This window comes from Agreia sp. VKM Ac-1783, from assembly GCF_900177765.1.
Taxonomy (GTDB): Bacteria; Actinomycetota; Actinomycetes; order Actinomycetales; family Microbacteriaceae; genus Agreia.
The window spans coordinates 286,677-344,347 of record NZ_FXWI01000002.1 but is presented as its reverse complement, the minus strand read 5'-3'; the positions used below and the strand labels follow the sequence as shown (position 1 = coordinate 344,347).

Sequence of the window (57,671 nt, the reverse complement as noted above, 5' to 3'; positions counted from 1 at the left end):
ATCCCGTCCGCTCCCGATCCCGATCAGGCTCTTTCGCTCCTCGCCATTCTCCTGCGCAGGGCGCCGGAGGAGGTCACCGCGGTTCTCGCCGAGGAGCGCTACCGAGTCCGTCTCATCCGAGTGCTCGGCGCATCCAAGGGCCTCGGCGACTTCTTTTCCCGCCATCCGGCCGAACTCGCCGTCCTGGCGGATCCACGACTCGTGCTCCCCACCGCAGACGAGGCTCGTACCGCCCTGCTCGACTCTGTCGGCTCGGAGGGCGGCTTCGCTGCGGCACCGGGAGAAGACGCGTGGACAGCGCTCCGCGTGCGGTACCGGGCTCTGCTGGCCCGAGTCGCCGCGTACGACCTCGAGCAGGTCGACCCCGTCGCAGGGCTCGACCGCATCGCCGCGGTGCTCGCCGACCTTGCTGCCGCCGCCCTCGAGGCGTCGCTGAGCGTCGCCCGCACGACGCTCTCGACAAAGGGACTCGGCCTCTGGTTCTTCGACCGCGAGAGCGTCGCCGCGACCCGACTCGCGATCATCGGAATGGGCAAGGCCGGAGCGCGAGAGCTCAACTACGTGAGCGACGTCGACGTGATCTTCGTGGGAGAGGCGCAGCCCGACAGCGAATTGACGCCCGAGCGCGCGATCGAGATCGCGACGAGACTGGCCATGCTCACGATGCGTGGCATCAACGAGTCAGGGATCGAGCCGGGACTGTGGGAGGTCGACCCGAACCTCCGGCCCGAGGGCAAGGACGGCGCACTCGTGCGCTCCCTCGACTCGCACATCGCCTACTACGACCGGTGGGCAAAGAGCTGGGAGTTCCAGGCGCTCCTCAAGGCCAGGCCGCTTGCCGGCGACGCTGAGCTCGGCCTGGAGTACGTCGCCGCAACCGCTCCCCGAGTCTGGTCCAGCGCCTCCCGCGAGGGATTCGTCGAGTCGGCGCAGAAGATGCGCGAGCGGGTCACGCAGCACATCCCCACAGACGACGTTCACTATCAGATCAAGCTCGGCCCGGGCGGGCTGCGCGACATCGAGTTCACGGTTCAGCTTCTGCAGCTGGTCCACGGGCAGACAGACGACGAGATCCACCAGGCCGGCACCATCGCCGCGTTGACAGCCCTTGCCGACCGTGGCTACATCGGTCGGGCCGAGCAGATCGAGTTCGCGGAGGATTACCGCATCCTTCGGCTTCTCGAGCACCGCCTGCAGCTGCGCTTTCTCAAACGCACCCATCTGATGCCCCGCGACGAACTCGGTCAGCGGGTACTCGCGCGCGCCGCTGATCTCGAGCCGTCTGCAGCGCAGCTCATCGAGCGGTGGAACGGTATCAAGCATCGCGTGCGCACCCTTCACGTCAGACTCTTCTACCGCCCGCTGCTCGCGGCCGTCGCCGGCCTCTCGGCAGACGAGGTGGCTCTCACGAGCCAACAGGCAGAGGCGCGGCTCGCCGCCATCGGATTCATCGACCCGCGTGGAGCGCTGAAGCACATCGAGGCCATGACCTCGGGGGTCTCTCGAAAGGCGAGCATCCAGAGGCACCTCCTGCCGGTGATGCTGCAGTGGTTCGCCGACGGCGCCGATCCCGACTACGGTCTGCTCGCCTTCCGACGTCTCAGCGACTCTCTCGGCGACACCTACTGGTTCTTGAGGATGCTGCGCGATTCGTCGGGGGCCGCATCCAGACTCACGCACGTGCTGTCGGCATCTCGCTACGTCGGGCAACTGCTCCAGAACATACCCGAGGCCGCAGCGTGGCTCGAGGCCGAAGACGAGTTGCGTCCTCGCTCTCGCGCTGTGCTCGACGAGGAGATGCGCGCCATCATCGCGCGCCACGATGCGAAGGATGCCGCGGCGAGTGCCCTCCGCGCAGCACGCCGTCGAGAGGTGCTGCGACTCGCCATCTCGTCGATCCTCGGCATCATCACCGTCGACGAACTCGCTCGCGGTCTGACCGACGTCACGACAGTTCTGCTGACGGGCATCACCGATATCGTGCGGCGGCCGATGCCGAGCGGCACCGACGGAATCGACTTCGCGATCATCGGCATGGGCAGGCTCGGCGGGCGCGAGGTCGGATTCGGCTCCGACACAGACGTGATGTACGTCTACCGGGCGCGTTCGGCCGACAACCAGACCGCCGCGTCGGATGCTCTCGCCATCGCCACCGAGATCAAGCGCCTCACCGAAGACAATCGGCTTCCGCTCGAGATCGACATCGATCTGCGACCCGAGGGCAAGAACGGCGCGGTGGTGCGCTCGCTCGATTCGTATCGGGCGTACTACGCGAGATGGTCGCTGACCTGGGAGGCGCAGGCGCTCCTCCGAGCTCGAGGCCTGGTGGGCGACGAATCGCTCATCAGTGACTTCGAGCAGCTCGCCGACACCGTTCGCTTTCCCGCTGAGATCGCCGAGAAAGAGGTTCGCGAGGTCAAGAGGATCAAGGCTCGGGTCGAGAACGAGCGCCTGCCGCAGGGCACCGACCCGCTTCGACACCTCAAGCTGGGCCGAGGCAGTCTCAGCGACGTCGAGTGGCTCGTGCAGCTGACTCAACTGCAGTGGGGCAGCCGCATCCCGTCACTGCGCACCACGTCGACGCTCGAAGCGCTGGATGCCGCTGTCGCGGCCGACCTCGTCACGGAGGCCGACGCATCCGTTCTTCGTGCCGCCTGGGTCTTCGCGTCGCGCGCTCGCTCCGCTGTGACGCTGTGGGCCAACAAGAACTCGGATGTACTGCCGAGTGATCGCAAAGCGCTCGACGGCATCGCTCGTCTGCTCGAATACCCTCGGGGTTCGGCCACGACGCTGGAGGAGGACTACCTCGGAGTCACCCGCAGGGCCAGGGCCGTCTTCGAACGGCTCTTCTACGGCGTCTAGATTTTCTGCGCACGGCCACGCGGCGCGGACGATCGGCACCGGGTTGCCCGTAGCCTTGACCAGTGAGTGATGGCATCAACGACCGGCAGAGCGTGCACCGACGACGGGTGAGACAGTCCCTGATCGAGCTGGCGGGTGGCGCCATCCGAGGGGCCGGCACTCCCACCCAGATCATCTCCGTCGTCGGGGGAGACGACGCACTGTCGCAACGTCACGCCCGGCTGGTCATCGACCTCTGTCTCCGGGCGGGCGAGGCGATGCTCGCCACCGGCGCATCGGCGTCGGACGTGGTTGCGACCGTGTTGAGAATCAGCGACGCTTATGGAATAAGCGCGATGCACGTCGACATCACGTTCACCTCGATAACGGTCTCCATCCATCGGGGAATGAACGAGGATCCGCTCTCGGTTATGCGAATCGTGAGGGTGCGCACCACCGATTACACACGCTTGCAGGCGGTCTACCTGCTCATCGACGAGATCGCGGGCCAGCAGGAACCCCTCGACGTCGAGACGGCCCGGGATCGGCTGACAGCCATTCTGGCGAGTCCGCATCCTTACCGGCACTGGGTCGTGGCCGCGGGCCAGGCCGTCTTGGCCAGCGGTGTCGTCGTGATGTTCGACGTGAGTATCGTGCTCGTCCTCGCCACTGCGATCACGGCCGCCACATCCCATCTCATCGTGCGCAAGCTCAGCAGATGGTCGGTGCCCGGGTTCTTCGCCCAGATGGCAGCGGCCATCGCCACCACGTCCATCGCCGTGTTCATCTTCTGGTTGCGCTCGGTCGGCATCGAGCTTCCTGGCTCGAACAGCCCCACGGTGATCGTCATCGCCGGGATCATCACGCTTCTCTCCGGCGTCGGGCTGACAGCGTCGGCCAGGGACGCCATCGACGGATACTACGTGACCGCGACGGCGCGGGGCATGGAAGTGCTGATGCTCACGCTCGGCCTCGCCGTCGGCATCTCGCTCGTGCTCGGATTCGCGCTCCGAATCGGCATTCCTGTCTCCATCTCCACGTCGCTGGGAGACCGCATCGGCCTCGTTTCCGGGACTGTAGGTGCCATGCTCATCGGCGTCGGTTTCGCACTCACCTCGTATGTGCGCCTCCGGCTCGTGTTGCTGATGGCCGTGGCCGCAGGGGGTATCTTCGCCGTCTACTCGGCGGTGCTTCCATTCGCCACGCAGCCCGGGCTGGCTCCCGGTATCGCGGGAACGGTGGCGGGGGTCGTCGGGTACCTCGCCTACCGGTGGGTCAAGGTTCCAGAAGGCGCCGTGACGATGGCGGGGATCATCTCCCTCATCCCGGGGCTCGCCGTCTACCGCGCGCTGTACGGATTCATGGATGCAGAGTTCGCCGCCGCGGACACGCTGCCCCCGGTGGTGATGGCCCTGGCCACAGGAATCGGCCTCGCAGCGGGAACGACCATCGGCGGATTCGGCGCCCGTCGTCTCTTCGGCTTCGATCGACAGGCCAGGCTGGCCACCCAGCGCTCACGGGCGCCGCGCTAGCGCAGAGGTCTTATCCCTTCCCGGTGTCGTCGAAGCCACAGCGCGGTGTCACCGCCGAGCTAGGTTGGGCCGAGCCCCATCAATACGAGGACTTCGGAACGGAGTTCCTGCTCTACGCGCCGCGGAGGATCGAGGAGGTCGGCATCGTGGTCGCTTTCGTCGAGGAGAGTATCCGGTTTGCTCGCGGTGATTGAGCCGGATCCGATGTGTCACGTCGCCGGACAAAACAAACGAGTCCGCAGGAATGAACTTCTCGGTCTGGGACGACCGGGCCACTCGTGCGGACTCGTTGCGGACCGATGAGGCGTAAACCCCCTCAGATCCTTATGTTCTCGTTAGACCCCGTAGTACAGCTCGAACTCGAACGGGTGCGGACGCTGCTGGAGCGGCTTGATCTCGTTCTCGCGCTTGTAGCTGATCCAGTTCTCGATCAGGTCGATCGTGAACACGTTGCCCTGGAGAAGGAACTCGTGGTCGGCCTCGAGCGCGTCGAGAGCCTCGCCGAGCGATGCCGGACCCTGGGGGATGAGCTTCGCCTCTTCGGGCGGCAGCTCGTAGAGGTCCTTGTCGACCGGCTCGTGCGGCTCGATGCGGTTGACGATTCCGTCGAGGCCAGCCATGAGCTGAGCCGCGAACGCCAGGTACGGGTTGCCCGAGGCATCCGGCGTGCGGAACTCGATGCGCTTGGCCTTCGGGTTCGTACCCGTGATCGGGATGCGGATCGACGCCGAGCGGTTACCGGCCGAGTAGACCAGGTTGACCGGGGCTTCGAAGCCGGGAACCAGGCGGTGGTAGCTGTTGACAGACGGGTTCGTGAACGCGTAGACGGCGGGGGCGTGAGCCAGGATTCCACCGATGTACCAGCGCGCGATGTCGCTCAGTCCGCCGTAGCCGGCCTCGTCGTAGAACAAGGGCGCGCCATCATTCCACAGCGACTGGTGCGTGTGCATGCCCGACCCGTTGTCTCCGAAGAGGGGCTTGGGCATGAACGTGGCCGTCTTGCCCCAGCGCTCGGCGACGTTCTTGACGATGTACTTGAACTTCAGGATGTCGTCGGCCGCGTGCACCATCGTGTCGAACTTGTAGTTGATCTCACCCTGGCCGGCGGTACCGACCTCGTGGTGGCCACGCTCGACCTCGAGCCCGGCAGCCATCAGTTCGAGCACGATGTCGTCACGCAGGTCTGCGTGCTTGTCGACCGGGCTGACGGGGAAGTATCCACCCTTGTAGGGCGTCTTGTTGGCGAGGTTTCCGCCTTCTTCGGTGCGGCCCGAGTTCCAGGCTGCCTCGTCGGAGTCGACGGAATAGGAGCTCGAGTGCTGGTTCACTTCGTACTTCACGTCGTCGAAGATGTAGAACTCGGCCTCGGGCGCGAAGAACGCTGTGTCGGCGATACCTGTCGAGGCGAGGTACTTCTCGGCCTTCTTGGCCACCTGGCGCGGGTCACGGTGGTAGATCTCGCCGTTGCGCGGGTTGTAGATGTCGAAGATCATGATCAGCGTGCGGTTGACGCGGAACGGATCGATGTAGGCCGTCGACACGTCAGGGATGATCTGCATGTCCGACTCGTGGATCGACGCGAAACCGCGAATCGACGAACCGTCGAACATCTGCCCGACGGTGAAGAAAGACTCGTCGACCGTGGATGCGGGGATGGTGATGTGCTGCTGGACACCGGGAAGATCGGTGAACCGAATATCAAGGAACTTTACGTCCGTGTCCTTGATGAACTTGAGCACCTCGGAAGAATCACTGAACATGTGAGAGACTCCAAATGGCTTGGTACAGAGGAACAGCTGCGAACGCAGCCGTCACGAGCCTACGGGGAAGCGGTTACCCAGCAGTGACGCATTTGTTTCAGGCATGTTACGGCTTGCCTGTAATGCCCTCATCGCGGCGGTCGTAAACTCGTCTGGTGCCCACTTCGCCCGTGTCCTCGTCGCCCCAAGGGGCTCCGCCCAGCAACTGGCCGGGGGAGCGGATGGGCTTTCCTCGCGCGGGTGTCGGCTCTGTCGCCCGCAGCGGCCGTCGGCTCGCCGCGATTTTCATCGACTTCGCCGCGTGCTACGTCGTCTATTTCGCGTTCTTCTTCGGCAGCGATTGGGCCAGCCTGGTCATCTTCGCCGTCGAGCAGGTCGTTCTGCTATCGACTCTCGGAAGCGGCCTCGGGCACTTCATCCTCGGGATCCGCATCGTGAAGGTCGATGGAAGCTATGCGGGCGTCTGGCGTCCTGTTCTTCGCACCGGGCTGCTCCTGCTGCTCATCCCCGCGTTGATCTGGGACTCGGATCAGCGAGGCCTGCACGACGTGTTCGCCGGCACGGTGCTCGTCATGCGCCGCTGACGCGGATCAGCGGCCGCGCTGGGGTCGAACCTTGAAGGGGTCGACACCCTTCGGAATCGGCATTCCGGTGGAGCCGAGCGACGTGAGCCTATTGCTGACAGCCATGACCTCGGCCTTGTTGAGAGCAGGCTTCACCTTCGCCATGCGGCTGGGGATCTTGTGCAACGGAACCGCGTCGGGGTCGTTCGAATCGACGTGCAGAAATGTCACCGGCACGTTGGGGAGGACGCGAAGAACCTTGCGACGCTCTTCTTCGAGCATCCGGGTCGTGCGCGTCTTCGATCCTTCGCTGATGAGAACGACGCCGCCGCGACCGACGGCACGATATACGGCGTCCTGAGTCTTTCCATTCACCGCAACGGGCATCTCGCTGCCGCGCCAGCTGCGCTTGAGGCTGGACCGGAGGACGGCGCCGACGGCGCCAGGCTGGCCGGCGATCTGGCCATAGGCCGCGCGCTCCGCTCGGCGCCCGAGAATGATCAGCGCGACCAGGAAGCCCGCGAGAACCCCCGCGATGATCCACATGGCCATGGCGAAGCCGTTACCGTTCGACAGGAGGAGGGCGACGATGAGTCCTGCTGCGACGGGAAGAAGGAACCCGAGCGCCATGATCCATACGACGTTCTTGTCGTAGCGGCGGGTCATGTTGAAGACCTGCCACATCTGCTTGATGCGACCCGGTTCTTTGGGGGCCTTCGGGGTGGATTGCTCAGACTTGCGTGCCATGCGTCAAGGATACCGAGTCGGATTCGTTCATGCCGACCAGTTCGCTCACGGCAGTCTCACCGCTCCTCCACAACGGCTCGTGCGGCGGGGACTGCACAGATGGCGCGCAACACACGCACGCGCCCAGCTCGTCGGCCGAGGATCGGTGTATGACCCGTCGCCAGCAGCCGATCCAGCCTGAGCCGCGGGCCGCACCCGGAGGACGCGACCTCGACGCGTCGAGACTCGGTGATGTCGCGGGCCACAGGATCGTGCGGCGCCTCGCGGTGGGAACCAGGGCGACGCTCCTTCTCGCGCACGCGTCAGGCCGCGGAGACGGCGAGGGCCCGAGTCCTCGGGTCTTGAAGATCTTCGGAGCCAGCACATCAGCGGCGTCTATCGACGTCGAGCTCGCGGCACTGAGCGATGTCGGGATACCTCATGTGGTGCGCCTCCTCGACGTCGCCAGCATCGACGACGGCGCGGCCCCGTGCTTCGTCTTAGAGAGGTTGCCCGGGCCGTCCCTCTCCACCTATCTGGGCCAGACGAGTTCGCTGAGCCCCGGCGAAGCAGTCACCATCCTCGCGCCTCTGTGCTCAGCACTTCACGCTCTTCACCGTGCAGGCGTCACCCACGGCGGGATCCACCTGCGTCGGATCGTATTCGACCATCGCGGATCCCCGACTCTCACCGGCTTCGGCCGCGGCATGCTTCGTCAGTCGCCGACAGCGCTCCACTCGGCGGCATGGCCCGGTGCACCCGTGCCCACCTCCGATTCCCCGTATTCGACGGAAGAGGCGTGGCGAGACGCCGTCGTCGCAGACCAGCGCGGTCTACTCGACGTCGTTGATGAGGTGCTGAGCCGCATCGATGCTGAACGGATGCCGACGAGCTTTCCGTTGGCGAGACTAGGGCGGGCGATCACCGAAGGACCGAGGAGAGAGTTCTTGCCGGAGCTCGAAAGAGCACTCTTCGGGATCGCTCCGGCAGAGGTCGTGTCCATCGCTCCGACGCCGACAGTACCCGTCGCCGCAGCGGATCGAGCAGCGAAAACGGAATACGACTGGTCTTCATCGACGCCCGCGGCTGCGCCCGCGCAGACCGAGAACCGTCTGGTCGCGGCACTACGCGTTCTCGGCGTCTCGTCGGCAGGTCTCGAGTTGGCCTCGTCGGTGATCGAGCTGAGGAATCGGTTCTCGAAACGGCAGCGATCACCCGCCGCGACGCCCTCGGCAGAGGAACAGCTCGACGCTGGCGGCACCCGGATTCGACCGCGACGTAAGCCGTTGCTCGTCGCCGCGTCGTGCGCGGTCTTCGCTGCGACCGCGCTCCTGCTCGCCCTTCCGTCGCCGCCCGACGGCGCTCGGGCCGGCGGAGAGAACACCTCGACGACGCGTGATTCAACGACCGAGCCTTCATCTGACGTAGCCGCCCCACCTGCTCCGGCTCCGGCCGAGCCCGCTCCGACAAACGACGATCCCGTCTCAGCACTTCAGACCCTCGCACGGATGAATGAGGGATGTGCCGCTGCCGCAGAGCCGGAAGGCTGCCTCGCAACGGTGTTTCAGAAGGACTACATGGACTCGCGATCGACCGACGAGCCATTTGCCCTCATCGAGGCTGGTGACGCCGTCTTGACCGGCTCGTGGGGCGGGTCCGCTCTCGTCGCGGCCCGATTAAACGGCCAACCGGCCTCGTTCCTTCTGCTGAAGGGCGAGGCCGGCTGGCGAATTCGCGATGTCTTTACGAGCGACTAGTAGCCCAGGTTGCCCTCGAACGCGCCCTCTTCGAGGCGGTTCTTCACGGCGACGAGGAATCGGGCTGCATCTGCGCCATCGACGATGCGGTGGTCGTAGCTCAGCGCCAGGTACACGGTCGAACGGATGGCGATGGCTTCGCCCTCGCTCGTCTTGACCACGAGAGGCTTACGCGACACGATGCCGGTGCCGAGGATCGCGACCTGGGGGAGGAAGACGACAGGAGTGTCGAAGAGCGCGCCGCGCGAACCCGTGTTCGTCAGCGTGAACGTGCCGCCCGCGAGCTCATCGGGCTTGAGCTTGTTGTCGCGCGTGCGCGTCGCCAGGTCGGCGATCTCGCGAGCGAATCCGGCGAGATCGAGTTCGCCGGCGTTCTTGACGACGGGCGTCAGCAAGCCGCGCTCGGTGTCGACCGCGATGCTCACGTTCTCGTGATCGGGGTAGACGATGCTGTCACCGTCAACCGTGGCGTTGATGATCGGGTACGCCTTGAGGGCCTCCGTCGCAGCGAGAGCGAAGAAGGGGAGGAAGCTCAGCTTGTTGCCGGTCTTCTCCTGGAACGTCGCCTTCACCTTGTCGCGCAGAGCGGCGACGCGGGTCACGTCGACCTCGACAACGCTGGTCAGCTGAGCCGTCGACTGCATCGACTCGACCGCGCGCTGCGCGACGACCTTGCGCAGACGCGACATCGGCTGGGTCGTGCCACGAAGGTCGGAGACAGGGAGCGTCGTGGCGACGGCGGCTGCAGGTGCTTCAGCGGAAGCCTGTGCGGCGGGTGCCTTGGCGGCTTCTGCTGCAGCGAGGACGTCTTCCTTGCGGATGCGTCCTCCGACGCCGCTTCCCGTGAGGGTGGCGAGGTCGATGCCATTGTCACCCGCGAGCTTGCGAACCAGGGGAGTGACGTATCCGGCATTAGCCGCACGGGACGAGTCGTCCGAGGCGGGCGCGGCTGCGGGGGCCACCGCTGCGGCAGGGGCGGGAGCCGCGGCCGGGGCAGGAGCGGCAGCCGGGGCGGGTGCGGGCGCCGACGAGGCGGCGGGTGCTGGAGTGGCGGGCGCGGGGGTGGCGGCCGGTGCGGGCTCTGCGGCGGGAGCCGGTGCGGCAGGCGCTTCCTCCGGAGCAGGAGCGGGCGCAGGAGCTTCGGCTTCGGTCTCGGCCTCGACCGACGGCTCCTCGGCGGGAATCTCTTCCGCCGCAGCGGGCTCTGCCGGTGCCTCGGAAGCCGGAGCGGAACTGCCGTCTCCGATGCGCACGAGCGCGGTTCCGACCTCGACGGTCTCGTCCTCCTGGACCAGAATCTCCTCGATCACACCGGCGACGGGTGACGGGATCTCTGTGTCTACCTTGTCCGTTGACACTTCGAGCAGGGGTTCGTCGACCTCGACGCGGTCTCCCACACTCTTGAGCCAGCGGGTTACCGTTCCCTCTGTGACACTCTCACCGAGTGCTGGAAGGTTGACGGATTCGCTCATTAGCTTGTCTCCTTTAGAAACCGATCGTGGTTTTTAGCTTACTTGTATTGGGTATGTGGGTGACGCGGTATGGCTAGAGGGCGTGCAGGGGCTTGCCTGCCAAAGCGAGGTGTGCCTCGCCCAGAGCTTCGTTCTGAGTGGGATGAGCGTGCACGAGCTGCGCGACGTCCTCGGGGTACGCCTCCCAATTCACGATGAGTTGCGCCTCGCCGATGAGTTCTCCGACGCGAGCACCGATCATGTGGATGCCGACGACGGGACCGTCGGCGACGCGTACGACCTTGACCGAGCCGGTCGTGCCGATGATGTGGCTCTTGCCGTTGCCGCCGAGGCTGTAGTCATACGACTGCACACGATCCTGGCCGTATTCGGCTACTGCTCGAGCCTCGGTCAGGCCGACGGATGCGACCTCAGGATCGGAGTAGGTCACCTTGGGGATGTTCACGTCGTCGACGATCTGCGGCGACAGGCCCGCGATCTCCTCGGCGACGAAGATGCCGTGTTGGAACCCGCGGTGCGCGAGCTGGAGCCCTGGAACGATGTCGCCGACCGCGTACAGACCGGCGATGTTGGTCTCGAGTCGCTCGTTCGTGATGACGAAGCCGCGATCGATCTCCACTCCGACCTCTTCGAATCCCAAGCCCTGGGTCGACGGACCACGTCCGACGGCGACCAGGAGGAGTTCCGCCTCGATCTTCCGACCGTCTTCGAGCGTGACCACGACTCCGTCGTCATCCTGCTCGACCGACTGGAATCGCGTACCGAGCGAGAATTCGATGCCGCGCTTGCGGAACGCGCGCTCGAACTGCTTGCTGATCGACTCCTCCTCGTTGGGCACGAGATGGGGGAGCGCCTCGATGATCGTCACATCGGACCCGAAGGACTTCCACACGCTGGCGAACTCGACGCCGATCACTCCGCCACCGAGGATGGCGACCTTCTTGGGCACGAAGTCGAGCTCGAGGGCCTGCTCGCTCGTGATCACGCGGCCGCCGATCTCGAGGCCAGGCAGCGAGCGAGCGTACGACCCCGTCGCGAGAACGACGTTCTTGCCCTCGATGACGTCGTCACCGACCTGAACCCGCGTGGGAGAGACCAAACGGCCCTCACCGCGGATCACGGTGATCTTGCGCGCCTTGATGAGCCCCTCGAGGCCCTTGAACTTGCTCGAGACGATGCCCTCGCGGTAGGCGGTCACGCCGGCCATATCGACACCATCGAAGGTGGTCGAGATGCCGTACTTCGACGCGCCCCGCGCCGCGTCGGCGACTTCAGCAGAGTGCAGGAGCGCCTTGGTGGGAATGCAGCCGCGGTGAAGGCAGGTGCCGCCGAGCTTGTCTTTTTCGACGAGTGCCACGCTCAGCCCGAGAAGGCTGGCTCGAAGCGCTGCCGCATAGCCACCGCTTCCGCCGCCGAGAACGACCAGGTCGAAGTTCTGTTCAGACACCCGCGGTGACTCCCTCGTGAGAATTCGTGCTTGCCCGCGCTCCACGGATGAGTGGAACGGGCTGTGCTGGCGTGTTTTTGCGCCCTGTCGAGCCTACTACGGCCGACTTCACTCGGTCCGCGCGGGGGTCGCCGAGGCTGCCAGGGCGATCAGTGTGCGCACTGTGACGCCCGTCGGACCTTTTCCCGTGTAGCCGTACAGCGCATCCTTGTTCGTGCCCGCACCGGCGATGTCGAGGTGCACCCAGGGAACACGCCCCGATCCGTCAGCCGCCGTGCCGATGAACTCGCTCAGGAACACCGCCGCGATGAGCATGCCTCCCGCGGTGTTGCCGGGCTTGATGTTGGCGATGTCTGCGATGTCGGAGTTCAGCATGGGTCGGAATTCTTCGCCCAGGGGCATGTGCCACAGGAGCTCGCCCGCCGATTCGGCGGTGCGGAGCACCTCTCCGACCAGCGGGGAGCTTCCGAGCGTGCCCACGTAGCGGTTGCCGAGTGCGACGCTCGCGGCGCCGGTCAGCGTCGCCACATCGATGATCGCATCGGGGAACTCCTCGCTCGCCGCCACTAGACCGTCGGCGAGCACGAGTCGACCTTCGGCATCGGTGTTCAGCACCTCGACAGTCTTTCCGCCCCGGATCCGAAGCACGTCGCCCGGTCTGATCGCTGTGGCCGACGGCATGTTCTCCGCAAGGCAGAGCCAGGCGGTCACCCGCGTCGGCAGAGAGAGCCGGGCCGCGGCCAGAACCACGGACAGCACGGTGGCGGCTCCGGCCATGTCGTACTTCATGCCGATCATCGAGGCAGCGGGCTTCAACGAGAGGCCGCCGGAATCGAAGGTGATGCCCTTTCCGACGAGGGCGATGTGCCGCGCCTCGGCAGCGTTCGTGGGGGAGTAGCTGACCTTCACCAGACGCGGGGGCCGCGACGAGCCCTGCCCGACGCCCAGGATGCCGCCGAATCCTTCGTCGGCCAGCTGAGTCTCATCCCAGATGGTGACCTCGACACCGGGAATGCTGCCCAAGTCTGCGGCGCGCTCGGCGAAGGTCTGCGGGTAGAGATCGAGCGGCGACTCGTTCACGAGGTCGCGAACGAGGTGGATGGCGCGCCCCACCTCTGTCGCATACGCGACGGTCTCGGCAGACACCTGCAGCGAGGTGACGAGGGTGAACGATGCGGCGGGCCGCGACGTCGCGGATCCGCCATCAGCGCGGTACTCGGTGTACTCATAGGCGCCGAGCAGGCAGCCTTCGAGCACGGCGCGCGCCTGAGACTCGTCGTCGACGGGCAGCGACAGGGCGATCGAGGAGACCCCCAGCATCCGTCGTGCGGCCGAGCCCGCGGCGTAACGGAGGTCGTCGGCGCTCGGCGTGGCCGACGCCAGGCCGACGAGCGCTATCGATCGAGCAGCAATACCAGCGGGGGCCGGCACACGAACGAGGTCGTCCTTCGAGCCCGTGAGGCCGAGCACCGAGAGATCTGCGAAAGCCGGGTCGGCACCGAGCAGGGAAACCGCGGAGCCGACGAGAACGGGTCCGTCGTCGGTGCGGGTCACGCCCAGAACGAGTACATCGGCCGCGACATCGCCGGCGTCGGATGAGGAGAGGGCAAGAGAGGCGAGAGTCATGGTTCAACCCTATGGCGCGGATGTTCGCTCTCGGCATGCCGCGCCAGCCCGGTGGCGCCAGTCGCCGCGATTAGAGTTGAATCCATGACGGATTCGAGCGAGCTGTACGAGATCACCGGCGAGCTCGGCAACATTCCCGAGGGCCTCGACCTGGTGGTAGGTCTCACCGGATTCACCGATGCGGGCGGCGCTGTGGCTCAGATCGGCGAATACATTCTCGAGAACCTCAGCAACCGCGTCATCGCCGAGTTCGACACCGATGCCCTCCTCGACTACCGCGCTCGGCGCCCCGTGATCTACTTCGATCAAGATCACCTGAGCGACTACCAGCCCCCCGTTCTGCGCCTCTACCTGATGCAAGACGAACTGAACCAGCCGTTCCTCTTTCTCAACGGATTCGAGCCGGACTTCCGCTGGGAGGGGTTCACGAAGTCGGTCATCGATCTCATCGGCCTGCTGAAGATCAAGACCACGACATCGGTTCACGCGATCCCCATGCCCGTTCCGCACACCCGGCCGATCAGGGTGACCGTCAGCGGCAACAGGCTCGAGCTCATCGACGCTCTCTCCGTATGGAAGCCGCACACCCAGGTTCCGGCCAACGCGATGCATCTGGTGGAGTTCCGTCTTCAGGAGTTGACCCACCCCGTTGCGGGCTTCGCCCTCCTCATTCCGCACTATCTCGCCGACACGGAGTTCCCACTCGCGGCCCTAGGTGGCCTCGAGAGCATCAGTGCCGCCACCGGGCTGATCTTCCCCACAGACAAGCTCCGCGAAGAAGGGCGCGTCTTCCTCTCGAAGATCGACGAGCAGGTCGGCACCAACGGCGACCTCGAGAAGCTGGTCGGAACGCTCGAGGAGCGTCACGACGCCTACATGCAGGGCACTCCTCTCAAGTCGCCGCTCACAGATGAAGACGGCGAACTGCCGTCGGCTGACGAGATCGCCGAGGAGCTCGAGAAGTTCCTCGCCATCCGTCGTGCGGGCGACGATGACGCTGGGCCATCGCTCGGCCTCTGATCTCCACCGCGCCTCTCGCGCCGGGAACGACATCGTGCTCGGACGGGCCGTAGCATGAAGTACGTGAATTCCCGACGCGCCTGGCTTGTCTTCGCAGTCGGCGTCTTCGCCTACATGACGGCGGTGATGCAACGAACCACCCTCGGTGTCGCCGGAGTCGACGCTGCGGCACGGTTCGACTCGTCGGCTGCACTCCTCTCGACGCTCGCGGTGGTTCAACTCATCGTCTACGCGGGGCTCCAGATCCCGGTCGGCATACTCATCGACAGGGTCGGGCCGAAATGGCTGATCTCGATCGGGTGCACGCTGATGGTCGCCGGGCAGCTCGTCCTGTCGTTCGCACCGGACATCCCGATGGCCGTTCTCGGTCGTGTGTTCGTCGGGGCGGGAGACGCCGCCGTCTTCATCTCGGTCATCCGGCTCGTCAACTCCTGGTTCTCCGGGCCGATCGTGCCCCAGCTCAGCCAGTGGGTCGGCAACATCGGGCAGCTCGGACAGGTGCTATCGGCGCTGCCGTTCGCCTGGGTCCTGCACACGTTCGGCTGGTCGCCGGCATTCTCGGTCGCCGCGGCCGTGTCCTTCAGCGCGCTCGTTCTCTCGGTCGTCTTTCTCACTAATCGGCCCGCAGATGCTGCCGGTGACGGCAGGGTCGCGAGCATGCGCGAGGCCATCCGGATGTTGGGGCCCACGTTGCGCAGGCCGGGAACCCAATTGGGCTTCTGGTCGCATTTCGTCAGCCAATCGTCGGGAACGGTCTTCACGATCTTCTGGGGCTTCCCCTTCCTGGTCTCCGCCGTGGGACTCGACCGTGGCACGGCGGCCGCCTTCCTTGTCGTCATCGTCATCTCGGGAATGGTCGCCGGACCGATCCTGGGCATCCTGAGTGCCCGGTTTCCCCTTCGACGGTCGAATCTCGTGCTGGGGATAACCGTGGCCCTGGGTTTCGTGTGGGCCGCCGTTCTCCTGTGGCCGGGCATCCCTCCGATCTGGCTCATCGCGATCCTCACCGTGACCCTCGGCATCGGCGGCCCCGGGTCGCTGATCGGATTCGACTTCGCCCGGTCGTTCAACCCGGCCCGTTCTCTGGGCTCGGCCAACGGTGTGGTGAACGTGGGCGGATTCATGGCCAGTTTCGTCATGCTCTTTCTGATCGGGGTCATCCTCGACGTTCAGTACGACGCCGGCCTGAGCACGGACCTCTACTCGATGGATGCCTTCAGACTGGCCTTCTCGATCCAATACGTCGTGGTCGGCGCAGGTGTCCTCTTTCTGCTTCGCGCCCGCCGCCGCACACGACGACGGCTGCAGGAGGACGAGGGAATATCTGTCGCCCCTCTCTGGGTTGCACTTGTAGGAAAGTGGAAGCGCCGACGTCCGTAGGCGGAGGGGCATCTCTGCAATCCGTGCAATAATTGAGAATCGAGACCCGTTCTTGTGCAGGGTGTCTGGTGATCCAGACGCAAAAAACCCAGCACTTGACATGGGTCTTAGTAATGTCAGAAAACAACTCCAGCCTCCAATTGGCATCGGCTCGGGAGAGTCGAATCCACCCGGTGAGACCGGCGTGAAAGGTGATCGTATGGCCACCCGCAAATCAACCACAACACTCGAACCCGTCGCCGACGAGCCTGCTGCAGCAGCAGCAAAGCCGGTGACGAAGGCCGCAGCCGCAAAGGCCGCTGCCGCCAAGACCACCGCGACGAAGGCTCCTGCAGCTAAAGCGGCGAAGGCTCCCACGAAGGCTGCTGCAGCCAAGACTGCTGCCGCCGCAAAGAAGGCCAAGGCCGCGGCAGAAGCCGACGGTCCCGGCGCCGACGACGACGATGCCGAAGCAGGCGCTGTCGTCGAGGTCGTCGTCGACGAAGACGAGACCACGACCGACGACGAAGCCGACGACGGATCGCCCAAGCCGGCAGCCGAGATCGTTCTTCCTGCCGGAGCGTTGGTCATCTCCGATGCTGACGACGACAGCGACGTTCCGGTCTACTCGACCGCGATCACCGGTGCAACAGCCGACCCGGTCAAGGACTACCTGAAGCAGATCGGTAAGGTCGCGCTCCTGAACGCGGCCGAAGAGGTCGAACTCGCCATGCGCATCGAAGCCGGACTCTTCGCCGAAGACACCATGTCGACGATGAGCGAAGCCGAGAAGAAGTCGGCCTATGGCCGTGAGCTCCAGTGGGTCGCCCGCGACGGCGCCCGCGCAAAGAGCCACCTGCTCGGCGCCAACCTGCGTCTCGTCGTGAGCCTGGCAAAGCGCTACACCGGTCGTGGAATGCAGTTCCTCGACCTCATCCAGGAAGGAAACCTGGGCCTCATCCGCGCTGTCGAGAAGTTCGACTACACGAAGGGCTTCAAGTTCTCCACCTACGCGACCTGGTGGATTCGACAGGCGATCACGCGAGCCATGGCTGACCAGGCCCGCACGATCCGCATCCCCGTGCACATGGTCGAGGTCATCAACAAGCTCGCCCGCGTGCAGCGCCAGATGCTCCAGGACCTGGGACGCGAGCCCACGCCAGAAGAGCTGTCGCGTGAACTCGACATGACCCCTGAGAAGGTCGTCGAGGTGCAGAAGTACGGGCGTGAGCCCATCTCGCTGCACACGCCTCTGGGTGAAGACGGCGACAGCGAGTTCGGCGACCTGATCGAAGACACCGAGGCGGTCGTTCCGGCCGATGCCGTGGGCTTCACCATGCTGCAGAAGCAGCTCGAGTCGCTGCTCGACTCTCTCTCGGAGCGCGAGGCGGGCGTCATCCGCATGCGCTTCGGTCTCGGCGACGGCATGCCGAAGACGCTCGACCAGATCGGTGACACCTTCGGCGTCACCCGTGAGCGCATCCGGCAGATCGAGTCGAAGACGATGGCGAAGCTGCGCCACCCGTCGCGTTCGCAGTCTCTGCGCGACTACCTCGAGTAGGCCGCGGATGCGTTATATCGCGCCCGTTCTCGTCGGTCGCGCGGTCCGGGCTGTCACCCGGGCCCGCGGCGGCGGATCGGCGCTGCCCGGTTACATCGTCAACAAGATGGCGCCCGGCTTCATCAAGAATGTAGTTGCCCAGTTCGAGTACGGCATCGTCTTCGTTCTCGGATCCAATGGCAAGTCGACGACCACCCACATGCTCACCGAGGTTCTGCGTGGGCACGGACTGACGGTGTTCACGAATCCCTCCGGTGCGAACCTGCCGCAGGGCATCTCCTCGGCTCTGCTTTCCGAGGTCGGCGTCACCGGCAAGCTGAAAGCCGACATCGGCATCCTCGAAGTCGACGAAGCATTCGCGCTCGAGTTGTCGAAGACGCTGCTGCCGTCGACCATTCTCATGCTCAACGTGCAGGTCGACCAGCTCTACCGGTTCTTCGAGACCGAGGTCGTCGCCGACATGATGCTCGACACCGCTGCGGTCGCGACACAGCACGTCATCAGTAATCGCGACGACGCGTATCTGTCGAAGATCGGCGAGATCCTGTCGAAGAAGGGATCCGTTGTTCCCGATGTCACCTACTTCGGGGCGGCGCCGAAGCTCGTCGCCGACTCCGCACACGGCCTGTTCAATGCGGCCAATCACCGCGAAGAGGCATCGACCGCGCCGATCGACGCACTCGCCGAACTCGAGTCCTGGGACAGCACGGGAGCTCGCATCCGAGTCGGGGGCGAACTGGCCGACGTGGTACTTCCCGCCAAGGGACTGCACTACGGAATCGATGCAGCGGCGGCACTCGCCACGGCGGCTCAGGTGCTCGGCACCGAATTCGACCTGGCGAAAGCGTCGGCTGCGTTCTCGTCGATGACACCCGCGTACGGTCGAGGCGAGCTGCTCGACTTCGGAAACGAGAAGGTGGAGTTCGTGATGTTCAAGAACGCCGCGAGCCTTCAACTCAATCTCGATGCGCTCCCCGCAGCGCCCGAACAGGTCATGGTCGCTATCGACGAGGGCACGCCCGACGTCTCCTGGCTCTACGACATCGACTTCGCGCAGCTCGACCACGTCGATGTGCTCACGGGCGCAAAGGCATGGCAGTTCGCGCTGCGGCTAGAGCACGAGGGAATTCCCGTCGGAACGATCGAACCCGACCTCAAGAAGGCCATCGAGTTGATGCGCGCCCTTCCCGCACCGACGACGGGTCACAAGACCTGGGTCGTCAACTACGAGCAGATGATGCTCGCGAGAAAGATCATCGGCTACGGCGACATGGAGGTCTCGTTTTGAGTTCGTCATCCGCACACTCGGTATCGATTCTGGAGCTGTACCCCGAGCACCTCGAGTCGAGCGGCGAGCGTGGCAACGTCACGGCGCTGCGGGCACGTCTCGAGCGAGCGGGCCACCAGGTCGACGTCGTGCAGCACACCATCGGTCGGCGCCTTCCGAAAGACCCCGACATCGTCGTGATCGGAAACGGCCCCGTCTCGGCCGTTCGCGCCGTCTACGCAGATCTCATGGAGAACGCGCAGGCTCTGCGCTCACTGGCAGACGACGGAGTTCCCTTCTTCGCGGTCGGCGCGGGTGCCGAGCTCCTCGGAGGCGGTATCACACTCGCCGACGGCACCGTTCTCGCCGGGGTCGGCATCTTTCCCTTCTCGGCTCGACGCGGAGTGCCGCGCCAGGTCGGATACATCGTCGTGGAGTCTGCGCAGGGAACCGTGGTCGGCTTCGAAGACAACGCGTCGGAGTGGAACCTCGATTCGGGCGCGGTGCCTCTCGGCGTCGTGACCTCCGGTGGCGGCAACGGCAATGGTCGTGAGGGCGTCATCGCCGGATCATCCATTGCGACCCAGACGAAGGGCCCGATTCTGCCGTTGAACCCCTCGTTGAGCGACGCCGTCATCCGAGCCGCCTTGGAACGCCGTGACGTCGCCTACGCGCCGTCGGCAGCGCATGCCGAGCTCGATCGTCTGGCCGCCAAGTCACGAGAAGTGATCGTCGCGAACGTCAAGAGCGTCTTCACGACCATCTAGTGATGTCGTCAGCGCTCACGACCCATCCGACGCCACCGCGCCGCGCCACGATCGATCTCGGGATCGTCCGCGGCAACTCCCGTGTCCTCATCGCTCACGCCTCGCCGAGCAGAATCGTCGTCGATCTCCGTGGCGATGCTTATGGCCATGGCGCGGCGGCGGTCGCCGCCGCGATGAGCTCAGAGGCGATCGATGCCTTCCTCGTGTCGAACGACGAAGCCGCCCACGCCATCCGCGCGTCGGGTGTCTTGATCCCCGCCATCCAGCGTCGTCAGGCTGACGCCGCCGCCGAGAGTCTCATCGGGCCAGAGATCTTCGGGCTCGACACCCTCTCCGTTCCCGATCCGCGAGCCCTCGGTCTTCTGCCCGCCATGACTCTCTCCGCACGCGTCCTGTCTACCAAGAAGGTCGGCGCCGACGAGGGTGTCTCCTACGGCTACGTGTACCGCACGACGGCTCCGACGACCCTCGCCATGGTGTGCCTCGGCTACAGCGACGGCATCGACAGACACGCGTGCAATGGGGGTAGGGCTTGGTTCGCCGGCTCCACCCACCCGGTCGCCGGGCGGGTCGCCATGGACGTCTTCATGCTCGACGTCGGCGACAAGCCGGTCTCACCGGGCGACGAGGTCGTGCTCTTCGGAGACGAAGCGCAGGGCTACCCCTCTCCTGTGGCCTGGGCCACGAGCCTGGGAAAGACCGCGGCGGAGGTCACGGCATCGCTGGGCGACAGAATCGTTCGGAGTTACGTATGACGATCCCGACAGGCGAGATTCTCATCGATCTCGAGGCACTTCGGCACAATATCGACGTGCTGACCGCGCAGGTTGCGCCGTCTCAGGTGATGGTGGTGGTCAAGAACGACGCATACGGGCATGGCCTGATCGACGTGACGAGAGCTGCGGTCGACTCGGGCGTCTCGTGGATCGGCGCCCTCGATCTGCCCACGGCGCTGTCGCTGCGCGATGCCGGCGTCTCGTCGCCCACCCGGATCTTCGCCTGGCTGCTCGACCCCGAGGAAGACCTCGCGCCCGCGATCGCCGCCTCGGTCGATCTCGGCATCTCGACTGTCGCGCAGCTGAACACCATCGCCGCATCGCAAGCCGCGAACCCCGCTCGGGTTCACCTCAAGATCGACACAGGGCTCCATCGCAACGGCGCGACGCCCGAGGACTGGCCTGGGCTCGTGGCACGGGCTCGGGATCTGGAGGATCAGGGAGTCGTCGAGATCGTGGCGGTCTGGACCCACATCGCCGAGGCAGACGACCACGAGGATTCGCTCTCGATCGCCCGATTCGAAGATGCTGTCGCTATCGCCCGTGACCTCGGCGTGCGCGCGCCTCTGCGGCACCTGGCAGCCAGTGCTGCAGGTTTCGCCAGATCAGACGCGCGATTCGACCTCGTGCGCTTCGGCGCTTTCGTCTACGGGCTGCCGCCCGGCGACGGTCCGAGCGCCGAGAGCATGGGTCTGCGTCAGGTGATGACGCTGCGCGCGCCCATCTCGCTGATCGAGGCGCTTCCGGATGGCCGCCGCCGGGCATCCATCGACCTCGGCTTCGCCGATGGTCTCTCGACCTCTGCGCCCGGGCGCATCGCCGTGGCCATCGACGGCCGGAGGCATCCGCTTGTCGGCCCTCTCGAGGTCGACAGAGCCTGGATCGCCCTCGATGACGACAGCGATGTCGCCGTCGGCGATACGGTGACCGTGTGGGGCGATGGCAGCGCGGGGGAGCAGACGCTTCAGGAGTGGGGCAACGCCACCGACACCATGTCGGAGGAACTGGTCGTACGGCTGAGCCCGCGAATTCCTCGACGCCTAGTCTGAAAGGCGCGCACATTCTCGGCGCGGCGCGGATCAGGTGTCGATGCGCTCTCGCGACATACCCTCGGAGCCCGCGATGATGAACTCCTTACGCGGGGCCACGTCGTCGCCCATCAGCAGGTCGAACGTGCGCTCAGCACGCTCGGCGTCGCTGACACCGACTCGGCGCAGGGTGCGGTGGCGCTTGTCCATCGTCGTCGTCGCGAGCTGATCGGCATCCATCTCGCCCAGGCCCTTGTAGCGCTGGATCGGATCCTGGTAGCGCTTCTTCGCCTTGTCGAGCTGGGTGAGCAGAGTGTGCAGTTCCGCCTCTGAGTAGGTGTAGATCGTCTCGTTGGGCTTCGTGCCGGGGTTCATCACGACGACGCGGTGCAGGGGAGGGACGGCCGCGTAGACGCGACCGTCTTCGACCAGGGGCCTCATGTAGCGGAAGAACAGCGTGAGCAGCAGCGTTCTGATGTGCGCTCCGTCGACGTCGGCGTCGCTCATCAGGATGATCTTGCCGTAACGGGCCGTAGACAGATCGAACGAGCGCCCAGAGCCGGCGCCGATGACCTGGATGATCGAGGCGCACTCCGTGTTGCCCAGCATGTCCGAGACCGAGGCCTTCTGCACGTTGAGGATCTTGCCTCGAATGGGCAGAAGCGCCTGGAACTCGCTGTTGCGCGCGAGCTTCGCCGTTCCCAGCGCCGAGTCACCCTCGACGATCATCAATTCGCTCAGAGCGACATCGTTGGAACGGCAGTCCACGAGCTTCGCCGGCAACGACGACGACTCGAGGGCGTTCTTGCGACGCTGGGTCTCTTTGTGCGCTCGGGCTGAGATACGCGACTTCATCTCGGCGACGACCTTGTCGAGCACCAGAGCGGTCTGGGCCTTGTCGTCGCGCTTGGTCGACTCGAATCTCTCCTTCAGGCCCTTCGCGACGACCTGAGACACGATGTTGCGTACCGCGGGGGTTCCGAGGATCTCCTTCGTCTGGCCTTCGAACTGAGGCTCGGGCAGCCGAACGGTCAGAACAGCGGTCAGGCCGGCGAGCACGTCGTCTTTCTCGAGCTTGTCGGTTCCCGCCTTGAGCCGACGGGCGTTCGCCTCGACGGTCTGGCGCAGGAACTTCAGAAGACCCGCCTCGAAACCGGCCTGGTGCGTTCCGCCCTTGGGCGTCGCGATGATGTTCACAAAACTGCGGAATGTCGTCTCGTAGCCTGTTCCCCAACGCAGGGCCAGATCGACGTCGCACTCCCGGCTGAGCTCCGTCGGCACCATGGCGCCCTGGGGCGAGAGCACGGGAACCGTCTCGGTGAACGATCCGCTTCCCTGGAGTCGCCACGTCTCGGTGACGCCCGAATCTGTTGCGAGGTGTTCGACGAACTCCGCGATCCCCCCGTCGAAGCGGAACGCGTCGCGGCGCACCTCTTCGCCACGCTCGTCGGTGATGCCGATCGACAGGCCCGGCACGAGGAACGCGGTCTGGCGGGCGCGATCGAAGAGCTCTTCAGTCTGGAAGCGAGCCGTCGAACTGAAGATCTGGCGGTCGGCCCAGTATCGGATGCGCGTTCCCGTGACGCCGCGCTTGACCTTGCCGACGATGCGGAGTTCGCTGCCGTTCTCGAACGGCGTGAACGGCGCATCCGGCGTCGGAATCGAACCGGCGTCGTCGAAGACGCCCGGCTCTCCCCGGTGGAACGACATGGCATAGGTCTTGCCGTCGCGGTCGACCTCGACATCGAGGCGCTCGGAGAGGGCGTTGACGACCGAGGCGCCGACGCCGTGCAGACCACCGGATGCCGCATACGAACCAGAGCCGAACTTTCCGCCGGCGTGCAGCTTGGTGAAGACGACCTCGACCCCGGACAGGCCGGTTTTCGGCTCGATATCGACGGGGATTCCTCGCGCACGGTCACGAACCTCGACGCTCGAGTCGGCGTGCAGCTGGATCTCGATCTCGGAACCGTGGCCGCCCAGGGCCTCGTCGACGGAGTTGTCGATGATCTCCCAGACGCAGTGCATGAGCCCGCGGGAATCCGTGGACCCGATGTACATGCCCGGGCGCTTGCGCACAGCCTCGAGACCCTCGAGTACAGACAGGTGCCGTGCGGAATAGTCGGCCGATGCCACGTGTTCTCCCAAATAAGCGTCGGGCCTATTGGATCGGGGCCCAGCGATCAACTGTAGTTTCCCGCCGGGCCGTGCCGGTCCACCGACACGAAACACCCGATTCGACGTACGCGCACAGCGAAACACGAGCGAAAGCGGCACCGGCAAAACCTACCCGTGATTTGATAACTAGATCGGTTGTCGAGCAGCGAGGCGTGAGGAGCATCACATGCACACAACAGCAACGGAAAACGGCACCATCACCGAAGAGACCACGTACCAGCTGACCGGCGCAGACCGCTGCGACAGCTGCGGCGCGCAGGCGTACGTTCGAGTGGAGATGGAGTCCGGCAGCGAACTCTTCTTCTGCTCGCACCACGGCAAGAAGTTCCACGACAAGCTTTCGCCGCTCGCCAAGAGCTGGCTCGACGAGTCCGCGCGACTCCTCGAGAAGTAGGTCACGACGTAACGTCTGACATACGAAGAGAGGCCGTTCCCCACGGGGAACGGCCTCTCTTCGTATGTGCTTACTCAGTCGGTCTCGCCAGAGTCGGCGTCACCGACCGGGCCGGAGCCAGGAACGGTCGGCATCCGGGAAGCCATCGTGGCACCGATCGAACCGACGATCGCCTCGAGCGGTGTACCCGAAGCATCGCGACGAGAGCCGCCGTCAGGCAGCTGGCGAATCGAACCGTCTGTGCCGACGGCGAGTGCCGGCTGCGGACCCACCCACGCCTGAAGCATGATGTCTTCGCCCTTCAAGAACCTCTGAGCGCGGACTCCACCCGTCGCACGACCCTTGGCTGGGAACTCCGAGAAGTCAGACACCTTGGCACTGCCCGCATCCGTTCCGGGGAGCATCGACGTGCTGCCGGCCACGGTCGCGACGACAGCGCTCTCGTCGGGCGCCACCGCGCCGAAGTAGATGCACCGGGCGCCGGGCGACAGCTTCATGCCGGCCATGCCTCCGGCCGTGCGCCCCTGAGGGCGCACCGAGTTCACGGAGAACCGGAGCAGCTGGGCGTCGGAGGCGGCGAAGATCAACTCGCTCTCCTCACTCGGCTGGGCCACTCCGACGACGTAGTCGCCCTGCTTCAGCGCGATGATCTCGAAGTCGGGCTTGTTCGCGTAATCCTGGGGAATGAGTCGCTTGACCACACCGCTGATGGTGCCGAGCGCGATCGGAACAGGGGAGTCGAGCGAGACGAGGCCGACAACGCGCTCCTTCTTCGTGTCCAGCCCCAGGTACTCGGCGATGCGCACGCCGGCGGCGAGCTGCACCGAGTTGATCGGAACGACGGGCAGATCGAGGACCGGCATACGAATGAGCCTGCCGAGGGTGGTGACCGCACCGACCTCGCTGCGACTCGTGGTGCTCACGAGAGAGAGAACGGCGTCGTGACGCGCCCGGCGGGCCGCTGCCCCGGGAAGCGGCGCGGCATCCGTGCCTTCGGGGTAATCGATTCGGATGGCCCTACCCGTAGTGCTCAGAACGATCACGCAGGCGGTGTCGGCGAGTTCGAGCACGACGGGTTGAGCCCTGCGTGACGAGGGCGCAGCGCCGGCCTTCGCCTCGGTGAGCAGCGTGCGGCGCGGGGTGCCGAGCTTCTCGGCGACGGCGTCCAGCTCAGAGGAGACGGCCCGGCGAATCAATGCGGGAGAGCCGAGGAGGGCGGTGAGCTCCTCGATCTCCTTGCGCAGGGAGTCTCGCTCTGCTTCGAGTTCGATGCGGGAGAACTTGGTGAGCCGTCGTAGACGCAGTTCGAGGATGTAGTCCGCCTGGAGCACGCTCAACTCGAACACGTCTATCAATCGCACGCGAGCGGCCTCGGTGTCGTCGCTCGCCCTGATCACCTGGATGACCTCGTCGATGTCGAGGATCGCGATGAGCAGACCTTCGACGAGGTGCAATCTCTCGGTTCGGCGAGCCAGCCGGAAACGCGTACGCCGCGTGATCACCTCGATGCGGTGATCGATGTACACCTGCAGCAGATCACGCAGGCCGAGCGTCTGCGGCTCACCCCTCACGAGGGCGACGTTGTTGATATTGAACGACTCTTCGAGCGGGGTGTACCGATAGAGCTGCTCGAGAACGGCATCCGGGCTGAAGCCTGTCTTGATGCCGATGACCAGACGCAGACCGTGGGTGCGGTCGGTGAGATCGGTGACGTCGGAGATGCCGGCGAGCTTCTTGCTGGTCACGCCGTCTTTGATCTTCGAGATCACCTTCTCGGTTCCCACGAGATAGGGCAGCTCGGTCACGACGAGACCGACCTTGCGGGCGGTGAGGTTCTCGATGCTCACTCGAGCCCGCGTCTTGAAGCTGCCCCGACCGGTCGTGTACGCGTCGCGGATGCCCGCCAGTCCGACGATCGTTCCACCACCGGGCAGATCCGGGCCGGGAATGAACGACATCAGGTCGTCGATCGACGCGTCGGGATTGTCGATCAGGTAGCGCGCCCCGGCGACGACCTCGACGAGGTTGTGGGGAGCCATGTTGGTGGCCATGCCCACAGCGATCCCGGCCGCTCCGTTGACGAGTAGGTTGGGGAACGCTGCGGGGAGGACGTCGGGCTGAGTCAGCTGGTTGTCGTAGTTGGGTACGAAGTCCACGACGTCTTCGTCGAGTCCGTCTGTCATTGCGAGAGCAGCCGCTGCGAGGCGCGCCTCGGTGTATCTCGGAGCTGCGGGTCCGTCGTCGGGAGAGCCGAAGTTGCCGTGTCCGTCGATCAGAGGAACACGCAGGGTCCACGACTGGGCCATGCGTACGAGCGCGTCATAGATCGCCGTGTCGCCGTGCGGGTGCAGCTTGCCCATGACCTCGCCGACCACGCGGGCGCTCTTGACGTGCCCCCGATCGGGGCGGAGCCCCATGTCGCTCATCTGATAGAGGATGCGACGCTGCACCGGCTTGAGACCATCGCGAGCGTCGGGCAGAGCGCGCGAATAGATAACCGAGTATGCGTACTCGAGGAACGAGTCCTGCATCTCGGTCGAGACGTCGACGTCGAGAATCTTCTCGGGCGTCTCAGGGGCGGCGTCTGGTGTCTGCGGTGTCATACCTGAATGGGGCTTTCTTCGAAGAAAGGCGGCGCACCGGTGCGGGATCGGTGGACGCTCGGCTCGTGATCGGGACGAGAGATTCTGCCGTCACGTGTGCCAGACTTGGCCCCGATGCCCCCTATGCTACCGGCGACCCGATCCGACGAGCCTCGTCTGTCGGACGTGTTGCCCAGTTGCCTCGCGGCCGTGACATCCGACGACAATCGCCTCGGGCTCCCGGCCGTCTCGAAAGCCGTGGTCGTCCTCGTCGACGGGCTCGGCGCATCCGCTCTGCGCCAGCGTGCAGGGCACGCCCGTTTTCTGACGTCGCGGTTCTTCAAGAAGGCGACACTCGTCAGCGGCTTCCCCACCACGACAGCTGCCGCCCTCACCTCGCTCACCACGGGAGCAGCACCAGGGCAACACGGACTCGTCGGATACTCGGCACTGATCCCGGCGACGCAGCGAGTGGCCAATCAACTGACCGGTTGGGCTGCCGACATGGAGCCCTCCGTCTGGCAGAGGCGCAGCACCGTGTTCGAGCACGCCACGGCGGCAGGAATCGATGCCACGGCTATCGGACCGAGAAGATACGAGTCCTCCGGCTTCACCCATGCGGTGCTGCGCGGGGCGCGCTACCTGGCCGCCGATTCGATCTCGGACAGATTCGACGAGGCTCGCTCGGTGCTCGACCGCGATTCCCCGTCGATCTCCTATGTGTACGTTCCCGAACTCGATATGACGGCCCACGCCCAGGGGTGGCAGTCCGACCGGTGGACGCATCTGCTCGAAGAACTCGACTCGGCCATGCAGGTGTTCGTGCGCACCCTTCGCGCAGATGAGGGAGTACTGCTCACGGCAGACCACGGCGTCATCGATGTGCCCGAGACCTCTCACGTGCTCTTCGGAGGTGACGAGCATATGAGGGGGGTCGTCCACGTCGCCGGAGATCCTCGCTGCCTGCAGCTGCACCTCGACCCCGAGCTCTCGGCAGAGGCACGCCAGTCGGTTCTGGATGCCTGGCGCGAGTCAGAAGGCGAACGCGCGTGGGTGCTCACCAGAGACGAAGCGATCGAGGCCGGATGGTTCGGTGCGGTCGACGATGCCGTCGCGCCGAGGATCGGCGACATCATCGTCGCCGCCGCGAAGAACATCGTCTACTACGATGCGCGCAAACCGAACGACCCGTCACGCCGAATGATCGGCCAACACGGATCCTGGAATACCGACGAGTTGATGGTCCCGCTGCTCAGATTCGGCGCATTCGAGCGCTGAGAGCGCCGGTCAGGCAAGGTCGTCGTCGGTGCGAGCGCCGAAGACGATCTCATCCCAGCTGGGCATCGCAGCGCGACTGCGGCGCGGCGGCTTCGGCTGAGTTGTCGCGGGAGCCGGGGACTCCGACTCAGGCGTGTCGATGCCATCCAGTGTGTCGGTGCGTGCAGCAGAGGCCCAGATCGACGAGGTGAGGGTCGGCCGAGACTCGCTGTCGCGCTTCTCGCGCGGGGCGTCGGTAGCCCGCTGAGAAGCGCCTCCAGCGGCTGGTGGGGTGGAGGAGGATCCGCTGTCGTCGAAGTCGTCGACGAAGACGGCGGCCTCGCGTTCGCCCCGACGACGGCGGAGCGCCTCGAGGAGGTCTGCCGTCTGGTTCAGGTTCTCTGCGGGTCGTTCCTCTGAACGAGAGATGGCGGCAGAGGTCGCTGCAGCCGAGGACTCCGCCGACGACGTGCTCCGACCATAGGGAATGACCTCGGGATTGGGCGCGGTGTCGTTCGTGCTGGTCGGCACTGCCGCGGGCGCGGTCTCCGACTCTTCGGCCTCGACGCTCGGTGAGACGACGCGGAGCCGCGGAATGAGTCCTTCGGTGATCTCACCGTTCTGCGAGAGGGTGACGGCCTCGGTGTTGAGAGGAGCGAGGGCGTGCCGCTTCGGGTCGTACTGCCAACGCGCGTCGTGGTCGATCTCGTTCGCGGTGAAGGAGAGTTTGACGATCCAGCCGGTTTCGTCCTTCCAACTCGCCCATCGCTCGTCGGAAGCGCCGAGCCCTTCGAGCCGCTCCTGAATGGCTTCGCCGAAGGTCGTCGTCGGCTCCTCGCCCAGCGGGTCGAGAGCAGAGTCGATCTGCACCGCCACCTTGAGTGCCGAGTTCACCACGTATGCGCGCTCAGCGAGCACAGGGCCCTCGAACCGTTCGACGTAGTCGAGATCAGCTCCCGTGAGGCGACTCACCTCTTCGGCAGACAGACCCGAACGGATATGGCCCTGGATCTCGCGGGGCGAGACGCGCTTGCCCGTGTTCGACGGCGTCAGGGTCTGCCTGATTCGGCTTTGAAGCACGTCGTCGATGGCGATGCGGTATCGCTCGCCGGCGTCGGATGCAACAAGGAGGGCGCCGTCTTCGACGCCGATTACTGTCAATTCCTGCATGGTGAAGAGGCCTCCAGCGGTCACTGTTGCTACGACCATGCCACGTTCTCGGCTGAATTCCGGGAATGTAATGGGCGTGCCGCAAGTTGATGGCGTCGATGGGCGATGCGGACTCGAATCCGAATTGCTATTCCGGTGGCTTTCGTGCAAACTAACGCCGCCGATTTGGTTTTATCAATCTCCTCAGAAGTGGATGGGCATGGCAACTGATTACGACGCTCCGCGCAAGAACGACGACGATTCGGAGTCGATTGAAGCGCTCAAAGAGCGCGTTCCAGACAAGATGTCTGGTGTCGTAGATGTTGACGATGCTGACAACCCCGGTGGCTTCGAACTGCCGGGAGCCGATCTCTCCGACCTCGATCTCGACGTCGTCGTCCTGCCCCCGCAGGCCGACGAGTTCACCTGCGTCAACTGCTTCCTCGTGAAGCACCGTTCGCAGATCGATCACGAAGAGAAGCTCGGCCCGATCTGCGTGGAGTGCGCTGCCTGACGCAGAGCACCCCGCGCACGGTACCGCCGATCAGGCGGACAGAGCAGCCGTCAACCCCTCAGGATTCCGGGACGACACGAGCCAATACGGCGTCGGGTCGTCCGGATCCTCGAGGGGTATTTTTACGACTGGATCCACCCATCCCCGGAGGCATAGCCAGGCGCGCGCGTCGAGACGCTGGCCACGCTGCAGAGTCGCCGCGCCGCCTCTGAAGATCGACGGCGTGCCGAGCAGCTCGACGGGGATCCGGGCCTTGCCCGCGATGAGCATGCCGTCCTTCACCTCGATGACGGGGGCCAAAACGATGAAGATCCCCGCCAGCCCCACGAAGAGAACGCCGGCCGCGACGACCCCGGCCACGATGTTCACCGGCGCGAGCACGAGGCTGCTCGCCGGTATGACGAGTGCGGTGGCGAGGTAGATCCAGATTGAGGGCCAGAGCCGCTCACGATACGAAGACATGCACCTATTCGATCAGACAAACTGCACTACCCTCGACTGCGTGACCCAGTCAGTCGAAGTTCTCATTCAGGCCACCGATATTCCCATCTACTCTCACCCTGGCGACGCGGGAGCCGATCTCACGTCGACGGAGGCCCTGACGCTTGCGCCTGGCGAGCGTCGACTCGTCGGCACCGGCGTGAGCATCGCCCTCCCCGACGGTTTCGCCGCCTTCGTCGTTCCCCGCAGTGGGCTCGCCGCCAAGCACGGCATCACCATCGTCAACTCGCCGGGAACGGTCGACGCGGGTTACCGGGGGGAGATCAAGGTGGCTCTCCTGAATACAGACAGCACGGTGCCGTACGATATCGGCGTCGGGGATCGGATCGCCCAGCTCATCGTCATGCCGGTGTCCCGTGCCGTCTTCATTCCCGTCGAGACTCTTCCCGGCAGCGGCAGGGGCGCAGGAGGATTCGGTTCGACCGGATACTCCACCTCTGCATCGATCACCGGGCCCACAGCATCCGAATCACAAGGAGAGAACGCATGAGCGATCTGCAGAAGCCGAACGACGACGCAGGCGTTGAGTCGATCGACGACCTCGAAGACCAGGAGCCGCTCGATACGAAATCGGCACCGGCGAATCGCGCGGAGGAAGGGCCCTTCGACGCGGATGAGGCCAATCCCGCTCGCCCGTACGTCGATCTGGGTGGTCTCAAGATCCTCCCTCGCGAAGGTCTCCACCTTCGGCTCGAGGTAGAAGAGGGAACCAACCGCGTCGTCGCCGTCGGTCTCGACTACGCAGGGTCCACTCTTCAGGTGCAGGCGTTCGCCGCTCCGCGGTCCACAGGGCTCTGGCACGAGATCCGCGCCCAGATCGAAGATCAGATCATCAAGCAAGGCGGAACGAGCACGGCCCGCGAAGGCGCCTTCGGTCCAGAGCTGGTGGGAGAGGTGCCCGTCGCGGCGGGCACGTCGGCCGACGCCTCGCCGTCGTCGCGTCTCGCGCGCTTCGTCGGCGTCGACGGACCCCGGTGGTTCCTTCGCGGCGTCATCGCGGGAGAGGCGCTCACGAACCCGGCCGCCGAACTCGCGATCGAAGAGCTCTTCAGAAGTGTCGTCGTGGTGCGAGGAACGCAGCCCATGCCGCCGCGCGATCTCATTCCCCTCAACATGCCGAAAACCGCCGCGACGGCCACACCTCCGACGAGCGCCTGATGTCGGCGCCGCAGTCCGACGACCGCGAGCCCGCCCCCAGCCTGTCGCAGACATTCGCGGATGCGGCACGGCGGGCGGGCATCGGTCAGGTGACTCCGGGCGAGACTCCCACGGCCGCTTCGCTCATCCGCGCGATCGGGGGAGTGCGCGGGCTCATCGAGTCGCTTCTTCCCGGGCTCGCATTCCTCGTGATCTATACGATCACCAGCGATCTCACACCGAGCGTCCTCGCACCCGTGATCGTTGCGGTCGGCTTCATTGTCGTCAGGGCGGTCACACGAAGCCCCGTCATGCCGGCCGTCACCGGCCTGCTCGGTGTTGCGATCTCAGCGGCTCTCGCGCTCTTTACGGGACGCGCAGAAGACAACTTCCTTCCCGGACTCATCATCAACGCGGTCAGCATCGTCGTGCTGGTGGTCTCGATCATCGTGCGCTGGCCACTCATCGGAATCATCGTCGGACTGCTCACCGGGGATTCGAAGGGATGGCGTGCCGATCGGGCGAAGTTCCGGGTCGTGCTCGTCGCGACCTGGTGCTGGGTCGGCCTCTTCGCGCTGCGACTCGGCGTGGAGGGCCCTCTCTACCTCGCGGGCCAGGCCGCCGCCCTGGGCTCCGTCAAGTTGATCCTCGGAGTGCCCCTGTACGCGGCCATGTTGTGGGTCACGTGGCTTCTGGTGCGCACCGCATTCGGTCACGGCAAGAGCGAGGCCGACGCCCGCCCCTGAGTGTCGCCGCGCCGGAGCGAGTGCTACGATTTATCTTGACGTCAAGATACATCGGGGCGCTCGCTCGGAGGCCCCGCCCGGCATTGCGGTTAGGTTAGCCTTGCTAGCCCTCGAGCGTTCCCCGGGACAAAGATTGACTTCAGGAGCTCGAAGGAGAAGGCGACGATGTCGAAAGTCAACAGCTTTGGATCGAAAGATCAGCTGAAGGTCGGGAACGATTCATACGAGGTTTATCGCATCGATAAGGTCCCCGGGTACGAGAAGCTTCCCTTCAGCTTGAAGGTGCTGCTCGAGAACCTGCTGCGCACCGAAGATGGCGGCAACATCACATCCGAGCACATCGAGGCTCTGGGCAACTGGGTTCCGACGTCGGAGCCCGATACCGAGATCCAGTTCACGCCGGCTCGCGTCGTCATGCAGGACTTCACGGGCGTTCCCTGCATCGTCGACCTCGCCACCATGCGCGAAGCCGTCGGCAGCCTGGGCGGCGACCCGACGAAAATCAACCCGCTGGCGCCCGCAGAGATGGTCATCGACCACTCCGTCATCGCCGACCTCTTCGGTTCCGACGATGCTCTCGAGCGCAATGTCGAGCTCGAGTACGAGCGCAACGGCGAGCGGTACCAGTTCCTTCGCTGGGGACAGACGGCCTTCGACGACTTCAAGGTCGTGCCGCCGGGAACGGGCATCGTGCACCAGGTCAACATCGAATACCTGGCGCGTGTCACGATGACCCGCGAGGTCGACGGCGTTCTTCGCGCCTACCCCGACACCTGCGTCGGCACCGACTCCCACACCACCATGGTCAACGGCCTCGGTGTGCTCGGCTGGGGCGTCGGCGGCATCGAGGCAGAGGCGGCCATGCTCGGCCAGCCCGTCTCGATGCTCATTCCGAAGGTCGTCGGCTTCAAGCTCTCCGGCGCGATCCCCACCGGCGTCACCGCGACCGACGTCGTGCTCACCATCACGCAGATGCTGCGCAAGCACGGTGTGGTCGGAAAGTTCGTGGAGTTCTACGGCGCGGGTGTCGCCGAGGTTCCTCTCGCCAACAGGGCCACCATCGGAAACATGAGCCCCGAGTTCGGTTCGACCGCTGCGATGTTCCCGATCGACGACGTCACCCTCGACTACCTCCGGCTCACGGGCCGCAGCGAAGAGCAGGTCAAGCTCGTCGAAGCGTATTCCAAACTGCAGACCCTCTGGCACGACCCGAGCGTCGAGCCCGTCTTCAGCGAGTACCTCGAACTCGACCTCGCCACCGTCGTGCCCTCGATCGCCGGCCCGAAGCGCCCCCAGGACCGCATCGAACTCAGCGACTCGAAGAATCAGTTCGAGCACGACCTGAACGACTACGCCCGTGTCGAGCACGACATCGTCGACCTCGTCGGCACCGGATCGTTCCCGGCCTCCGATCCCGGCGAACTGTCGCCGGAAGATGCCGATCCGTCACACAGCCACAGCCACTCGCACGCCAGCCACGCGCCCAAGACGGCATCCAAGCCCACGGTCGTCTCGCTCGACGACGGCACGAACTTCACGCTCGATCACGGTGCCGTCGCCATCGCGGCGATCACCTCGTGCACGAACACGTCCAACCCGTCGGTCATGCTCGCGGCCGGGCTTCTGGCCCGCAACGCGAGCCAGAAGGGCCTCAAGGCGAAGCCGTGGGTCAAGACCACGCTGGCGCCCGGATCGAAGGTCGTCACGGACTACTACGAGAAGGCCGGTCTCACCTCCTACCTCGAAGATCTCGGCTTCTACACGGTCGGATACGGCTGCACCACCTGCATCGGAAACTCCGGCCCGCTCCTCGATGAGATCTCGTCGGCGGTTCAGGACAACGACCTCGCCGTCACCGCGGTCCTCTCGGGAAACCGCAACTTCGAGGGCCGCATCAACCCCGACGTCAAGATGAACTACCTCGCGTCGCCGCCGCTGGTCATCGCATACGCCCTCGCGGGCTCGATGAACTTCGATTTCGAGACGGATGCCCTGGGTACCGACACCGAGGGAAACGACGTCTTCCTGAAAGACATCTGGCCCGACGCCGCAGAGGTGCAGTCGACCATCGACTCGTCCATCGACACGGACATGTTCCAGCACGAGTACGCGGGCGTCTTCGACGGAGACGAACGGTGGCGTTCGCTTCCCACCCCCGAGGGCGCGACCTTCGAGTGGGATTCCGAGTCGACCTATGTGCGGAAGCCCCCGTACTTCGACGGCATGACCATGGAGACGACTCCCGTCACCGACATCGTCAACGCTCGTGTGCTCGCCAAACTCGGCGACTCCGTCACGACCGACCACATCAGCCCTGCCGGTTCCATCAAGGGCGACAGCCCGGCCGGCCGCTACCTCGACGAGCACGGTGTCGACCGCAAGGACTACAACTCCTACGGATCGCGTCGCGGAAACCACGAGGTGATGATCCGCGGAACCTTCGCGAACATCCGGCTCAAGAACCAGCTGCTCGACGGCGTCGAGGGCGGCTACACGCGTGACTTCACGCAGGCCGACGGCCCGCAGTCGTTCATCTACGATGCTGCGCAGAACTACGCTGCCTCGTCGACTCCGCTCGTGATCTTCGGCGGCAAGGAGTACGGATCCGGCTCGTCGCGCGACTGGGCGGCGAAGGGCACGAGCCTCCTCGGCGTCAAGGCCGTGATCACCGAGAGCTTCGAGCGAATCCACCGTTCGAACCTGATCGGCATGGGCGTCGTCCCGCTGCAGTTCCCCGCCGGAGAGTCCTGGGCCTCGCTCGGACTCGACGGAACCGAGATCGTCAGCATCGCGGGCATCGAACAGCTCAACGACGGCGTGACCCCCCGCACCGTTCGCGTGACGGCGACCCCGAGCGAGCAGTCGCCCGAGGGCAAGCAGATCGTCGAGTTTGACGCCGTCGTGCGCATCGACACCCCGGGTGAAGCGGACTACTACCGCAACGGCGGGATCCTGCAGTACGTGCTGCGAAGCCTCGTCGCCTGATCGAACGTCAGCGCCCTCGCTGGATGCGTCATAGCATCCTCGAGGGCGCTTACGTCGTTCCGAGCGGTGCTCGGAACGATCCGTCATAGACTCGAACGAGGGGCCGGTCGGCCCTCACGAACGGAAGGGCCGTCTGCATGAGCCTGCTGGAGAACATCTCAGGTCCACGGGATCTCGACGCTCTCAGTCAGGAGCAACTCGTTCAGCTCGCTGCCGAGATCCGCCAGTTCCTCGTCGCCGAGGTATCGAAGACCGGGGGACACCTGGGGCCGAACCTCGGCGTGGTCGAGACGACCTTGGCCATCCACCGGGTGTTCGACTCACCGCGCGACGCGATCGTCTTCGACACCGGCCACCAGTCCTACGTGCACAAGCTCCTTACGGGTCGACAGGACTTCTCCCGGCTCCGCCAGCAGGGCGGCCTGGCAGGCTACCCGCAGCGCTCGGAGAGCGAGCACGACGTGGTTGAGAGCTCCCACGCGTCGAGCTCCCTCTCGTGGGCAGACGGTATCTCCCGCGCGTTCGAGATGACGGGCCAGAATGACCGTCACGTCATCGCGGTCGTCGGCGACGGCGCTCTCACCGGTGGCATGACGTGGGAGGCGCTCAACAACATCAGCGACGACAACACCCGCAAACTCGTGATCGTCGTGAACGACAACGGCCGTTCCTACGCTCCGACGATCGGAGGCATGGCCCGCTACCTCAACTCGGTTCGCACCAACACGAAATATCGAAACCTGCACCAGTCGTCGCGTGAGCTCTTCGATCGCTTCGGGGGGCCGGGCCGCGCCATCTATCGCGGCATCCGCGGCGGCACGCACGGATTCCTCAGCCGCTTCTCGAACAACGAGGCGCTCTATTCGAACCTCGACATCAAGTACATCGGCCCGATCCACGGACACGACCTGCAGGCGATGCAGGAAGCCCTCCTGCAGGCGAAGCGCTACGCCCAGCCGGTGATCGTGCATGCCATCACCGAGAAGGGCCGCGGCTACGAGCCCGCGCTGAGCGACATCGCCGACCAGTTCCACGCCGTCGGGCAGATCGATCCCGAAACCGGCGAGGCACTGGGCGGACCGAGCGCACCGTCGTGGACGGGAGTCTTCAGCGACGAGATCGTCGCGTTGGCGGAGAAGAATTCCACCATCGTGGGCATCACTGCGGCGATGCTGCGCCCGACGGGCCTGCACAAGATGGCCGAACGCTTTCCCACCCGTGTCTTCGACGTCGGCATCGCCGAACAGCACGCGGTCACGTCTGCCGCCGGCCTGGCCTTCGGTGGCCTCCACCCGGTAGTCGCCGTCTACGCCACATTCATCAACAGGGCGTTCGACCAGGTGCTGATGGATGTCGCGCTGCACAAAGCCGGAGTGACGTTCGTTCTCGACAGGGCCGGCGTCACGGGCCCAGACGGACCGAGCCACCACGGCATGTGGGATCTCGCAATTCTGCAGGTCGTGCCGAATATCCGCCTCAGCGCTCCCCGAGATGCCGAGCGCCTCCGTGAGGAGCTGGGCGAGGCCGTGGCCGTCTCGGACGGTCCGACCGTCGTACGATTCCCCAAGGGCAGCGTCGGCGAGGAGATCGCCGCCGTGCGCCGTCTCGACGACGGAGTAGACGTGCTCGTCGAGCACGAGCGCAAAGACGTTCTGATCGTGACCGTAGGCCCCATGGCGAGGACTGGCCTCGAGGTCGCCGAACGTCTGGCGGCACAGGGCATCGGGTCGACGGTGATCGACCCGCGCTGGGTCGTTCCCGTTCCGCGTAGTGTGCTCGATCTCGCCGCCGAACACCGCATCGTGATCTCGATCGAAGACGGCATCCGCGTGGGCGGCGTGGGCACGAGAATTCGGCAGGATCTTCGCGAGGCAGGCATCGATACGGCGGTGACCGAGCTGGGACTGCCCGACGAGTTCCTGGATCATGCGGAGCGCGCACAGATCATGGAGCGCGTGGGCCTGACCCCACAGCACATCGCCCGCGATGTCGTGGCGCAGGTACTCGGAAGCAAGATCCCGATCGCGCGCCCGCTCGAAGGCGAGAGCGAGAACGAGCGGCGCATCACCCGCTAGTCGTCGAGGCTCGTCGACACCGCGTAGCTGAGTTCGATGGCCCCCTGGGCCAGGCTGGTCGTCGAGACCAGGTCGAGGTCGAGCGGCCCAGTAACCGGGAGCAGTGACACGCCTGCGCCCAGGATGACGGGCATCATCGTGATGATGACGGCATCGAGACGACCGGCCGTCGCGAATTGAGCCGCGATGTCTCCGCCGCCGACAATCCAGGTTGCTTGGTCGCCGGACAGCTCTTCGAGCTCGTCGGCGACAGCATCGATGTCTCCGTGCCTGAAGCGGATGTCTGCACCCGGAACGGCGACGGGAAGATCTCGGTGGGTGAGCACTACGGTGGGCACCGAATACGGCCAGTCATCGGGGGACTGCGAGAGGAGGAACTCGTAGGTTCTCGCGCCCATAACGATCGATCCGATTCCCGAGAGGAATCGATGATATGCGGCGTCGAAGTCGGCCGTGCCGAAGCGCAATAGCCAATCGATGCGATTGTCTGAGTCGGCGATGAACCCGTCGAGGGTGCTCGCCACGTAGTACTGAAAGGTCATGCCTCACAGACTAGGACGAGCCCCCGACGGTCAGATAGCTAGTCGGTACCGGCGATCGGCGGGTGGTGGAAGGTGTCTCCGAACACCCTCTCGCTCGCCCCGACCCGATCGAGGTACGGCGTAGCGCCGCCCATCTGGAACGGGTAGCCCGCTCCGAGGATGAGGCAGAGGTCGATGTCCTCCGCCGCGTGCACGACGTCGTCATCGAGCATGCGTTTGATCTCGTCAGCGAGGCCGTCCTCCACCCGACGCAGGAGTTCCGCCTCGGTGAGAGCCGTTCCGCCAGGTCCGCCGTCGGCGACGATCTTCACGGCCTTCTTATCGAAGCCCTTGATCGCGCCCTTGGAGTCGCGCTCGAAGATCTTGCCGTGCTCCGCAAGCTTGTGCAGATTCGAGCTCTCGAAGAATCGGTCGGGGAAGGCCGCGTGATGGGTGTCGAGCACGTGCGCCCCCACCTTGAGACCCACGAGCTCGAGCAGTTCGAACGGCGTCATGGGCAACCCGAAGGGCTTAAGGGCGTTGTCTACAACCTCGAAGGGAGTGCCCGTGTCGACCGCGTGCATGGCCTCGCCCAGCAGCTTCGCCAGAATCCTGTTGACGACGAAACCCGGGGTGTCGCGGGTGATGACGGCGTTCTTCCGGAGCTTCGCGGCGATGACCATCGCCGTGCTCAGCGTCGCCTCGTCTGTCGACGGGGTATTGACGACCTCGATCAACGGCATGACCGCAACCGGGTTGAAGAAGTGGAATCCGACCAGTCGCTCCGGGTGGGACAGCTTCGCTCCGATCTGCTCGACCGACAGCGATGAGGTGTTGGTCGCGAGCACGGCCGTGTCAGATACGTACTTCTCGACGTCGGCGAAGACATCCTGTTTGACGCCGAGCTCCTCGAAGACCGCCTCGATCACCCAGTCGGCATCGGCGAAATCGGCCTTGTCTGTCGTGCCCGACACCAACGCGCCGAGCCGGTTGGCCTCGTCTGCGCCGATGCGGCCCTTGTCTTTGAGCGCCGTGATCTCGTCGCGGATGTAGGCGAGACCCTTGTCGACCCGCGCCTGATCGAGATCGGTGATCACGACAGGAACCCGGAGTCGTCGAACGAAGAGCAACGCGAACTGGCTGGCCATGAGTCCGGCGCCGATGACGCCGACCTTCGTGACCGGCTTGGCCAGGGCCTTATCCGGAGCACCCGCGGGCCGCTTGGCCCTCTTCTGCACGAGGTTGAACGAGTAGATGCTCGCGCGGAACTGATCGCCCGAGATGAGGTCGGCCAGCACGTCGTCTTCACGAGCGAACCCGTCCTCCGCCGATCCCGACTTCGCTGCTTTGAGCAGGTCGAGCGCCGCGTACGGCGACGCCGCGACGGTTCCGATCTTCGACTCGAGCATCTTGCGCGCGATCGAGATCGCCGCGTCCCACTTCACGAGGCGCTCGAGCTTGCCCGGCACGTTCGAACGCGAGACCGTGATGCGACCGGTCAGCACTCCGTCGGCCCAGACGAGCGACTGCTCGAGGTAGGAGGCCGGGGGGAAGATCGCGTCGGCGATACCGAGATCGAAGGCCTGTTGGCCCTTCAGCGTGCGGTTGTTCTTCAGCGGGTTCTCGACGACGACCTTGAGGGCGTTCTCGATGCCGATGAGGTTGGGGAGCAGGTATGCGCCGCCCCATCCCGGAATGATGCCGAGGAAGACCTCGGGGAGTGCCAGGGCGGGAATCGACGAGTCGATTGTGCGGTAGTCGGCTGCGAGGGCCACCTCGACACCACCGCCCAATGCCAGTCCGTTGATGAAGGCGAACGTGGGTACGCCGATCGTCGCCATCTTGCCGAAGGTGTAGTGTCCGAGCTGCGCCATCTGCTTGGCGAGCTCCCGACTCGGGATGTCGCCGACCTTCGACAGGTCGGCGCCGGCGGCGAGGATGTACGGCTTGCCGGTGACGGCGACGGCCTGGATCTCGCCGGCCGATGCCCGCACTGCGAGGGCGTCGAGCGCCGCTCCGTACTCGAGCAGGGAGTTGGGCCCGAGGGTAGACGGACGCGTGTGGTCACGATCATTGTCGAGCGTGATCAGCGCCAGCACCTTGCCGCTCGGAAGCGGGATGTCACGAACGTACGAGTGAGTCACGACCTCGTCTGCCGACAGTTCGGCGAGAGAAGAGAAGTCGATTGTGGAGTAGTCGGTCATCGCTTCGCTGCCTTCGCCTTCTTGTTGTAGTGAGGGTTCTCCCAGATGACGGTGCCGCCCTGGCCGAGACCGATGCACATGGCGGTGAGGCCGTAGCGCACCTCGGGGTGCTCCTCGAATTGTCGGGCGAGCTGATTCATCAGACGTACGCCCGACGATGCGAGCGGGTGTCCGATGGCGATAGCTCCGCCGTACTCGTTCACGCGGGGATCGTCGTCGTCGATGCCGAAGTGGTCGAGGAACGACAGCACCTGCACCGCGAACGCCTCGTTCAGTTCGAAGAGACCGATGTCGGTGATCGACAGACCTGCTTTGCGCAGGGCCTTCTCGGTCGAGGGCACCGGTCCGATGCCCATGATCTCGGGCTCGACGCCGGCGAACGCGAAGCTGACCAGCTTCATCTTCGTCGTGAGGCCGAGTTCTTTCGCGGTGGCTCCGCTGGCGAGCAGACACGCGGTAGCGCCGTCGTTCAGGCCCGACGAGTTTCCCGCGGTGACGCGGCCGTGCGGCCTGAAGGGCGTGCGCAGACCGGCGAGACCCTCCATAGTGGTTTCTGGACGAGGAGCCTCGTCGCGGGTGGCCAGTCCCCATCCAGCGGCGCTGCGCGTCGCAACGGGAATGAGGTCGGGCTGGATCTTTCCGGCCTCGTAGGCGGCCGCGACCTTCTGCTGGCTCCGAAGCGCGTAGCGATCGGAGCGCTCCTTCGTGAGCGACGGAAAACGGTCGTGGATGCGCTCGGCCGTCGATCCCATGTTCAGGGCTTCTTCGGAGACCAGCTTCTCGGCGAGGAAACGCGGGTTCGGGTCGGCGTTGAATCCCATGGGATGGCGGCCCATGTGCTCGACACCGCCGGCGATGGCGAGGTCATACGCACCGAAACCGATTCCGCTGCCCAGGGTGGTGACGCTCGTCATCGCGCCGGCGCACATGCGATCGATGGCGAAGCCCGGAACGGACTGGGGGAGTCCTGCCAGCAGGGCCGCGGTGCGGCCGAGCGTGAGCCCCTGGTCTCCCTGCTGTGTGGTCGCAGCGATGGCGACCTCGTCGATACGCTCCTTGGGAACGGACGGGTTTCGCTCCAGCAAACCGATGATCGCTTTCACGACCAGGTCGTCTGCACGGGTCTGCCAGTACATGCCCTTTTCGCCCGCACGCCCGAAGGGTGTGCGCACCCCATCAACAAATACGACTTCGGCTATTTCGGCCACTTTGCCTCCTTCTGGTTGAGAACCGAGACGATCCTAGGCGGGGCTAAAGAGCGGTCGAAATCCTTTGACTGTTCCTACGACGAGGCTTCGGGCTCGTTCTCTGCCTTTTGGTGGGCATCGACAAAGGCTTGGGCGATTGGCTGTGCAGTTAGTTCAAGCTGCCACGGGCGGGCGCCGAGCTCTGACAGGGATGCCGCGATCGCCGCCGCAGTCGTCGGCTCGGGCGGGGTCCAGGCAACCCGGCGCAGAGTCTCGGGAGTGAGGAGATTCTCGACCGGGATGTTGACGAACTCCGACAGCTCGGCAAGGGCCGCTCGAGCAGCCTTCAGGCGAGAGTCCGCTTCGGGGTTGCGATCCGACCAGCTGCGCGGGGGAGGTAGCGTGTCTTCGCTTCGGCGGTTGACCGGCAGGTCGGTGGCGGCCTTGCCTTCTTCGAGGGCAGCCCACCACCGGTCGATCTCGGTTCGGCTCGCCCGGCCCGAGAACTCCTTGAGCGCGGCGAGCTCCCGCTTCGACTCGGGGAGAACACGTGCCGCTGCGACGAGACTCGAATCGGGCACCAACCTGCCGGGCGACACATCGATCTCGCGGGCGAGTTCATCTCGCGCCATCCAGAGCGACCTCGCCACAGCGACGTTGCGGGGATTACGAAGCGAATGCACGCCCGTGAGTCGACGCCAGGGCTCGGCGGCGGCCGGTTTGGGCTCTTTCAGCCTCGTCGCCTCGAACTCCTGAGCCGCGATCACGGCCTTGGAATTCTCGATCAGGAGCTCTGCCAGTTTGTCTCGCAGATCGGGGAGGAGTTCGACGTCGAGGGCTGCGTACTCGAGCCAAGACTCGGGCAGAGGTCTGCGAGACCAGTCTGCCGCGGAGTGTTCCTTCTTGAGGTGGATTCCGAGGAACTCCTCGACGACGCTGCCGAGTCCGACGCGCGGAATGCCCAGCAACCGGGCGGCGAGTTCGGTGTCGAAGATGACGCGTGGGTCGAGTCCCACCTCGCGAAGACAGGCCAGATCCTGACTCGCGGCGTGCAGGATCCACTCCTCGCGCGAGATCGCGTCGTTCAGCTCGGTGAAGGAACCGATCGCCGGTGGGTCGAAGAGAAAGCTGCCCGCCCCGCGTCGGTAGAGCTGGATCAAGTACGCGCGTTGCGAGAATTTGAAACCGGATGCCCGCTCCGCGTCGACCGCGATGGGGCCGTGCCCGGCGGCGATCAGCTCGACCGCTTCGAGATAGGCCTCGCGGGTATCTATGACCGTGAGTGCCAGTGTGCGCGGAGCCGACTCCGGCGATACCTCAGTCGTGCCGGAGTCGGGGATGGTCTCGTATTCGTCAGTCACGCCCGAAGCGCCTCGCATTCAATTGTGTGACTCCGTCGATCGCGGGGGGAAGACCGGCGAGCATGCAGAGCAATTCCCCCCAGCCTTCCACATGCGCCGTCACGTCGAAATCGTCGGGGGTCCACGATGCGCGCAGTTCGATCTGTGCGCCGTCGCCCTGCGACTTCAGCTCGCCGAAGCCGCTGGAGATGATCTTGGTGGCCGTTCCGGACGCCGCCGAGTACCGTGCGCCGCGCGTGTCGAGCGCATCCACGAGCCACGACCAGGTGACGTCGGCGAGAAAAGGGTCGAGCCCGATCTCTGTCTCGAGCGGCGCCTGTGCGAAGCAGACGACGCGGAATGCGCCGCCCCAGGCCTCGGGCTCGTCGGGATCGTGGAGGAGGATGAATCGCCCCGTGCCGAGCTCCGAGTCCGAGCCGTGGCGTTCCGGATTCACATCTGCGGCGAGCGCGAGCGAATACGGAGCGAGGTTGGCGGGCGAAGGAATCTCGGAGACGACGAGCTCGGGTCGGGTCGCAGCTGCACGGACCGCCGCCACGGCAGCCTCGAAAGCAGCAGGGAGTTCGGACGTGGTTGGAGTGTCGGACACGTCTGCAGACTAGAGTTTCCCGCATGCTGCGCGCCGCAGGCACGCCGATGACGACCATTGCGGGCGGGCTCCGGCCTGCCTTCGGCGTCGACGACAGGGAGACCACACCGATATGACCGCATCCGACGAGCGCCGTCCTGTACCCGGCTGGGCTAGCGCCACCATAGTGGCCGGAGCACTGGCCGCCGCGACAGCCGCCGCTGCCGCCGTTCTCACGACGCTCGTCTCTCGCTCGGTCGTCGTGCCACCGAAGCATCCGTCGGAGGACGCGACCATCGAGTCGGTGGACCTCGAGGCGGGAACGATCACCCTCCGTGCCACTGCCGACACTCTCCTGCCCGGGCGATACAGCCTCTGGTTCGACCGCAGCGGCGGGCACGCCCGGATCGGCGAGATCATCTCGGTGGCAGACGGCGCCGTGACCCGGTCTCTGCTCGAGGTCGACTTCGGCGACATCGAGCTGGCATCGACAGGTCGAATCAGCGGCTGGTACTTCCTGCATCCGCGCGAGTTCCCCTTCGCCTACCGCAATGTGTCCATCACCACGCCCGTCGGAGATGCTCCGGCGTGGGTGATCCCCGCCGACGACCCCGACTCGACCAGATGGGTCATCCAGGTTCACGGTCGCGCCGTGAGGCGTGCCGAGACGCTTCGAGCGAGCAGAGTCTTCCACGAGGCCGGGTACACGTCGCTCCTCGTCTCGTACCGCAACGACGGGGATGCGCCTCGAAGCGCAGACGGTCGTTTCCGGCTGGGCGAGACGGAGTGGGAGGACGTGGACGCAGCTCTGGCCTACGCGGTCGCGGCGGGCGCGACGAGCGTCATCTTGATGGGCTGGTCCATGGGCGGAGCGACAGTCCTCCAGGTCGCCTCCCGATCGCAGATGAAGAGTGTGATCGACGGCGTCGTCCTCGATTCACCGGTGATCGACTGGAACGAGACGCTCCGCTACCGCAGCACCCAGCTCGGGATCCCCGCGCCCGTGCAGACCGCCGCCCTCGCCACGCTGACGCACGACTGGGGCAATGTCGCCACCGGGCTCGAGAAGTCGGTCGATCTCGGCCGCCTCGACTTCGTGGCACGGAGCGGCGAACTCGATACCCGCATCCTGCTGTTGCACAGCGACGACGACGGATACGTGTCCAGCGTCTCGAGCAGAAAGCTCGCCGAACTCCGTCCCGACATCGTGACGTTCGTGCCCTTCTCGATCGCGCGGCACACGAAGCTCTGGAACTACGATCCGGAGCGCTGGAACGAAGCGATCAGAGTCTGGCTTCACGAGGCGTGAGTCAGGCGGCGCGCTCACGCACCTGTCTCTTGATGCGGGCCAGCATCGCCGTCATTCCCCGGATGCGCAGGGGTGAGACGGCGGCCGTGAGACCGAGCATGCTCGGGTAGTCGTCGGCCAGCTCGAGCACCTGCGAGGCCGTGAGGCCGTCGATGCCCTGCACGAGGATCGAGGCGAAGCCGCGCGTGGTCGGCGCCTCAGCCGGTGCGGTGGCGAACAGATGAACCGCCTGGTCGGCGTCGACCTCGACGACGATGAAGATCGGAGACTGGCACTCCTCGACACGCTCGAAGAGGTCGGGGTGATCCCGATAGCGCTCGGGTAGCTCTGGCAGCTCATTCGAGAACTCGAGCAGCAGTTGCAGGCGCTCCTTGACCTCGAGGTCGAGAAAGTCGTCGCGGATCTCCGCGAGGGAGTCGGGAAGTTCTGTCGCATCCATGTCTGTTAATTATCGCCTACGACGAGCGCCCGACTACCGGCCCGGTGCCGCTCCCGGAGCATCGCCCGTGGCGATGGGCACGCGCACGGCGCTTCCCCACTCCGTCCACGAACCGTCGTAGTTGCGCACCGAATCGAAGCCGAGAAGGTGGGTGAGCACGAACCAGGTGTGGCTCGATCGCTCTCCGATGCGGCAGTACGCGATGATCTCATCGCCATCGACGAGGCCGGCACCCTCGCGGTAGATCTCGTTCAGCTCGTCGATGCCGCGGAATCTGCCGTCTGCTGCCGCGGCCCGCGCCCACGGAACATTCTGCGCGGTCGGAATGTGACCGGCCCGCAGTGCGCCCTCTTCGGGATACGCGGGCGCCGTGGTGCGCTGACCGGTGTACTCCTCGGGTGAGCGCACGTCGATGAGCGGGCTGCCGAGGTGATCGAGCACATCCTCTTTGAACGCCCTGATCGCCGAGTCGTCGCGCTCCACCACCGGATACGACGCGGCCGCCACCTCGGACTCGTCCGTCGTGATGGCCCTGCCCTCGGCGATCCACGCGTCCCGACCGCCGTCGAGCAGGCGCACGTCGCTGTGGCCGAAGAGCGTGAACACCCAGAGGGCATAGGCAGCCCACCAGTTGTTCTTGTCACCGTAGATCACGACCGTGCTGTCTCGGGAGATGCCCTTCGACGACGCCAGCGCGGCGAACTGCTCTCCAGAGATGTAGTCACGCACCACGGGGTCGTTGAGATCGGTGTGCCAGTCGATCTTGACGGCGCCCGGAATGTGCCCGACCTCGTAGAGGAGCACGTCTTCGTCGGACTCGACCACGACGAGGCCCGGCTCGCCGAGATGCGACTGCAGCCAGTCGGTGCTCACCAGGCGTTCCGGATGCGCGAATTCGGCGAAACGGGGCGACGGATCGGCGGCGACGGTCATAGGTGGTTCCTCCTGGGAGTGCACGAGCCGATCGGAGACCGGCCCGGCGGTATCGGCGGTTTAGTCTGGAGACACTTGTCTCCCCTCGAATCTATGCCGTTCCGGTGATCGTTCTTCCGGAAAACGTCTCGGTTCGACACAAACTTTCCGGAAGAGCTCCGTCATGGCGTCATCCCTCCCGACCACACTCGTTCGGCTCGTCGATCGTGCTCCGAATCTCACCGGAGCAGAGATGGCCGCGGTGCTCGTGCCGCCGCGGCAATTCGACACCGCGTCGTTCGACTCCTACCGTCCCGATGCCGACTACCCCTCGCAGACCGATGCTCTCGAGATCGTTCGACGCTTCTCGACCTCGTGGGCACCGTCGGCCCGCTCTGGCGGGTTCTTTTCCCGGCAGAAGAAGGCGCCGGCGGGGCCGACGGGCATCTACCTCGACGGCGGTTTCGGCGTCGGCAAGACGCACCTCCTCGCGGCTCTCTGGCATGCCGCTCCCGGGCCGAAGTACTTCGGCACCTTCATCGAGTACACCGCGATCGTCGGCGCCATGGGCTACGCGGCGGCGGTGAAGCTCTTCACCGGCGCGAAACTGATCGCCATCGACGAGTTCGAACTCGACGACCCGGGCGACACGATGATGATGACGCGACTGCTCACCGACCTGAGCGCGTCCGGAACCCGGCTCGCCGCCACGAGCAACACCCCGCCGAACGCGCTGGGGGAGGGACGATTCGCGGCGGCGGACTTTCTTCGCGAGATCCAGTCGTTGTCGGATCGCTTCGACACGGTGCGGATCGACGGCCTCGACTACCGCCGACGCGACATCGAAGGTCATGCCCGCGTGCTCGACGACGCGGGAATCGATGAGGCCGTCTCGGCCGTCGTAGAGAAGTCCGCGTCGGCATCCGTGTCGCGCGACGACTTCGGCGGGCTCATCGCCCACCTCGGCACCCTTCACCCCTCGAAGTTCGTCAAGCTGATCGACGGCATCGATGCGATCGTGCTCGACGACGTCACCCCTCTGCACAGTCAGACAGACGCCCTGCGGTTCGTCGCCTTCATCGACCGGGTCTACGACGCTCAGATCCCGATCTTCGCCTCCGGCAGCCCGCTCGACGAGGTCTTCGCCGGCGACATGATGTCGGGGGGATACCGCAAGAAGTATCTTCGATCCGTCTCGCGACTCATCGCGTCGACCCAGTACTGACACCGACCACCGGATCTCGCAGCCGCTCTGCGACGTTCCGCAGCGACGCGAAACACAGTTTTTACAATTGCCGTCCGAGCGTTACGTGCCGGAAACATTGACGCGCACGTCTTGAAACTTCTTCACACGATAGTTGGGCATACCCGAGTGAGGCGCGCGAGCTGGTTTCCTTCTAACAGCACCTTCGTTCGTCATCATCTCTCGGTGCACCTTTGCAACAACTAAGAGAGGTAATTTCAATGGACCAGGGCAATACCGCCTTCTTGCTCATAGCAGCGGCCCTCGTACTCCTGATGACGCCGGGACTCGCGTTCTTCTACGGAGGACTCGTGAAGGCCAAGAGCGTGATCAGCATGATGATGCTGAGCTTCGGGGCCATGGGGCTCATCGGCGTGCTCTGGGTTCTGTATGGCTACGCCATCACGTTCTCGAACGCCGGCGTCGGCAACTTCGTCGGAATCGATGGTGTTCTCGGAATCGACCTCGACCAGCTCGGCCTGCAGGGTGCGTTCAACGAAGCGACGAGCGGTGACATCACGACCGCATACCCGACTCTTGCCTTCGCGGCCTTCCAGGCGACGTTCGCGATCATCACCGTCGCTCTCATCTCGGGCGCCATCGCCGACCGGGCCAAGTTCGGTGCGTGGATGGTCTTCGCCGGCGTCTGGGCCACGGTCGTCTACTTCCCTGTTGCAAGCTGGGTCTTCAACTTCACCGTGACAGACGGCGCCGTCTCCGACGGCGGATGGATCGCCTACGTGATCGGCGCGAACGACTTCGCCGGTGGAACGGCCGTGCACATCAACGCCGGTGCCGCCGCTCTCGCCCTCGCCCTCGTTCTCGGCAAGCGCGTGAACTTCGCCAAGGGAGTGCACAAGCCGCACAACCCGCCCTTCGTGCTCCTCGGCGCAGGCCTCCTCTGGTTCGGCTGGTTCGGCTTCAACGCCGGTAGCGAGCTCGCAGCCGACGGCATTGCCGCGGTCGCGTTCCTCAACACGATCGCCGCTCCCGCAGCCGCGATCCTCGGCTGGCTCGTCGTCGAGAAGATCAAAGACGGCAAGCCCACCTCGGTCGGCGCCGCATCGGGTGCCGTCGCCGGTCTGGTCGCCATCACCCCGGCGTGTAACATCCTGACGCCGTTCTGGGCCATCGTTCTGGGCATTCTCGTCGGAGCCATCTGCGCCGTCGCCATCGACCTCAAGTTCAAGCTCGGATTCGACGACTCGCTCGATGTCGTGGGGATCCACCTCGTCGGTGGCCTCATCGGAACGCTCTACATCGGTCTGCTGGGCAACAACGTCGGCCTCTTCTTCGGCTTCGGTGCCGAGCAGCTCGGCAAGCAGGCCATCGCGGCGTTCGCGGTTCTCATCTACTCGTTCGTGCTGTCGTACATCATCGGACTCATCATCGAGAAGACGATGGGCTTCCGAGTCAAGAACGAAGACGAGATCGCGGGCATCGACACCGTGGTTCACGGCGAAGAGGGATACATCCTCCTGGAGGAGACCCGCTAAGCGCTTTTCCGCATCACCCACACAGCCGAGAACGGCGTGTCGCACCCACAGGGAGCGGCACGCCGTTCTTCGTTCTACAAGAGGGCCTAGGACTTCTTGGTCGCCGTGCGGTTCTCCGCCGACACCATCCAGGCGTACTGCTCGAGCCGCTCGATGATTGCGTGAAGAATGTCGGCACTCGTGGGGTCGGCCTCGTCGACCTCGTCGTGCACATCACGCATCGTTCCGACGACGGCCTCGATGCGCACAGTGATCAGATCGACGGTCTCGGCCGTGTCGACTTCACCGTTCGGGTACTCCGGCAGCGTGGTCGAGGCTGCGACGGTGTCGCTCCGGCCATCCGGAATCGCGTGCAGAGCGCGGAGTCGCTCGGCGACGGTGTCGCTGAACTCGCGCGCCGCGTCGATGATCTCGTCGAGCTGCAGATGCAGGTCGCGGAAGTTCTTGCCGACCACGTTCCAGTGCGCCTGCTTTCCTTGAAGATGCAGCTCGATGAGGTCGACCAGAACCTTCTGCAGGTTGTCGGTGAGCGACTTCGAGGCCTTGAACCCGCGTTCCGCGTTCTGTCGACGGGTGCTCTTGGCCCCCGCGTCACTCGGTGCGGTGGTGGGGCGTTCGATCGTGGTTGTCATTGTTGTTGTCCTTTCGTCGGGGTCTGGTGAAGGGTCAGATCGTGGCTACTGAGCCGGAATCGACCCGGTAGTTGGAACCGTTGACGAAGCTCGCCAGGTCGGAGCACAGGAAGGCGATGACGTTGGCCACCTCATCGGGTTCTCCGCGGCGGCCGAGTTCCATATACGGCCGCTCCTGGGCGAGGAAGCTGTCGATCGCTTCGTCGAATGAGGTGCCGTTCTCGTCGGCGCGCTTCGTCATCATGGCGTCGGTCATGGGCGTGTTGATGAAGGCGGGAGAGACGGCGTTCACGAGAAGACCCTCGCTCGCGTAGCTCCGGGACAGGCCCTTCGCCAGCGCGAGTACTCCGGCTTTGGCCGCGCAATACGGCAACTCGTCGTCGTACGGCTGCACGGCGTCCTCCGAAGCGAGAAAGACGAGGCGACCCCACCCTCCCGCGCGAAGGTCTGGAAGGAACTCCTTCACCAGCCGCACCGGTCCGAGGAGATCGACCGTAAGGGTGTCGACCCATCCGGCGTCGTCTATCTCGTGGAAGAGACCCTGCGCACCCGTCACGCCCGCAGACTGAACCAGGATGTCGATCGGCCCGACTGCGTCAGCCACCCGAGAGTGCAGGGAAGCCAGCGACGAGGTGTCGGTCACATCTGCCGCGAAAGCGAAGAGGCGGCCCTCCTCGGCCCCGAGCCGCGAAACCGCCTTGTCAAGCGATTCCTGATCGAGGTCGGTGATTACCACCGTCACTCCCTCGCCGAGGAGCGTCTTCGCGGTGCTCCAACCGATTCCCGAGTCGGCACCCGTGATGAGCGCCTTCTTGCCTGAGATTCGTAGATCCATATGCTCCACGATAGGCAGACCGACCCTCGCGGGGGGTCGGGTTGCGCGGGATCAGAAGTCGTGATGGGATGCGGCAGATCTACTGCCGGCCCGTGATCTCCTCGATCGTGATGGCCGCGTTGACCAACGCCAAATGACTGAGAGCCTGTGGAAGGTTGCCGAGATAGGCGAGGTCGTCTGGATCGATCATCTCCGAGTAGATGCCGACATCGTTCGAGAGGTCGATCATGGCGTCCATCAAGGCAACAGACTCGTCGATTCTTCCGACACAGGCCAGTGCTTGAGCCATCCAGAACGAGCACGCCACGAACGCACCCTCTTCGGAGTCCGCTCCCGAGTAGCGGTACAGCAGCGGCCCCCGGCCCAACTCCTCGCGCATGGCATCGATGCTCTTCGACATCCGATCGCCTCTGTCGAAACCGCTCGAGGCGTGAAGGAGCACCGAGGTGTCGAGCTCGTCGGAGCCCGGGTACGCCACGTAGCTCTGCTTCTCTTCAGACCAGCAGTTCGCCTCGATCCACTCGCGGATGTGTTCCCGCTCCGCGATCCACCGGGCCGAGTCGCCGGGGATCTGGCCCTTCTCGCACAGCTCGACCGCGGCATCCAGGGCCTGCCAGCAGCCCATCTTGGCCGAGGTGTAGTGCTGCACATCCTCCAGCTCCCACATGCCGGCGTCTCTCTGCCGCCAGGCGTCGCAGGCGCGGTCGGCGACGGAGGCGAGCAGTCGGCCGGTCTCCGCATCCAGAACGTTGCCCGCCGAGACATAGAGTCGCATGACGTCGAACAGATCGCCGTAGACCCCGAGCTGCAGCTGCCCGCTCGCGGGGTTGCCCGTCACGACAGGACCCGCCCCGTTCCAGCCCGGCGCTTCCTGCATCGTGACACCGGAGGGCAGGGAGCCGTCGAGCCGGTAGAAGATGTGCAGCTCCGGCCCGTTCTGCCTGATCGTGGTGAGTAGCCAGGCGACAGCGGCGTGCGTCTCCTCACGAAGCCCGAACCGAATGAGGGCGTGCAGCGTGTACGCGACATCGCGAACCCACGCGAACCTGTAGTCCCAGTTCTTGCCGCCTCGAGGGTTCTCGGGTAGAGATGTCGTTCCGGCGGCCGCGATCGCTCCGGTCGGACTGAAGATCAGCAGCTTCAGAGCCAGAGCGCTGCGATGCACGTCGACCGACCACGGCCCGTCGTAGCTGAATTCGCGTGACCAGAACTGCCAGTTCTCGATCGTGCGGTCGATGCCGCGGTCGACATTGGCGGCGACGGGGAGGTGCAGGGGCTCGTTCGACGTTCCGACCACGGTGACGACATGGCGCGATCCCTTCTCGGTCGTGAACGACCCGGCGAACGCCGCATCGCCCCCGCCTCGCGGACCGTGCTCGAGCCCTCGCACGGCGATGGTCACCCCGTCCACCCGGATAACTGGTCCGTGAGTGGTGTCCTGCTTCCAGGGAGACGCGGTCGTCAGGCAGGTTCCGGGCGCGACCCGCCAGCGGAACCGCACCCGGCCCCGGGTGCCGTCGACCCGTCGCGCGAGTTCGGTCCAGGGGAGCCGCCCTGCGATGCCGGTGACGAGGGCGTCGGTGAGAACGGCCTCTCCCGAACTCGTCGTGAAGGTGGTCTCGAGCACGTTCGTGCCGTCGACGTAGCGACGAGACACGGTGAACTCCTCGACCGGCATCAGGTCGATGGCACCCCCGCTCCCTGCGTCGAGCAGGCGGCCGAAGACGGGCGTCGCGTCCATGCTCGGCATCGGCAGCCAGTCCACGCCCCCGTCTTCGGCGATCAGCGCGATCGTCCTCCCGTCGCCGATAACACCGTAGGAGCGGAGGGGAACAGTGCCGTCAGCGCGAATCGTCATTCGCCCTGTCTAGCAACCGCCCCTCCTGAACGGGTGGGGATTGACGACCCGGTACGCTCGCCGTCATGAGACTTCGGGCATTGACGACGATCGTGACGAGGCTTTTCTCGGCGTTCGGAACACGCGAGCCGGAGAGGTCCGATTCCTCTCGGAGTCGCACCGTAGCGCCGTCTCCGGGCCGGTCGGGGTCAGAGGCGACGATCGAAGTCGCAGTCGGAGCCCTGGGACGACGCCGTCTGGCGTTCGAGCCGCGGGTCGACGGTAAGCCGGATCCGGGAGAGGTCGTCTGGACGTGGGTGCCGTACGAAGAGAACGACGGGCGGGGCAAGGATCGACCCGTGTTGATCGTGGCGCGTGACTCCTCGCGTTCGGTGCTCGCCCTGCAACTCACGAGCAAGCCGCACGATCGCGACGCGCAGCATTTCGTCTTCGTCGGACCGGGGCCGTGGGACTCTCAGGTCCGTCCGAGCTGGGTGCGTCTCGACCGGGTCTTCCGCGTCTTCGAGTCGGGGATGCGACGAGAGGCCAGCTCGGTCAGCCGCACCCAGTTCGCCGCCGTATCGTCGGCGCTGAAGGGCCTGCGCTCGTAGCGGAGGCGGTCAGGTCGTCGACTCCACGTGCTCGACATCCTCGACCCGTGCCTGAGGCATCGCCAGCGCTGCGAGTCCGGTGAATGCGGCGCACACGAGAACCGCCGCGAAGACCGCTCCCGACGCGTTTATGAGAACCGACGGATCGGTCTCGCCCTTCGCGCTCGCGCCGAAGATGCCGTTCGCTATCGCCCCGAATACGGCGACGCCGACCGCGCTGCCGATCGAGCGGGAGAACAGGTTCGTGCCGGTGACGACACCGCGCTCGTTCCACGGCACACTCGACTGGGCGGCGATGAGACTCGGTGTCGCCACCAGACCGAGGCCGAGTCCCACCAGGAAGCAACTGATCGCGACGAGCACGATGTTCGCGTTCGTGTAGACGACGATCAGAAGGACCGCGCCGAGAACGGCGAGGCCCGTGCCGATAAGCACGGTGGTGCGGAACCCCAGTCGCAGGTAGAGCCGACCGGACAGCGATGCCGAGATGGGCCAGCCGATGGTGAGCGCGGCGAGTGCCAAGCCCGCTATCAATGGGGATGCGCCCGCGACGCCCTCCAGGAAGGTCGGAACGTACGAGGTCAGGCCGATGAGGATCGCCCCGACGCCCAGCGAGATGAGCGTCGTCGTGATGAGCAGTCGACGCGAGAAGACCCAGAGGGGGAGGATCGGTTCAGCTGCTCGCCGCTCTACCAAGACGAAGACCGCGAGCAGCACACCGCCGATCGCGAAGGCCGCGATGCTCGGAACCGAGTCCCAGGCCCAGGCCTGTCCACCCTCGAGCACGGCGAGGATGACGAGGCTGAGCCCTGAGGTGAGGAGAACGGCTCCGGCGATGTCGAGCCGGTGCGTGCGTTTGTCGATCTTCTCGTGGAACCGGGTCACGAGCATCCAGCCGGCGACGAGGCACAGTGGCACGTTGATGAAGAAGATCCACCGCCATGAGACGAACTCGGAGAACACCCCGCCGAGGGTGGGACCGGCGACGGAGCTGATGGCCCAGACGCTCGCGAGATAGCCCTGCACCTTGGCCCGCTCGGCCACCGTGTAGATATCGCCCGCGATCGTGATCGCCATCGGCTGCACGGCGCCGGCGCCCAGCCCCTGCACCGCGCGGAACGCGATCAGCGCGGGCAGGCTCCACGCGAATCCACAGAGGATCGATCCGATCAGGAAGAGTCCGACCCCGATGAGGATGATCGGTTTTCGGCCGACCGTGTCGGAGAGCTTCGCGTAGAGAGGCACCGATACGGCCTGCGCGAGCAGATAGATCGAGAACAGCCACGGGAACTGCGCGAAGCCGCCCAGATCGTCGACGATCGAGGGAACTGCTGTGGCGAGGATGGTCGCGTCGATCGCCACGAGCCCGGTTGTCACCATCAGGGCGATGAGAACCGGGCCTCGTTGCGATCGGAAACCGACTCCGCTCGTGTCGACCGCGGTCATTCGGCGAGCAACTCGCGGACGCGCGGGATGACCACGGTTCCGTACAGTTCGATGCAGGTCATGAGCAGGTCGTGCGACAGGGGACCCGCGCTGTACTTGAGGTCGAAGCGGGTCGCGTCGAGCGCGCGGACGGTCGACGCGATCTTCTGCGCGACGGTCTCCGGCGAGCCGACATACAGCGAGCCGTGCGGGCCGGCTTCGCGGTCGAACTCCGAGCGCGCCATGGGCGGCCAGCCGCGGTCGGCACCGATACGGTCGCGCATCGTCTTGTATTCGGGCCAGAACTCCTCGCGGGCCTGCTCATCTGTCGCCGCCACATAACCGGGGGAGTGCACTCCGATGGGCAGCTCGGGGCTCTCGATCTGGGCGAGCGCGCGGCGGTACAGGTCGGCGTAGGGCGCGAACCGCACGGGATCTCCGCCGATGATGGCGAGCATGAGGGGGAGTCCGTACCGCGCGGCACGAACGACGGACTCAGGGCTTCCTCCGACTCCGATCCACGTCTTCAGCTTTCCGGATTCCGTGGTCGGGAACACGCGCTGGTCGACGAGTGCCGGGCGGGTGCTTCCCTGCCAGGTCACGGGCTTCTCTGTCAGAAGGCGCGTGAAGATGTCGAGCTTCTCCTCGAAGAGCTCCTCGTATTGACTGAGCTCGTATCCGAAGAGGGGGAAGGACTCTGTGAAGGAGCCGCGCCCGAGGATGACCTCGGCACGACCGTTGGATGCCGCATCGAGCGTAGAGAAGCGCTGGAACACCCGCACGGGGTCGTCGGAACTCAGAACGGTCACCGCAGAACCGAGTCGGATGCGCGACGTCTGGCCGGCGATGGCCGCGAGGGCGACATCCGGCGCGGAGATCGCGAAGTCGTCGCGGTGGTGCTCGCCGAGGCCGATGAAGTCGACGCCGACCTGGTCGGCAAGCACACCCTCGGCGATGACGTCGCGGATGACCTGGGCATAGCTGCGAGGCGTACCGTCGGAATCCGACGTCACATCTCCGAAGGTGTCCAGTCCGAACTCGAGTTGCTTGGTCATGTCGATCTCCTCGTTCTCTGCGGCTTCTATGCAAATGTATCCGCTTGCGCAACCGGCCCGCCGGGCCAGACATTCCCCGGATGCTCCGGCTGGGGCTCGCCCCGTGCCACAGTGAGACGCATGGGCGACACTCGAGCATCGGAGAGCACCACGAGCCGCCGCTGGGCGCTCGTTCCCTTCCTCATCCTGGCCGTCGTGCATCTCGTCGCTTTGGGAGCCGCACTGCCGGAGCTGGCCGGCTGGACGAAGCCTCTTCTGATGCCCGCGTTGCTGGCCGTCGTTCTGGTTGCGACACGGATGCGTGGCGGAGTCGGCACCGTGCTGATCGTCGCAGCCTTGGTGTTCTCGTGGTTGGGCGACGTGCTGCTGGCCTCACCGGGCGACATCGGATTCCTGTCAGGACTTGCGGGGTTCTTCGCCGCCCATCTGCTGTACCTCGTCGCGTTCGCCGCCTTCTTCAGACGCCGGCGGATACCCCTCTGGGCGGGTCTCTACCTCGTGTGGTGGCTGGCCTTCGTGCTGCTGCTGGCCCCCACACTGGGCAGCATGCTCATACCGGTGGCGGCCTACGGGCTCGTGCTCGGAGCATCCGGCGCTCTGGCCCTGGCGACGAACAGGCTGACGGCCATCGGCGCTCTGCTGTTCGTCTGCTCCGACAGCCTTCTCGCGTGCCGCATCTTTCTGCCGGGCTTCGACCTGGTGCAGCAGGATCTGATCATCATGACCCTGTACCTCGCGGGGCAAGGCCTTATCGTGTGGGGCGTGCTGCGTACAACAGGCTCGAGAGACGAGAAAAGCCCCGAGCAATCTCGCGATTGATCGGGGCTCTGCGACGGGTGGGCGATACCGGACTCGAACCGATGACCTCTTCGGTGTGAACGAAGCGCGCTACCAACTGCGCCAATCGCCCGTCACACGCCGCACGAAGCAGCGCGGATCGATCTTAGCCGACGCGACGCGCGCTCTGCACATCGGCAGCCGGAATCTCCCCGACACGCCCGGGGCGTCCTCTTGCATTCGGCATCTGAGTTCGGCCTCGTTCCGGGGTCAGGCGCGCCTTGTACCCCCTTGAGATGAACAAGAAGAGTGCTCGGTTTGGTCATGCCGCGATGTTTCGGCTAGAGTCTTCAACGCACGCCGAAAAGCGAGCAAATGCGGATGTGGCGCAGTGGTAGCGCATAACCTTGCCAAGGTTAGGGTCGCGAGTTCGAATCTCGTCATCCGCTCGAGTGTGAAGATTCACAAAGCACAGTCATGTGCTACGTGTAGCTCAAAGAATGGTGGCGTGGCCGAGAGGCGAGGCAGCGGCCTGCAAAGCCGTCCACACGGGTTCAAATCCCGTCGCCACCTCCACTCACAGGGTCTCACTCACCCGGTCTCGTCTCGAGACACAACGAATGGGCGATTGGCGCAGCGGTAGCGCGCTTCCCTGACACGGAAGAGGTCACTGGTTCGATCCCAGTATCGCCCACAGAACATGAAGCCCCCGGGAAACCGGGGGCTTTTGTCGTTCCCGGGCATCCGGCGCCGTGCGCACGCCGAACGCCTCGGGATCGAGCTGCTCGTACCCGGCACTACAGTGGATAGGTCGGTGACATAACAAGGAGCGGGACAAAAAGTGGTTGACGGATTCGAACTCTTTCCGGACCGGCCCATCGTGGCCATGAGGGTGAACGGTGAGCTGCGCGACCTCGCCACGACGGTCGAGGCGAGCGACGACACCGAACCCGTCTCCATAGATTCCCCAGACGGCCTCAACATCCTGCGCCACTCTGCCGCCCACGTGCTCGCTCAGGCCGTTCAGACGATCAACCCCGAGGCGAAGCTGGGCATCGGGCCGCCCATCGCCGACGGTTTCTACTACGACTTCGATGTCGCGGAGCCGTTCACTCCCGAGAACATCAAAGCCATCGAGAAGGCCATGGAGCGGATCATCCGCCAGGGCCAGCGATTCACTCGCCGCGTCGTCACCGAAGACGAGGCCAGGGCCGAGATGGCCGACGAGCCCTACAAGCTCGAACTCATCGGGCTCAAGGGAGCCCCCGAGGACGAGACTGCAGACGAGTCGGTCGAGGTCGGCGGCGCCGAGCTCACCATCTACGACAACGTCGACCCCAAGACCGGCGAGACCCTGTGGAAGGATCTGTGCCGCGGTCCCCACCTGCCATCGACACGCCTGGTCGGAAACGGATTCTCGATCACGCGGCTGGCCGCCGCCTACTGGCGCGGCTCCGAGAAGAACAAGCAGCTCCAGCGCATCTACGGAACGGCGTGGCCGACCAAGGACGAGCTGCGTGCCTACCAGGCGCGCCTCGAGGAGGCCGCGAAGCGCGACCACCGCAAACTGGGCAACGAGCTCGACCTCTTCTCCTTCCCCGACGAGATCGGTTCCGGTCTCGCCGTCTTCCACCCCAAGGGCGGGATCATCCGCCGTGAGATGGAGGACTACTCCCGTCGAAAGCACGAGGAGGAGGGCTACGACTTCGTCTACACACCCCACATCACCAAGGCGCATCTCTTCGAGCAGTCCGGCCACCTCGGGTGGTACGCCGACGGCATGTTCCCCCCGATGCACCTCGACGAGGGCCGCAACGAGGAAGGCGAGATCACTCGCCAGGGAGCCGACTACTACCTCAAGCCCATGAACTGCCCGATGCACATCCTCGTGTATCGCTCGTCGGGCCGCTCGTATCGGGATCTCCCTCTTCGCCTCTTCGAGTTCGGCACGGTGTACCGCAACGAGAAGTCGGGTGTCGTGCACGGCCTTACCCGGGTGCGCGGCCTCACCATGGACGACGCGCACATCTTCACCTCGCGCGAGAATATGAAGGAAGAGCTCACCAAGACGCTCAACTTCATTTTGGCGCTGCTTCGTGACTACGGCCTGACCGACTTCTACCTCGAACTGTCGACCAAAGACCCCGAGAAGTACGTCGGCGACGACGACGTCTGGGAAGAGGCGACATCGACCCTCGCCGAGGTCGCCGCCGAATCCGGACTCGAGCTCGTGCCCGAT

47 protein-coding genes and 4 tRNA genes (2 of these 51 cut by a window edge) are annotated in these 57,671 nt (G+C 65.2%); 29 read left to right on the top strand and 22 right to left on the bottom strand.

Annotated features, from left to right (window positions below):
- The 3 genes from CCK87_RS06640 to CCK87_RS18220 form a co-directional block, all read left to right on the top strand.
- Positions 1-2,862: the 3' portion of a bifunctional [glutamine synthetase] adenylyltransferase/[glutamine synthetase]-adenylyl-L-tyrosine phosphorylase gene (locus CCK87_RS06640; protein ID WP_086460655.1), read on the top strand. The gene continues 126 nt to the left of window position 1, outside the view; the window shows 2,862 of its 2,988 coding nt (coding positions 127-2,988); the start codon falls outside the window, past its left edge; it ends in the stop codon at positions 2,860-2,862.
- A gap of 62 nt (positions 2,863-2,924) precedes the next feature.
- Positions 2,925-4,373 carry a threonine/serine exporter family protein gene (locus CCK87_RS06635; RefSeq protein WP_249273753.1) on the top strand — a complete coding sequence of 483 codons (1,449 nt, stop codon included), beginning with the start codon at positions 2,925-2,927 and terminating at the stop codon, positions 4,371-4,373.
- A gap of 23 nt (positions 4,374-4,396) precedes the next feature.
- Positions 4,397-4,567: a hypothetical protein gene (locus CCK87_RS18220; RefSeq protein ID WP_170927174.1), complete on the top strand. Its 171-nt coding sequence runs from the start codon at positions 4,397-4,399 to the stop codon at positions 4,565-4,567.
- Positions 4,568-4,708: 141 nt separating this feature from the next.
- Here CCK87_RS18220 and glnA read toward each other — a convergent pair whose 3' ends face one another.
- Complete coding sequence (gene glnA / locus CCK87_RS06630) at positions 4,709-6,133, bottom strand: type I glutamate--ammonia ligase (RefSeq protein ID WP_055929015.1); 1,425 nt, start codon at positions 6,131-6,133, stop codon at positions 4,709-4,711.
- 155 nt (positions 6,134-6,288) lie between these two features.
- Here glnA and CCK87_RS06625 point away from each other — a divergent pair, with 155 nt between their 5' ends.
- A complete protein-coding gene (locus CCK87_RS06625; protein ID WP_086460654.1) occupies positions 6,289-6,717 on the top strand; it encodes an RDD family protein in 429 nt (142 codons plus the stop codon).
- Between the two features lie 6 nt (positions 6,718-6,723).
- On the opposite strand, the gene CCK87_RS06620 is transcribed toward CCK87_RS06625, so the two are convergent.
- On the bottom strand, positions 6,724-7,443 hold the full coding sequence (locus CCK87_RS06620) for a DUF4191 domain-containing protein (RefSeq protein ID WP_086460653.1): 720 nt from the start codon (positions 7,441-7,443) through the stop codon (positions 6,724-6,726).
- A 149-nt stretch (positions 7,444-7,592) separates the two neighbouring features.
- Here CCK87_RS06620 and CCK87_RS06615 point away from each other — a divergent pair, with 149 nt between their 5' ends.
- The gene (locus CCK87_RS06615) at positions 7,593-9,179 is read left to right on the top strand and encodes a protein kinase (protein ID WP_086460652.1); all 1,587 of its coding nucleotides are present in this window, start codon (positions 7,593-7,595) and stop codon (positions 9,177-9,179) included.
- On the opposite strand, the gene sucB is transcribed toward CCK87_RS06615, so the two are convergent.
- From sucB to CCK87_RS06600, 3 genes are all read right to left on the bottom strand, one after another.
- Positions 9,176-10,651, bottom strand: a complete 1,476-nt coding sequence (gene sucB / locus CCK87_RS06610; protein ID WP_086460651.1) for a 2-oxoglutarate dehydrogenase, E2 component, dihydrolipoamide succinyltransferase — start codon at positions 10,649-10,651, stop codon at positions 9,176-9,178. The two genes, CCK87_RS06615 and sucB, sit on opposite strands and share 4 nt — an antisense overlap.
- A 73-nt stretch (positions 10,652-10,724) precedes the next feature.
- Positions 10,725-12,098 carry a dihydrolipoyl dehydrogenase gene (lpdA, locus tag CCK87_RS06605; protein ID WP_086460650.1) on the bottom strand — a complete coding sequence of 458 codons (1,374 nt, stop codon included), beginning with the start codon at positions 12,096-12,098 and terminating at the stop codon, positions 10,725-10,727.
- A gap of 108 nt (positions 12,099-12,206) precedes the next feature.
- Positions 12,207-13,724 carry a leucyl aminopeptidase gene (locus CCK87_RS06600; protein ID WP_086460649.1) on the bottom strand — a complete coding sequence of 506 codons (1,518 nt, stop codon included), beginning with the start codon at positions 13,722-13,724 and terminating at the stop codon, positions 12,207-12,209.
- 84 nt (positions 13,725-13,808) lie between these two features.
- On the opposite strand from CCK87_RS06600, the gene CCK87_RS06595 reads away from it, so the two are divergent.
- From CCK87_RS06595 to alr, 7 genes are all read left to right on the top strand, one after another.
- Positions 13,809-14,744 (top strand): PAC2 family protein, encoded by a 936-nt coding sequence (locus CCK87_RS06595; protein ID WP_086460648.1) that lies wholly within the window; start codon positions 13,809-13,811, stop codon positions 14,742-14,744.
- Positions 14,745-14,807: 63 nt separating this feature from the next.
- Positions 14,808-16,124, top strand: coding sequence for an MFS transporter (locus CCK87_RS06590; RefSeq protein ID WP_086461202.1), 1,317 nt, complete (start codon positions 14,808-14,810; stop codon positions 16,122-16,124).
- Positions 16,125-16,323: 199 nt separating this feature from the next.
- Positions 16,324-17,664: an RNA polymerase sigma factor gene (locus CCK87_RS06585; RefSeq protein WP_086460647.1), complete on the top strand. Its 1,341-nt coding sequence runs from the start codon at positions 16,324-16,326 to the stop codon at positions 17,662-17,664.
- A gap of 7 nt (positions 17,665-17,671) precedes the next feature.
- Entirely contained in the window at positions 17,672-18,952 is a 1,281-nt protein-coding gene (locus CCK87_RS06580) for a MurT ligase domain-containing protein (protein ID WP_086460646.1), read from the top strand.
- Positions 18,949-19,698: a hypothetical protein gene (locus tag CCK87_RS06575; protein WP_170927173.1), complete on the top strand. Its 750-nt coding sequence runs from the start codon at positions 18,949-18,951 to the stop codon at positions 19,696-19,698. Before CCK87_RS06580 ends, CCK87_RS06575 begins: the two co-directional genes overlap by 4 nt.
- A 2-nt stretch (positions 19,699-19,700) precedes the next feature.
- Entirely contained in the window at positions 19,701-20,453 is a 753-nt protein-coding gene (locus tag CCK87_RS06570; protein WP_086460644.1) for an alanine racemase C-terminal domain-containing protein, read from the top strand.
- A complete protein-coding gene (alr, locus tag CCK87_RS06565) occupies positions 20,450-21,523 on the top strand; it encodes an alanine racemase (protein ID WP_086460643.1) in 1,074 nt (357 codons plus the stop codon). Before CCK87_RS06570 ends, alr begins: the two co-directional genes overlap by 4 nt.
- A gap of 30 nt (positions 21,524-21,553) precedes the next feature.
- Here the strand turns inward: alr and CCK87_RS06560 are convergent, their stop codons facing one another.
- A complete protein-coding gene (locus CCK87_RS06560; protein ID WP_086460642.1) occupies positions 21,554-23,638 on the bottom strand; it encodes a DNA topoisomerase IV subunit B in 2,085 nt (694 codons plus the stop codon).
- 208 nt (positions 23,639-23,846) lie between these two features.
- Between CCK87_RS06560 and CCK87_RS06555 the strand changes: the two genes are divergently transcribed.
- On the top strand, positions 23,847-24,074 hold the full coding sequence (locus CCK87_RS06555; RefSeq protein WP_044438448.1) for a hypothetical protein: 228 nt from the start codon (positions 23,847-23,849) through the stop codon (positions 24,072-24,074).
- Between the two features lie 74 nt (positions 24,075-24,148).
- Here the strand turns inward: CCK87_RS06555 and CCK87_RS06550 are convergent, their stop codons facing one another.
- The gene (locus CCK87_RS06550) at positions 24,149-26,677 is read right to left on the bottom strand and encodes a DNA topoisomerase IV subunit A (RefSeq protein WP_086460641.1); all 2,529 of its coding nucleotides are present in this window, start codon (positions 26,675-26,677) and stop codon (positions 24,149-24,151) included.
- A 189-nt stretch (positions 26,678-26,866) separates the two neighbouring features.
- Here CCK87_RS06550 and CCK87_RS06545 point away from each other — a divergent pair, with 189 nt between their 5' ends.
- A complete protein-coding gene (locus tag CCK87_RS06545; protein WP_249273752.1) occupies positions 26,867-27,934 on the top strand; it encodes a nucleotide pyrophosphatase/phosphodiesterase family protein in 1,068 nt (355 codons plus the stop codon).
- Between the two features lie 9 nt (positions 27,935-27,943).
- Here CCK87_RS06545 and sepH read toward each other — a convergent pair whose 3' ends face one another.
- Positions 27,944-29,122, bottom strand: a complete 1,179-nt coding sequence (sepH, locus tag CCK87_RS06540) for a septation protein SepH (protein ID WP_249273751.1) — start codon at positions 29,120-29,122, stop codon at positions 27,944-27,946.
- 160 nt (positions 29,123-29,282) lie between these two features.
- Between sepH and CCK87_RS06535 the strand changes: the two genes are divergently transcribed.
- Positions 29,283-29,576 carry a DUF4193 domain-containing protein gene (locus CCK87_RS06535; RefSeq protein WP_055928962.1) on the top strand — a complete coding sequence of 98 codons (294 nt, stop codon included), beginning with the start codon at positions 29,283-29,285 and terminating at the stop codon, positions 29,574-29,576.
- 30 nt (positions 29,577-29,606) lie between these two features.
- Here CCK87_RS06535 and CCK87_RS06530 read toward each other — a convergent pair whose 3' ends face one another.
- The gene (locus CCK87_RS06530) at positions 29,607-30,038 is read right to left on the bottom strand and encodes a DUF3093 domain-containing protein (RefSeq protein ID WP_086460639.1); all 432 of its coding nucleotides are present in this window, start codon (positions 30,036-30,038) and stop codon (positions 29,607-29,609) included.
- Between the two features lie 40 nt (positions 30,039-30,078).
- Here CCK87_RS06530 and dut point away from each other — a divergent pair, with 40 nt between their 5' ends.
- From dut to dxs, 5 genes are all read left to right on the top strand, one after another.
- On the top strand, positions 30,079-30,567 hold the full coding sequence (dut, locus tag CCK87_RS06525) for a dUTP diphosphatase (RefSeq protein ID WP_170927172.1): 489 nt from the start codon (positions 30,079-30,081) through the stop codon (positions 30,565-30,567).
- A complete protein-coding gene (locus tag CCK87_RS06520) occupies positions 30,564-31,235 on the top strand; it encodes a DUF3710 domain-containing protein (protein WP_086460637.1) in 672 nt (223 codons plus the stop codon). Before dut ends, CCK87_RS06520 begins: the two co-directional genes overlap by 4 nt.
- Complete coding sequence (locus CCK87_RS06515; protein ID WP_086460636.1) at positions 31,235-31,960, top strand: DUF3159 domain-containing protein; 726 nt, start codon at positions 31,235-31,237, stop codon at positions 31,958-31,960. The genes CCK87_RS06520 and CCK87_RS06515 overlap by 1 nt, the downstream gene beginning before the upstream one ends.
- Before the next feature lie 165 nt (positions 31,961-32,125).
- Positions 32,126-34,945 (top strand): aconitate hydratase, encoded by a 2,820-nt coding sequence (locus tag CCK87_RS06510; protein ID WP_086460635.1) that lies wholly within the window; start codon positions 32,126-32,128, stop codon positions 34,943-34,945.
- Between the two features lie 137 nt (positions 34,946-35,082).
- Positions 35,083-37,020: a 1-deoxy-D-xylulose-5-phosphate synthase gene (dxs, locus tag CCK87_RS06505; protein ID WP_086460634.1), complete on the top strand. Its 1,938-nt coding sequence runs from the start codon at positions 35,083-35,085 to the stop codon at positions 37,018-37,020.
- Here dxs and CCK87_RS06500 read toward each other — a convergent pair.
- The 5 genes from CCK87_RS06500 to CCK87_RS06480 form a co-directional block, all read right to left on the bottom strand.
- On the bottom strand, positions 37,017-37,562 hold the full coding sequence (locus CCK87_RS06500; protein WP_086460633.1) for a dihydrofolate reductase family protein: 546 nt from the start codon (positions 37,560-37,562) through the stop codon (positions 37,017-37,019). The two genes, dxs and CCK87_RS06500, sit on opposite strands and share 4 nt — an antisense overlap.
- A 38-nt stretch (positions 37,563-37,600) precedes the next feature.
- Positions 37,601-39,745 (bottom strand): 3-hydroxyacyl-CoA dehydrogenase NAD-binding domain-containing protein, encoded by a 2,145-nt coding sequence (locus CCK87_RS06495; RefSeq protein ID WP_086460632.1) that lies wholly within the window; start codon positions 39,743-39,745, stop codon positions 37,601-37,603.
- Complete coding sequence (locus CCK87_RS06490) at positions 39,742-40,953, bottom strand: thiolase family protein (RefSeq protein ID WP_078713397.1); 1,212 nt, start codon at positions 40,951-40,953, stop codon at positions 39,742-39,744. The genes CCK87_RS06495 and CCK87_RS06490 overlap by 4 nt, the downstream gene beginning before the upstream one ends.
- Positions 40,954-41,027: 74 nt before the next feature.
- Positions 41,028-42,221, bottom strand: coding sequence for an HRDC domain-containing protein (locus CCK87_RS06485; RefSeq protein WP_249273817.1), 1,194 nt, complete (start codon positions 42,219-42,221; stop codon positions 41,028-41,030).
- 64 nt (positions 42,222-42,285) lie between these two features.
- The gene (locus CCK87_RS06480; protein ID WP_086461200.1) at positions 42,286-42,882 is read right to left on the bottom strand and encodes a DUF3000 domain-containing protein; all 597 of its coding nucleotides are present in this window, start codon (positions 42,880-42,882) and stop codon (positions 42,286-42,288) included.
- Between the two features lie 112 nt (positions 42,883-42,994).
- Between CCK87_RS06480 and CCK87_RS06475 the strand changes: the two genes are divergently transcribed.
- Positions 42,995-44,170 (top strand): alpha/beta fold hydrolase, encoded by a 1,176-nt coding sequence (locus CCK87_RS06475; RefSeq protein ID WP_086460630.1) that lies wholly within the window; start codon positions 42,995-42,997, stop codon positions 44,168-44,170.
- 1 nt (position 44,171) lies between these two features.
- Here the strand turns inward: CCK87_RS06475 and CCK87_RS06470 are convergent, their stop codons facing one another.
- A complete protein-coding gene (locus CCK87_RS06470) occupies positions 44,172-44,609 on the bottom strand; it encodes a SufE family protein (protein ID WP_086460629.1) in 438 nt (145 codons plus the stop codon).
- A gap of 33 nt (positions 44,610-44,642) precedes the next feature.
- Entirely contained in the window at positions 44,643-45,542 is a 900-nt protein-coding gene (locus tag CCK87_RS06465; protein ID WP_086460628.1) for a sulfurtransferase, read from the bottom strand.
- A gap of 163 nt (positions 45,543-45,705) precedes the next feature.
- Between CCK87_RS06465 and zapE the strand changes: the two genes are divergently transcribed.
- Positions 45,706-46,746, top strand: a complete 1,041-nt coding sequence (gene zapE / locus CCK87_RS06460) for a cell division protein ZapE (RefSeq protein WP_086460627.1) — start codon at positions 45,706-45,708, stop codon at positions 46,744-46,746.
- Positions 46,747-46,985: 239 nt separating this feature from the next.
- A complete protein-coding gene (locus tag CCK87_RS06455) occupies positions 46,986-48,260 on the top strand; it encodes an ammonium transporter (RefSeq protein WP_086460626.1) in 1,275 nt (424 codons plus the stop codon).
- Between the two features lie 86 nt (positions 48,261-48,346).
- Here the strand turns inward: CCK87_RS06455 and CCK87_RS06450 are convergent, their stop codons facing one another.
- The 3 genes from CCK87_RS06450 to CCK87_RS06440 all read right to left on the bottom strand — a co-directional run bounded on the left by CCK87_RS06450 (position 48,347) and on the right by CCK87_RS06440 (position 51,585).
- Positions 48,347-48,892, bottom strand: a complete 546-nt coding sequence (locus CCK87_RS06450; RefSeq protein ID WP_086460625.1) for a DNA starvation/stationary phase protection protein — start codon at positions 48,890-48,892, stop codon at positions 48,347-48,349.
- Positions 48,893-48,926: 34 nt separating this feature from the next.
- Positions 48,927-49,727 carry an SDR family oxidoreductase gene (locus CCK87_RS06445; RefSeq protein ID WP_086460624.1) on the bottom strand — a complete coding sequence of 267 codons (801 nt, stop codon included), beginning with the start codon at positions 49,725-49,727 and terminating at the stop codon, positions 48,927-48,929.
- Positions 49,728-49,806: 79 nt separating this feature from the next.
- Entirely contained in the window at positions 49,807-51,585 is a 1,779-nt protein-coding gene (locus CCK87_RS06440) for a glycoside hydrolase family 15 protein (RefSeq protein ID WP_086460623.1), read from the bottom strand.
- A gap of 65 nt (positions 51,586-51,650) precedes the next feature.
- Between CCK87_RS06440 and CCK87_RS06435 the strand changes: the two genes are divergently transcribed.
- A complete protein-coding gene (locus CCK87_RS06435; protein ID WP_086460622.1) occupies positions 51,651-52,175 on the top strand; it encodes a type II toxin-antitoxin system PemK/MazF family toxin in 525 nt (174 codons plus the stop codon).
- 9 nt (positions 52,176-52,184) lie between these two features.
- Here CCK87_RS06435 and CCK87_RS06430 read toward each other — a convergent pair whose 3' ends face one another.
- A complete protein-coding gene (locus CCK87_RS06430) occupies positions 52,185-53,621 on the bottom strand; it encodes an MDR family MFS transporter (protein WP_086460621.1) in 1,437 nt (478 codons plus the stop codon).
- A complete protein-coding gene (locus tag CCK87_RS06425; RefSeq protein WP_086460620.1) occupies positions 53,618-54,655 on the bottom strand; it encodes an LLM class flavin-dependent oxidoreductase in 1,038 nt (345 codons plus the stop codon). The genes CCK87_RS06430 and CCK87_RS06425 overlap by 4 nt, the downstream gene beginning before the upstream one ends.
- Positions 54,656-54,775: 120 nt before the next feature.
- Here CCK87_RS06425 and CCK87_RS06420 point away from each other — a divergent pair, with 120 nt between their 5' ends.
- Complete coding sequence (locus CCK87_RS06420) at positions 54,776-55,474, top strand: lysoplasmalogenase (protein ID WP_086460619.1); 699 nt, start codon at positions 54,776-54,778, stop codon at positions 55,472-55,474.
- 18 nt (positions 55,475-55,492) lie between these two features.
- Here the strand turns inward: CCK87_RS06420 and CCK87_RS06415 are convergent.
- Positions 55,493-55,565 (bottom strand) — tRNA-Val (locus CCK87_RS06415).
- 244 nt (positions 55,566-55,809) lie between these two features.
- Between CCK87_RS06415 and CCK87_RS06410 the strand changes: the two genes are divergently transcribed.
- From CCK87_RS06410 to thrS, 4 genes are all read left to right on the top strand, one after another.
- Positions 55,810-55,881 (top strand) — tRNA-Gly (locus CCK87_RS06410).
- A gap of 53 nt (positions 55,882-55,934) precedes the next feature.
- Positions 55,935-56,008 (top strand) — tRNA-Cys (locus tag CCK87_RS06405).
- A gap of 46 nt (positions 56,009-56,054) precedes the next feature.
- A tRNA-Val gene (locus CCK87_RS06400) sits at positions 56,055-56,126 on the top strand.
- Between the two features lie 192 nt (positions 56,127-56,318).
- Positions 56,319-57,671 carry the 5' portion of a threonine--tRNA ligase gene (gene thrS, locus CCK87_RS06395; protein WP_249273816.1) on the top strand. Its footprint extends 570 nt past the window's final position, so 1,353 of the gene's 1,923 nt are visible here — the first part of the coding sequence; it begins with the start codon at positions 56,319-56,321; the stop codon falls past the right edge of the window.

Excerpts from the sequence above, each read along its gene's own strand:
- glnA (WP_055929015.1), bottom strand. The coding sequence starts at position 6,133 with ATGTTCAGTGATTCTTCCGAGGTGCTCAAGTTCATCAAGGACACGGAC.
- CCK87_RS06620 (WP_086460653.1), bottom strand. The coding sequence starts at position 7,443 with ATGGCACGCAAGTCTGAGCAATCCACCCCGAAGGCCCCCAAAGAACCG.
- CCK87_RS06615 (WP_086460652.1), top strand. The coding sequence starts at position 7,593 with ATGACCCGTCGCCAGCAGCCGATCCAGCCTGAGCCGCGGGCCGCACCC.
- sucB (WP_086460651.1), bottom strand. The coding sequence starts at position 10,651 with ATGAGCGAATCCGTCAACCTTCCAGCACTCGGTGAGAGTGTCACAGAG.
- CCK87_RS06600 (WP_086460649.1), bottom strand. The coding sequence starts at position 13,724 with ATGACTCTCGCCTCTCTTGCCCTCTCCTCATCCGACGCCGGCGATGTC.
- CCK87_RS06595 (WP_086460648.1), top strand. The coding sequence starts at position 13,809 with ATGACGGATTCGAGCGAGCTGTACGAGATCACCGGCGAGCTCGGCAAC.
- CCK87_RS06585 (WP_086460647.1), top strand. The coding sequence starts at position 16,324 with ATGGCCACCCGCAAATCAACCACAACACTCGAACCCGTCGCCGACGAG.
- CCK87_RS06580 (WP_086460646.1), top strand. The coding sequence starts at position 17,672 with ATGCGTTATATCGCGCCCGTTCTCGTCGGTCGCGCGGTCCGGGCTGTC.
- CCK87_RS06570 (WP_086460644.1), top strand. The coding sequence starts at position 19,701 with ATGTCGTCAGCGCTCACGACCCATCCGACGCCACCGCGCCGCGCCACG.
- alr (WP_086460643.1), top strand. The coding sequence starts at position 20,450 with ATGACGATCCCGACAGGCGAGATTCTCATCGATCTCGAGGCACTTCGG.
- CCK87_RS06555 (WP_044438448.1), top strand. The coding sequence starts at position 23,847 with ATGCACACAACAGCAACGGAAAACGGCACCATCACCGAAGAGACCACG.
- CCK87_RS06550 (WP_086460641.1), bottom strand. The coding sequence starts at position 26,677 with ATGACACCGCAGACACCAGACGCCGCCCCTGAGACGCCCGAGAAGATT.
- sepH (WP_249273751.1), bottom strand. The coding sequence starts at position 29,122 with ATGGTCGTAGCAACAGTGACCGCTGGAGGCCTCTTCACCATGCAGGAA.
- CCK87_RS06535 (WP_055928962.1), top strand. The coding sequence starts at position 29,283 with ATGGCAACTGATTACGACGCTCCGCGCAAGAACGACGACGATTCGGAG.
- CCK87_RS06530 (WP_086460639.1), bottom strand. The coding sequence starts at position 30,038 with ATGTCTTCGTATCGTGAGCGGCTCTGGCCCTCAATCTGGATCTACCTC.
- CCK87_RS06520 (WP_086460637.1), top strand. The coding sequence starts at position 30,564 with ATGAGCGATCTGCAGAAGCCGAACGACGACGCAGGCGTTGAGTCGATC.
- CCK87_RS06515 (WP_086460636.1), top strand. The coding sequence starts at position 31,235 with ATGTCGGCGCCGCAGTCCGACGACCGCGAGCCCGCCCCCAGCCTGTCG.
- CCK87_RS06510 (WP_086460635.1), top strand. The coding sequence starts at position 32,126 with ATGTCGAAAGTCAACAGCTTTGGATCGAAAGATCAGCTGAAGGTCGGG.
- dxs (WP_086460634.1), top strand. The coding sequence starts at position 35,083 with ATGAGCCTGCTGGAGAACATCTCAGGTCCACGGGATCTCGACGCTCTC.
- CCK87_RS06500 (WP_086460633.1), bottom strand. The coding sequence starts at position 37,562 with ATGACCTTTCAGTACTACGTGGCGAGCACCCTCGACGGGTTCATCGCC.
- CCK87_RS06495 (WP_086460632.1), bottom strand. The coding sequence starts at position 39,745 with ATGACCGACTACTCCACAATCGACTTCTCTTCTCTCGCCGAACTGTCG.
- CCK87_RS06475 (WP_086460630.1), top strand. The coding sequence starts at position 42,995 with ATGACCGCATCCGACGAGCGCCGTCCTGTACCCGGCTGGGCTAGCGCC.
- CCK87_RS06470 (WP_086460629.1), bottom strand. The coding sequence starts at position 44,609 with ATGGATGCGACAGAACTTCCCGACTCCCTCGCGGAGATCCGCGACGAC.
- CCK87_RS06465 (WP_086460628.1), bottom strand. The coding sequence starts at position 45,542 with ATGACCGTCGCCGCCGATCCGTCGCCCCGTTTCGCCGAATTCGCGCAT.
- zapE (WP_086460627.1), top strand. The coding sequence starts at position 45,706 with ATGGCGTCATCCCTCCCGACCACACTCGTTCGGCTCGTCGATCGTGCT.
- CCK87_RS06455 (WP_086460626.1), top strand. The coding sequence starts at position 46,986 with ATGGACCAGGGCAATACCGCCTTCTTGCTCATAGCAGCGGCCCTCGTA.
- CCK87_RS06450 (WP_086460625.1), bottom strand. The coding sequence starts at position 48,892 with ATGACAACCACGATCGAACGCCCCACCACCGCACCGAGTGACGCGGGG.
- CCK87_RS06445 (WP_086460624.1), bottom strand. The coding sequence starts at position 49,727 with ATGGATCTACGAATCTCAGGCAAGAAGGCGCTCATCACGGGTGCCGAC.
- CCK87_RS06440 (WP_086460623.1), bottom strand. The coding sequence starts at position 51,585 with ATGACGATTCGCGCTGACGGCACTGTTCCCCTCCGCTCCTACGGTGTT.
- CCK87_RS06435 (WP_086460622.1), top strand. The coding sequence starts at position 51,651 with ATGAGACTTCGGGCATTGACGACGATCGTGACGAGGCTTTTCTCGGCG.
- CCK87_RS06430 (WP_086460621.1), bottom strand. The coding sequence starts at position 53,621 with ATGACCGCGGTCGACACGAGCGGAGTCGGTTTCCGATCGCAACGAGGC.
- CCK87_RS06425 (WP_086460620.1), bottom strand. The coding sequence starts at position 54,655 with ATGACCAAGCAACTCGAGTTCGGACTGGACACCTTCGGAGATGTGACG.
- CCK87_RS06420 (WP_086460619.1), top strand. The coding sequence starts at position 54,776 with ATGGGCGACACTCGAGCATCGGAGAGCACCACGAGCCGCCGCTGGGCG.